This window comes from Rahnella sp. BIGb0603, assembly GCF_024808755.1.
In the GTDB taxonomy this organism is placed as follows: domain Bacteria; phylum Pseudomonadota; class Gammaproteobacteria; order Enterobacterales; family Enterobacteriaceae; genus Rahnella; species Rahnella contaminans.
Genome location: NZ_JANUEX010000004.1, coordinates 115,343 through 173,013 on the forward strand (window position 1 = coordinate 115,343; position 57,671 = coordinate 173,013).

The 57,671-nt window shown below is 52.5% G+C and carries 50 protein-coding genes (2 of these 50 running past the window's edge); 21 read left to right on the plus strand and 29 right to left on the minus strand.

Annotated elements, in window-relative coordinates; all coding sequences use genetic code 11:
• The 14 genes from M2403_RS11900 to M2403_RS11965 form a co-directional block, all read right to left on the minus strand.
• Positions 1–640, minus strand: the 5' portion of a protein-coding gene (locus tag M2403_RS11900; RefSeq protein ID WP_259229266.1) for a glycosyltransferase family 4 protein. The gene continues 524 nt to the left of window position 1, outside the view; the window shows 640 of its 1,164 coding nt (coding positions 1–640); the start codon lies at positions 638–640; the stop codon falls past the left edge of the window.
• The gene (locus M2403_RS11905; RefSeq protein ID WP_259229267.1) at positions 640–2,100 is read right to left on the minus strand and encodes a lipopolysaccharide biosynthesis protein; all 1,461 of its coding nucleotides are present in this window, start codon (positions 2,098–2,100) and stop codon (positions 640–642) included. The genes M2403_RS11900 and M2403_RS11905 overlap by 1 nt, the downstream gene beginning before the upstream one ends.
• A gap of 56 nt (positions 2,101–2,156) precedes the next feature.
• Positions 2,157–4,328 carry a polysaccharide biosynthesis tyrosine autokinase gene (locus tag M2403_RS11910; protein WP_259229268.1) on the minus strand — a complete coding sequence of 724 codons (2,172 nt, stop codon included), beginning with the start codon at positions 4,326–4,328 and terminating at the stop codon, positions 2,157–2,159.
• Between the two features lie 20 nt (positions 4,329–4,348).
• Positions 4,349–4,783 carry a protein tyrosine phosphatase gene (locus M2403_RS11915; RefSeq protein ID WP_310503634.1) on the minus strand — a complete coding sequence of 145 codons (435 nt, stop codon included), beginning with the start codon at positions 4,781–4,783 and terminating at the stop codon, positions 4,349–4,351.
• Entirely contained in the window at positions 4,783–5,919 is a 1,137-nt protein-coding gene (locus M2403_RS11920) for a polysaccharide export protein (protein ID WP_259229270.1), read from the minus strand. Before M2403_RS11920 ends, M2403_RS11915 begins: the two co-directional genes overlap by 1 nt.
• Positions 5,920–6,016: 97 nt before the next feature.
• Positions 6,017–7,447, minus strand: coding sequence for an undecaprenyl-phosphate galactose phosphotransferase WbaP (wbaP, locus tag M2403_RS11925; protein WP_165059114.1), 1,431 nt, complete (start codon positions 7,445–7,447; stop codon positions 6,017–6,019).
• 170 nt (positions 7,448–7,617) lie between these two features.
• Positions 7,618–9,708, minus strand: a complete 2,091-nt coding sequence (locus M2403_RS11930) for a YjbH domain-containing protein (RefSeq protein WP_259229626.1) — start codon at positions 9,706–9,708, stop codon at positions 7,618–7,620.
• On the minus strand, positions 9,708–10,451 hold the full coding sequence (locus M2403_RS11935; protein WP_259229271.1) for a capsule biosynthesis GfcC family protein: 744 nt from the start codon (positions 10,449–10,451) through the stop codon (positions 9,708–9,710). Before M2403_RS11935 ends, M2403_RS11930 begins: the two co-directional genes overlap by 1 nt.
• Positions 10,448–11,104, minus strand: a complete 657-nt coding sequence (locus M2403_RS11940) for a YjbF family lipoprotein (RefSeq protein ID WP_259229272.1) — start codon at positions 11,102–11,104, stop codon at positions 10,448–10,450. Before M2403_RS11940 ends, M2403_RS11935 begins: the two co-directional genes overlap by 4 nt.
• A gap of 74 nt (positions 11,105–11,178) precedes the next feature.
• Positions 11,179–11,394: a hypothetical protein gene (locus M2403_RS11945; RefSeq protein WP_152327709.1), complete on the minus strand. Its 216-nt coding sequence runs from the start codon at positions 11,392–11,394 to the stop codon at positions 11,179–11,181.
• 265 nt (positions 11,395–11,659) lie between these two features.
• On the minus strand, positions 11,660–12,355 hold the full coding sequence (locus M2403_RS11950; protein WP_152327708.1) for an EAL domain-containing protein: 696 nt from the start codon (positions 12,353–12,355) through the stop codon (positions 11,660–11,662).
• Between the two features lie 88 nt (positions 12,356–12,443).
• Positions 12,444–12,947 carry a helix-turn-helix transcriptional regulator gene (locus M2403_RS11955; protein WP_259229273.1) on the minus strand — a complete coding sequence of 168 codons (504 nt, stop codon included), beginning with the start codon at positions 12,945–12,947 and terminating at the stop codon, positions 12,444–12,446.
• A 1,128-nt stretch (positions 12,948–14,075) separates the two neighbouring features.
• Complete coding sequence (locus M2403_RS11960) at positions 14,076–14,846, minus strand: hypothetical protein (RefSeq protein WP_165059107.1); 771 nt, start codon at positions 14,844–14,846, stop codon at positions 14,076–14,078.
• Between the two features lie 130 nt (positions 14,847–14,976).
• Positions 14,977–17,685, minus strand: a complete 2,709-nt coding sequence (locus tag M2403_RS11965; protein WP_217152697.1) for a cation-transporting P-type ATPase — start codon at positions 17,683–17,685, stop codon at positions 14,977–14,979.
• Positions 17,686–17,963: 278 nt separating this feature from the next.
• On the opposite strand from M2403_RS11965, the gene M2403_RS11970 reads away from it, so the two are divergent.
• Genes M2403_RS11970 through M2403_RS11980 form a run of 3 tightly spaced genes read left to right on the plus strand, consistent with a single transcriptional unit; the run spans position 17,964 to position 23,093 of the window.
• Entirely contained in the window at positions 17,964–19,064 is a 1,101-nt protein-coding gene (locus M2403_RS11970) for an efflux RND transporter periplasmic adaptor subunit (RefSeq protein ID WP_371819745.1), read from the plus strand.
• Between the two features lies 1 nt (position 19,065).
• Positions 19,066–22,131, plus strand: a complete 3,066-nt coding sequence (locus tag M2403_RS11975; RefSeq protein ID WP_259229275.1) for an efflux RND transporter permease subunit — start codon at positions 19,066–19,068, stop codon at positions 22,129–22,131.
• Positions 22,128–23,093 (plus strand): acyltransferase, encoded by a 966-nt coding sequence (locus M2403_RS11980; protein ID WP_259229276.1) that lies wholly within the window; start codon positions 22,128–22,130, stop codon positions 23,091–23,093. The genes M2403_RS11975 and M2403_RS11980 overlap by 4 nt, the downstream gene beginning before the upstream one ends.
• 1 nt (position 23,094) lies before the next feature.
• Here M2403_RS11980 and M2403_RS11985 read toward each other — a convergent pair whose 3' ends face one another.
• Positions 23,095–23,643 carry a helix-turn-helix domain-containing protein gene (locus M2403_RS11985; protein ID WP_152327702.1) on the minus strand — a complete coding sequence of 183 codons (549 nt, stop codon included), beginning with the start codon at positions 23,641–23,643 and terminating at the stop codon, positions 23,095–23,097.
• A 98-nt stretch (positions 23,644–23,741) separates the two neighbouring features.
• Between M2403_RS11985 and M2403_RS11990 the strand changes: the two genes are divergently transcribed.
• Complete coding sequence (locus M2403_RS11990; protein ID WP_259229277.1) at positions 23,742–24,410, plus strand: AzlC family ABC transporter permease; 669 nt, start codon at positions 23,742–23,744, stop codon at positions 24,408–24,410.
• A complete protein-coding gene (locus M2403_RS11995; protein ID WP_259229278.1) occupies positions 24,407–24,730 on the plus strand; it encodes an AzlD domain-containing protein in 324 nt (107 codons plus the stop codon). Before M2403_RS11990 ends, M2403_RS11995 begins: the two co-directional genes overlap by 4 nt.
• A gap of 48 nt (positions 24,731–24,778) precedes the next feature.
• Here M2403_RS11995 and M2403_RS12000 read toward each other — a convergent pair whose 3' ends face one another.
• The gene (locus tag M2403_RS12000; protein WP_259229279.1) at positions 24,779–26,140 is read right to left on the minus strand and encodes an APC family permease; all 1,362 of its coding nucleotides are present in this window, start codon (positions 26,138–26,140) and stop codon (positions 24,779–24,781) included.
• A gap of 571 nt (positions 26,141–26,711) precedes the next feature.
• Between M2403_RS12000 and M2403_RS12005 the strand changes: the two genes are divergently transcribed.
• Together M2403_RS12005 and M2403_RS12010 are read left to right on the plus strand one after the other, a co-directional pair.
• Positions 26,712–27,683 (plus strand): sensor domain-containing diguanylate cyclase, encoded by a 972-nt coding sequence (locus M2403_RS12005; protein ID WP_152327698.1) that lies wholly within the window; start codon positions 26,712–26,714, stop codon positions 27,681–27,683.
• A 101-nt stretch (positions 27,684–27,784) separates the two neighbouring features.
• Entirely contained in the window at positions 27,785–28,594 is an 810-nt protein-coding gene (locus tag M2403_RS12010) for an AraC family transcriptional regulator (protein ID WP_259229281.1), read from the plus strand.
• Here the strand turns inward: M2403_RS12010 and M2403_RS12015 are convergent.
• Both M2403_RS12015 and M2403_RS12020 read right to left on the minus strand, forming a co-directional pair.
• Positions 28,584–29,219: a LysE family transporter gene (locus M2403_RS12015; protein WP_208950327.1), complete on the minus strand. Its 636-nt coding sequence runs from the start codon at positions 29,217–29,219 to the stop codon at positions 28,584–28,586. The two genes, M2403_RS12010 and M2403_RS12015, sit on opposite strands and share 11 nt — an antisense overlap.
• A complete protein-coding gene (locus M2403_RS12020; protein ID WP_259229282.1) occupies positions 29,216–30,508 on the minus strand; it encodes a hypothetical protein in 1,293 nt (430 codons plus the stop codon). Before M2403_RS12020 ends, M2403_RS12015 begins: the two co-directional genes overlap by 4 nt.
• A 171-nt stretch (positions 30,509–30,679) precedes the next feature.
• Between M2403_RS12020 and M2403_RS12025 the strand changes: the two genes are divergently transcribed.
• From M2403_RS12025 to M2403_RS12040, 4 genes are all read left to right on the plus strand, one after another.
• Positions 30,680–31,339, plus strand: a complete 660-nt coding sequence (locus M2403_RS12025) for a DUF1345 domain-containing protein (protein ID WP_152327694.1) — start codon at positions 30,680–30,682, stop codon at positions 31,337–31,339.
• Between the two features lie 163 nt (positions 31,340–31,502).
• Positions 31,503–32,321 (plus strand): transporter substrate-binding domain-containing protein, encoded by an 819-nt coding sequence (locus M2403_RS12030; RefSeq protein WP_152327693.1) that lies wholly within the window; start codon positions 31,503–31,505, stop codon positions 32,319–32,321.
• Positions 32,321–33,145 carry an amino acid ABC transporter permease gene (locus M2403_RS12035; RefSeq protein ID WP_152327692.1) on the plus strand — a complete coding sequence of 275 codons (825 nt, stop codon included), beginning with the start codon at positions 32,321–32,323 and terminating at the stop codon, positions 33,143–33,145. Before M2403_RS12030 ends, M2403_RS12035 begins: the two co-directional genes overlap by 1 nt.
• A gap of 27 nt (positions 33,146–33,172) precedes the next feature.
• Complete coding sequence (locus tag M2403_RS12040) at positions 33,173–34,303, plus strand: pyridoxal phosphate-dependent aminotransferase (RefSeq protein WP_259229283.1); 1,131 nt, start codon at positions 33,173–33,175, stop codon at positions 34,301–34,303.
• Positions 34,304–34,319: 16 nt separating this feature from the next.
• Here the strand turns inward: M2403_RS12040 and M2403_RS12045 are convergent, their stop codons facing one another.
• Complete coding sequence (locus tag M2403_RS12045) at positions 34,320–35,198, minus strand: LysR substrate-binding domain-containing protein (protein WP_152327690.1); 879 nt, start codon at positions 35,196–35,198, stop codon at positions 34,320–34,322.
• Positions 35,199–35,315: 117 nt separating this feature from the next.
• On the opposite strand from M2403_RS12045, the gene M2403_RS12050 reads away from it, so the two are divergent.
• Entirely contained in the window at positions 35,316–36,851 is a 1,536-nt protein-coding gene (locus tag M2403_RS12050) for an MFS transporter (RefSeq protein ID WP_259229284.1), read from the plus strand.
• Here the strand turns inward: M2403_RS12050 and M2403_RS12055 are convergent.
• Positions 36,830–37,606: a YdcF family protein gene (locus M2403_RS12055; RefSeq protein WP_259229286.1), complete on the minus strand. Its 777-nt coding sequence runs from the start codon at positions 37,604–37,606 to the stop codon at positions 36,830–36,832. The genes M2403_RS12050 and M2403_RS12055 overlap by 22 nt on opposite strands.
• 424 nt (positions 37,607–38,030) lie before the next feature.
• Between M2403_RS12055 and M2403_RS12060 the strand changes: the two genes are divergently transcribed.
• The 6 genes from M2403_RS12060 to M2403_RS12085 all read left to right on the plus strand — a co-directional run bounded on the left by M2403_RS12060 (position 38,031) and on the right by M2403_RS12085 (position 44,051).
• A complete protein-coding gene (locus M2403_RS12060; RefSeq protein ID WP_152327687.1) occupies positions 38,031–38,576 on the plus strand; it encodes a spore coat protein U domain-containing protein in 546 nt (181 codons plus the stop codon).
• Between the two features lie 62 nt (positions 38,577–38,638).
• Positions 38,639–39,157, plus strand: a complete 519-nt coding sequence (locus tag M2403_RS12065) for a spore coat U domain-containing protein (protein ID WP_152327686.1) — start codon at positions 38,639–38,641, stop codon at positions 39,155–39,157.
• An 8-nt stretch (positions 39,158–39,165) separates the two neighbouring features.
• Positions 39,166–39,696 (plus strand): spore coat U domain-containing protein, encoded by a 531-nt coding sequence (locus tag M2403_RS12070; RefSeq protein WP_152327685.1) that lies wholly within the window; start codon positions 39,166–39,168, stop codon positions 39,694–39,696.
• 18 nt (positions 39,697–39,714) lie between these two features.
• A complete protein-coding gene (locus tag M2403_RS12075) occupies positions 39,715–40,527 on the plus strand; it encodes a molecular chaperone (RefSeq protein ID WP_217152690.1) in 813 nt (270 codons plus the stop codon).
• An 18-nt stretch (positions 40,528–40,545) separates the two neighbouring features.
• The gene (locus M2403_RS12080) at positions 40,546–43,086 is read left to right on the plus strand and encodes a fimbria/pilus outer membrane usher protein (protein ID WP_165059083.1); all 2,541 of its coding nucleotides are present in this window, start codon (positions 40,546–40,548) and stop codon (positions 43,084–43,086) included.
• Positions 43,083–44,051, plus strand: a complete 969-nt coding sequence (locus M2403_RS12085) for a spore coat protein U domain-containing protein (RefSeq protein WP_165059081.1) — start codon at positions 43,083–43,085, stop codon at positions 44,049–44,051. Before M2403_RS12080 ends, M2403_RS12085 begins: the two co-directional genes overlap by 4 nt.
• A 57-nt stretch (positions 44,052–44,108) precedes the next feature.
• Here the strand turns inward: M2403_RS12085 and M2403_RS12090 are convergent, their stop codons facing one another.
• The 3 genes from M2403_RS12090 to M2403_RS12100 all read right to left on the minus strand — a co-directional run bounded on the left by M2403_RS12090 (position 44,109) and on the right by M2403_RS12100 (position 46,303).
• Positions 44,109–44,588, minus strand: coding sequence for a cold shock domain-containing protein (locus tag M2403_RS12090; protein ID WP_259229289.1), 480 nt, complete (start codon positions 44,586–44,588; stop codon positions 44,109–44,111).
• A 107-nt stretch (positions 44,589–44,695) separates the two neighbouring features.
• Positions 44,696–45,349 carry a DNA oxidative demethylase AlkB gene (gene alkB / locus M2403_RS12095; RefSeq protein ID WP_165059080.1) on the minus strand — a complete coding sequence of 218 codons (654 nt, stop codon included), beginning with the start codon at positions 45,347–45,349 and terminating at the stop codon, positions 44,696–44,698.
• A gap of 69 nt (positions 45,350–45,418) precedes the next feature.
• Positions 45,419–46,303: a LysR family transcriptional regulator gene (locus M2403_RS12100; protein ID WP_208949968.1), complete on the minus strand. Its 885-nt coding sequence runs from the start codon at positions 46,301–46,303 to the stop codon at positions 45,419–45,421.
• 91 nt (positions 46,304–46,394) lie between these two features.
• On the opposite strand from M2403_RS12100, the gene M2403_RS12105 reads away from it, so the two are divergent.
• From M2403_RS12105 to M2403_RS12115, 3 genes are all read left to right on the plus strand, one after another.
• A complete protein-coding gene (locus tag M2403_RS12105) occupies positions 46,395–47,195 on the plus strand; it encodes an isocitrate lyase/phosphoenolpyruvate mutase family protein (protein WP_259229291.1) in 801 nt (266 codons plus the stop codon).
• 49 nt (positions 47,196–47,244) lie between these two features.
• A complete protein-coding gene (locus M2403_RS12110; RefSeq protein ID WP_259229292.1) occupies positions 47,245–47,781 on the plus strand; it encodes an ATP-binding protein in 537 nt (178 codons plus the stop codon).
• Between the two features lie 65 nt (positions 47,782–47,846).
• Positions 47,847–48,665: a shikimate 5-dehydrogenase gene (locus M2403_RS12115; RefSeq protein WP_152327676.1), complete on the plus strand. Its 819-nt coding sequence runs from the start codon at positions 47,847–47,849 to the stop codon at positions 48,663–48,665.
• A 91-nt stretch (positions 48,666–48,756) separates the two neighbouring features.
• On the opposite strand, the gene gudD is transcribed toward M2403_RS12115, so the two are convergent.
• From gudD to dgt, 6 genes are all read right to left on the minus strand, one after another.
• Positions 48,757–50,094 (minus strand): glucarate dehydratase, encoded by a 1,338-nt coding sequence (gene gudD / locus M2403_RS12120; RefSeq protein ID WP_259229295.1) that lies wholly within the window; start codon positions 50,092–50,094, stop codon positions 48,757–48,759.
• A gap of 32 nt (positions 50,095–50,126) precedes the next feature.
• Positions 50,127–51,464: an enolase C-terminal domain-like protein gene (locus M2403_RS12125; RefSeq protein WP_165059067.1), complete on the minus strand. Its 1,338-nt coding sequence runs from the start codon at positions 51,462–51,464 to the stop codon at positions 50,127–50,129.
• Complete coding sequence (locus M2403_RS12130) at positions 51,461–52,837, minus strand: MFS transporter (RefSeq protein WP_152327673.1); 1,377 nt, start codon at positions 52,835–52,837, stop codon at positions 51,461–51,463. Before M2403_RS12130 ends, M2403_RS12125 begins: the two co-directional genes overlap by 4 nt.
• Positions 52,838–53,142: 305 nt before the next feature.
• Entirely contained in the window at positions 53,143–54,303 is a 1,161-nt protein-coding gene (locus M2403_RS12135; RefSeq protein WP_152327672.1) for a CdaR family transcriptional regulator, read from the minus strand.
• A 217-nt stretch (positions 54,304–54,520) separates the two neighbouring features.
• Positions 54,521–55,960, minus strand: coding sequence for a serine endoprotease DegP (degP, locus tag M2403_RS12140; RefSeq protein ID WP_259229297.1), 1,440 nt, complete (start codon positions 55,958–55,960; stop codon positions 54,521–54,523).
• Positions 55,961–56,167: 207 nt separating this feature from the next.
• On the minus strand, positions 56,168–57,671 hold the 3' portion of the coding sequence (gene dgt / locus M2403_RS12145; RefSeq protein ID WP_259229298.1) for a dGTPase. It continues 11 nt past the right edge of the window; 1,504 of the gene's 1,515 nt are visible here — the last part of the coding sequence; its start codon lies beyond the right edge, outside the window — the gene reads right to left on this strand; the stop codon is at positions 56,168–56,170.

Consider the following 57,671-nt stretch of genomic DNA (forward strand, 5'->3'; position numbering starts at 1 on the left):
TCACATAATCGTAACCTTTTCTGTCATCAAGTCTCCCAACAGTAAGTACATTGAACTGCTTTGAGTTGATGTTATCAATGTAGTTTTCGTTACTGAGGTTTGAATCCTGTGAAACGCCAAGATAGGTTACAACCACGGGGATATTACCTGGAACCGCATGATTTTCTAATAAAATTCGTTTTGTATAATTACTATTAGTAAAAATAGTTTTAATACCTGAGAATAAATTCAGAGACTTAGCAAATATAGATGCCTTGCCATTTTTTAAGTTTAAGACTTCACTTCCATGTAGCATAAGATTGAACTGAATCTTATTTTGGATTCTCAACATATTAATGCATTGAATTGCTACCCAAAATGGCCAGTCTGCTACTAAGACATAGTCATACTTTCTGAAGTCTACTGAAATGACTTTTTTTATTAATCTAGGAAGGTGCCAATATTTAAACTGTCCACCAGAAAATAAATCCAAGGTAATTCCATGGCTCAACTCACTATCCTTAAGTGTAGCGTTATATTCGGGCGCTATAAGTGTTACCAGATTGTCATTTTTAATAACGTTGATTAGCTCCTCGCAATATCGACCTATTCCGCCTTTGAATGGGTAAAATTCATTTGTAAGTACTAATATCTTCCTCATTACAAACCACCTGCTTGTTTGTTTTTAATAATTTTACCTTTGGCATATGCAAGCACTTCCCAAAACGCATTAACCTTTAAGACTGCGCAAAGAACCAAATACACAAGTGCACCGATAAAGAACTTAGTAATTATGTCAATAAATCCACCATCAATCGTAAAAAAATAGGTTGCTAAAAACATAGATAAGGTGGCTATGAAAACTAATGACATATCCTTGAGTTGCCTAAACGCACCATACCCGAAGAGTTTTCCAGGGTAATATGCATTTATAAAAAAATAGAAAATTGAGATAATGAAATTACTAATTACCATATATTTAAGGCCAAATGGGGCAGAAATAAATAACCCTAATATCGTCAGAGGTAACTTTATGAGATCTATTTTCAAATATAGGTCTGAACGACCAATTGCATTAAGGAGATTAGCATTAATGGCCCCGAGAGGAATGATCATACGAGAAAGTGCTAACCACTGTATGATGAATACAGAAGGTAACCATTTATCGGTAAGAAATAATCTAACAAAAGGCTCTGCAATCACAACCAGGCCAACCATACAAGGAAGCACAATAAAGGCTGTCATATCCAAACTTTTTTTATAGATCTTAAGCAACCGCGCTCGGTCATCTTGAGCCGCTGCCATAACAGGAAATAACACCCCTTGTAATACATTGAACAGGTTGACGGACAAGAGATCTGGCAGATTACGCCCCTGAGCATAAAACCCAACTTCTTTACTTGTAAAAAGGCGGCCAATCAAAATTGAATATGAATTATCGGATAATACACCAGCCAGTCCTGCCAAAAAAACTTTAGAACCAAAGTTAAATAGTTCTTTTGTTCTTGAAATTGAGAACTCTAGTTTTGGTCGCCATTTCGATACAATAAACATCAATACCGTGACAATTGCTGAGTAGCTGATTGCCTGGTATACCAGTGAATATACTCCATACCCGTTGTAAGCAAGGTAAATGGCGAACACTCCACTAATCAGCACCGCCCAGAAATTGACAAGCGTTTTCAACCGAAAATTTAGCTCAATACTCAACTTTGCGATTTGTACCACACTCAAAGATTTTATAACAATACTCACTGATATAAGTCTTATTACATCAATTAAACGCTCATCTTTGTAAAAATGTGAAATCTCCGGGGCAAAATAATAGAGTAAGACATATATCAACATCCCCAGAGAAAAGTTTATGTAAAAAACAGTTGAATAATCTAAATCTGTACGGTCTTTTTTCTGTATCAATGCCTGTGAAAAACCGCCATTAATGATCACATCAGAAAGAACCAGAAAGACAGCAACCATTCCTACCAAACCGTACTCTGAAGGGGTAATCATCCTTGCAATCATTATGCGGATAATAAATTGCCCCCCCTGAACCATAAACCTTTCTACCGCATTCCAGATGAGACCAGAAATAGTACGTTCTTTCAGAGTTTTCGTTGTCATGTTTAGATTTAAATTAGGTAAACTTTAGTGGTTAATTTACGTCAGTAATATGCAAGTCACTTATTATCTGAATATTCATAGCCATAATTGCTATAGCCATAACCATAATAACTGCTAGCTTTTTTAATGACACTGTTGATGATACAACCCTTAACCAAAATACCGCTTTGCTCAAAGCGCCTGATGCTGACCTCAACCTCTTTGACGGTATTCATCTCAAATCGGGCTACTAATAATGTTGTTCCCACATAACGACCTATAATAGCGGCGTCTGTAACTGCCAGAATGGGTGGTGTATCCACAATAACGAGTTCATAATTTTTCGAAGCCCAGTTCAGTAGTGCTTCGAAACGCGGATGCATCAAGAGTTCAGCTGGATTAGGCGGTATTTCCCCACGGGATATAAAATCGATACCCACTGCAGGTATGTTTACAGGCGCTGATTCCTGATTGATTTTCCCGGATAAAACAGCTGAAAGTCCGTTATCCAAACCGACCTTAAACAGTTTATGAGAATAGCCTCTTCGCATGTCTGCATCAATTAAAAGAACTTTCTTATTAGCTTGAGCAATTACCGCAGCCAGATTACTGCTTATAAATGTTTTACCAGCACTCTGGCTCGGCCCTGATATCATAAGGACGTTATTTTTCGCCTCCATCATCGCGAAATGCAAGCTCGTACGCAGACTGCGTATAGCTTCTATAGCGAGATCGGCTGAGTTCTCCACCGCAAGAAAGTTAGTTTGTGGTCCGCTTCGCTTCGTTTTAGACGATTGGTTTTTACCGAATTTACCTTTCTTAGTCAGCCATTCTGATAACGGTATGCTTGCATAAACATTGATTCCTTTTTCTTCCAGTTGCTCCGGTGAATCAATACCTTTCCGCAAGAATACGCGCATAAACACCAGACTAATAGAAACCAACGCCCCAAGAATAAGGCCAATTAATACAATCAATACCTTTTTAGGTTTCACCGCTTTAGGTTCAGTGACGGCTGAGTCAATTATCCTCACATTTCCTATTGCACTGGATTTTGCAATACTCAGTTCCTGCTGACGATTAAGTAACTGCATATAAATTGCACGGTTAGATTCTGCATCCCGGCTCAATCTGGCAACTTCTTGTTGTGTCCCTGGCATGGCAGAAACACTTTTATTTAGCCGATCCCTCTCTTTAAGCAACGTCTGACGTTTCTCAAGAAGCGCTTTATATGTCGGGTGGTCTTTAGTGTAGAGCTGCGAAATTTCCGCTTCACGGAAAGTCAGTTCATTTAACTGACTTTCGACGTTGACGATTTGATCCAGCACAGATTTTGCCTCAAGCGACAGGTCTACCGAGTCTTTCTGCCTGCGATAGGTATTCAATGCATCTTCTGACGCATTAAGGTCAGTACGCACCTGAGGAAGTTGGCGTTCAAGAAAATCAAGGCTTTTGGCATCCTGAGCAGCCTGACGCGCAATATTTTGATCGAGGTAATTTTGGCTAATGCTGTTCAGGGTGGCAGCAATAAGTTCCTGATTATCACCATTCAGCGAAAGATTCAGAATACCCGTGTCCTTACCCTGGTCATTTACACTGAAAGCATCGAGTAAATCATTAATTGCTCTTAGCCTGGACAGATAATACACGTCAAATTGGGTACCTGGTACGCTTTGAATATCATTTACCAATAAGGAAATCCCTTTCTCATTAAGAAGATTTCCAACTGTTCCTTTGATTTCAAAACCATCGCCTTCAACCAGGTAGTTGTTATTATCAATTACCTTAATCGTGATTTTTGGTATATCACCGCCACCTGCGGGTAAATACAAGCGAGTAATCTTAAGCTTGCCAGGTACCTCTCCGGTGATCCTCGCCCATCCACGTCCAAACACCGGGAAATACTTCTGTTTAACCACAGCTTGCAGATTCAGGTCATCCACTGTTTTGCCTAAAATCATCCGTGATTGTAATAAAGCAATTTCCGGTGCGGATTGTGGCTGAGAATCAGGTAATACCTGGCTCAGACTTTCAAGAATCGCATTCCCTTGTTTCTGTTCCACCTGGATCAATGCATCAGCCTGATAAATAGGCGTGGCAAAAAGAACATATATAATAGCCAGCACCGTAAATACGGATGTGATGATAATAATAAGTTTACGGTGATCAATGATCTCACCAATCAAACGACCCAGGTCGATTTCGTCTGAATCTGGTGAAGCGGGGGTTTTCGAAATTACTGGAGACATACGTAGTTTCCCTGATGAAGTTATCCGTTCAGCTTTTGCAGCCAGGATTGACACGCCTGATCAATTAATCGGTAAACAGACTCAAAGGCTTCCTGACTCTTACGGTAAGGATCCGGAATCTCCCTCTGCCCAAGCCAGTGGCCCAGCAACATTATCTTTCCGCGGGCCTCAGGGGAGATACGACTAATCTGCTCTTGATGGAATTTTTCCATGACTAAAATAAGTTCATACTGACGCCCGAGCGCAGAAGTAAATTGAGTCGCCCGGTGGTTATCAAGTAACAGCTGATGTCTCCCGGCTGCCACAATCGCCCCCTCATCTGCAGAGTGACCAACCAAAGCAGCCATTCCAGCCGAGTCTATTTTCTTGTCCGGTAATAATCGCCTTAACAGCCTCTCCGCAATCGGAGAGCGACAGATATTTCCCGTACAGACAATTAATATTGAGTCAAACATTATGGATTCCATTGCCGTACAAAGCGTCCCGCTTCAATCATGTCATGCACTCCCGTAATGGTCGGAACAATCTGGGAAATGACACGATTCCAGCGAACAATCGGCGCAGTGGTGACATAAACGATATCGTAAGGCTGGAGCTGGAATTCTGTACTCATCACCATAGAAGAGGCATCTTTGGCATTCAGCTGATAAATGTTGGCGATTTTGCCTTTCTGGCTTCCCTTCAGCGGGCGAATAACAAATATACCGGAAGCATCCGCCATACTTTGGGCAATCCCCTCCGAATTCCCTAACGCCTCGGCGAGAGTCATCCCGCTACGGTCCATTTTCAACGTGCTCTGTTTGGTGACTTCGCCCATAACAAAGACTTTCAGATCATCATTTCGTGGCACAAACAGAATATCGCCAGGATAAAGCAAGCGGTTCTGTGTAAGGTCACCTTTCTGCATCAGGGCCTGAAGAGAAATCTGGGTATCCTGACCGTTGTGATTGAGCACCACGTTACGCCAGTCAGCATCAGGCGCTAAACCCCCTGCGGCATTAATGGCATCAATCACGGTAAGCGGAATATTGGTAATAGGCTGTTGTCCGGACTTGATGACTTCACCGGTGGTATAAATTTTCTGCGAACGGAATGCCGCAATACTGACGTCAACCTGCGGACTTTCAATGTACGTCGCCAGACGGCTGCTGATCTCCTGACGTACTTCACTGACAGTTTTTCCGGTGACTTTCAGTTTCCCGATATAAGGATAGAAAATTGTCCCGTCGGCATTGACCCAGTTCCCTGTATCACTGGCACTGCGGTATTGCCCGGCTGGCGTGGTCAGTTCCGGGTGATCCCAGACGGTAACCATCAGCACATCACCAACCCCAATACGGTATTGGTAGTTTTGCAGTTGTATATCCAGCTGAGGATTTGGCCGTGCCTGAACGCTGTCAGGGCGCAGCTGATCGATCAGGCCGGGCGTCATCGGATACACGTTAACTAATTTATCAATGTCATAATTGCTATCAGTAGGTTGAACAACATCTTTGTCCATGGTACTTAACGACTGCCCTGGAATAACCGTACATCCGCTCAGTAACAAAGCTCCGAATAATGCAGAAATCTTAAACGTTTTATTTTTCATAAAATCCATATCATGTGGTTCAACAGAAATTGATGTTGGCCATGACGCTAATAACTAGCAGCCAATACATGAGGGTGATGCATTATTTAAATGACTGTTAATAAGCACCGTCTTTTCTAAGCACAACACTTACTGTTTTAAACAAGATGGCGATGTCATTCCACATCGACCAGTTTTTTACATACCAGGCGTCAAGATAGACGCGGGTCTCGTAATCCACATCACTGCGACCACTCACCTGCCATAATCCGGTCATTCCCGGTTTGCTCAGCAAGTAATAATCCACCTCATCACTGTAACGCTCCAGTTCAGCGTTAATAATAGGCCTCGGACCAACAAGGCTCATCTCTCCTTTTAATACATTAAATAACTGCGGCAATTCATCCATGCTGGTTTTACGCAATAAATGTCCGATGCGCGTAATACGTGGATCGTTTTTCAGCTTAAATGTCTCATCCCACTCGGCGCGTGCTTCCGGGTTATTTGCCAGCAATTGCTCAAGCACTTCCTTGGAATTGATTACCATTGAGCGGAATTTAAGACATTTGAAAGGACGGCCGCCTTTACCAATACGCTCATGGCCATAAATTGCCGGGCCGCCATCTTTCCTCACTTTGAAGCTGATATACAGCAGCAGCGGAGACAATATGGCAATAATCCCCAGTGAAGCCACAATATCGAAAGCACGTTTCAGGAAGCGTGATGACCATTTCGCCAGATTCTGATGAACACGTAAGATCATCACTTCGTGGCTGAAAATAAACGACATATCCGTACTGTCGAGCGGCATGCCGCGCAGGGTCGGGATCACCGAGACATAACGGTAACCGTGGATCATAAACACCCGCAACCAGTAGTTACGGATATCGCTCTGGTGTGCTTCCACGGCGACAATAAACTGGGTTTTCTTGTCGCACGGCGTTAATAACCACAGGTCATCGCAGAATATGATCGGAATGCCATCAATGCTGTCCCCCGGCTTGTCAGTCAGTTCGCTGGAAATAAATCCGGTGACGTTCAGCCCGAGATTCTTTTCGCTTTGAATCGCTTTGTAAGCCTCGTGAGCATTTTTACCGGTACCAATAATAATGGCATCGCGTTGCCAGATACCCAGAACCGTTAATACACGCTTAGTCATCATGCGGGCACAAGGTACAAATATCAGCACCAACAGCCAGGTGAGGATCCACATATAACGGGAAAAATTCCACTCCGCGAAAGCCATTACCGCGATCTCAATAACGGCAAAAATGACCAGCGTGCGTAAAATTTCTTTCAGTTCAAACCAGAAGGTTTTGCGGTAGTAATAATGCCGCAAGCGCATGCAGAACCAGCCAACACAACAAAATGCCAGCGTCCAGTGTAATAAAACCAGGGCAGTAACATGTTGGGCAGGAATATAGTCATCAAACTCTTTGAGCATGAAGCTCAGTAATATTTTTGCGACATAAATCGACAGGGTGAAACTGACGAAATCAGAAAGAGCAAGAAACAGGCTTGAGTAAAAATTTCTGGTGAGAAATGTCATATTTCCCTCACAACAAGTATCAAAAAATAATTATTACCTGAGGCAATCAGGTTAATAGGCTTATAATAATTGACTTCATTAACTGTCCCCTGACATGCTGACATATCAGAAAAATAATAAATAAGTCATTTTGTAGGTGCCTGACTGTTGCAGTCAGACACAACCTTTCATTAAGGCAACTGCGGCGTATCTCTGTCTGAAGTAATACCGTACAAGCCGTACTGTCTGCCCAGCATCTGGCCACCATCACGCGTCAGTGGTGTCCAGCTGACCACTGGCGTGCTACGTGTCGGTTTGACAGTCAGTAAGTCCAGCGGAACAGAGATGTAGAAGCCTTTAGTAAAGGAGCCTTCACCGTATTCCTGTTTAGAGACATTCGTCAGCGTCGCATAGGCTCCCACGGTGACACCGCTGTCAAAGCGTTTGGAGAGATCCAACGTGCCGCCTTTGTCTTTAGCCAGATATTGCCCGACACTCATTTTCACCAGCACATCATCCATAAATGCCGGCCGCCAGTAGGCTGTCAGGTTGCCGGTTGCGGCCTTGTAGTTAGTGAAGCGCATCATGTCGTCCCAGTCGCGCTGTTTGACATAGTTGGCATCAATACCCAGTGCCCAGTCAGAATCCAGTGGCCGGTAGAGCACTTCGCCCCCGACGCCGCCGTACATCATCTCCAGATAACCGCCATAAAGCTGTCCGTAGAAACCGTTGCCCAGATAACGGAAGTAGTTGGCTTGCAGGTTATTCACATAGACATCGTTCTGAACGTATTCACGGATATGCGTTCGTACGCGTGGCAGAGAAGAGTCATTACTGACGCCGTCATAGCGGAACTTATCGTAGTTATTGGCAACGTTGCCAAACACGCCGCCATCGACAAGCAGATGATCTGTCAGCCAGTAGTTGGCATCCGCCAGCACCCCGATCTGATACATATAAAAGTTTTCAGGGCCGCCGACGGATTGTCTTAATACCGGCGACAGGCTGTAATTAAACCGGTCCTTGCCGATAAAGAATCCCTGACCGACGTCTGTGACCGGTTCAATCCGTTGCTGGTTCAGGGACTGTTCCTGCCCCAGCGGATAACCCTGTTGCTGCTGACGCAGGCTCGCCACGCGGGTACGTGTGGTGACCATCGGCATACCAAAGCGGTTTTGGGTAACATCCAGTGTGTCGACATTCTCCGGCAGATTATTCAGCATGATGAGATTGGCACGCTCTACGCCTTTGGACGTATTACGATATTTATCCTGCTGACCCGTAACGTTGAGGGTGTCGTCACGGATGTCGATACGCGGTTCGCTAAACCCGGCATTGCCTTTCAGTTGGGCCAGTTGCCCGGTCGCGACGCTGTAATTAACCATTCCCGCACTTTGCGGCTGCGGCTGATAGGCAGGAACCGGATCATCAATCTGATGAGGAACCCAATCGTTCATGTTACTGCGCAGGGTAAACCCGAACATAAAGGTATTGCCACGCTCGTAGCTGGCGTTGACATCCATCCAGCTGGCCAGGCGATAAACAGCACCGAAGTTAAACTTACTGTTCTGTTTTAGTGCCCCGGCAAAATCATCGCGGTAGTTATTACCATCGTATTCCATCTTCAGGCGCAACGGCTGCCAGGGGGTCTGATACTCCACGCCGCCGAATACCCCCGCGGGCCCGCGGAACATATCATTGAGTGAAATATCGCCGGTGGAATGGCTTTGCGCGCGGGTACAATATTTATCGCTGGCTTTGCAGAAAGGGTTCGTGATATTGCCGCTGTTGCCGATATAACCCCAGCCTACCCCCAGCGTGAAATCTAGCGGTCCGGCCGCTTTACTGGCGACCATATATTCACTGTCAAACAACCCCGTGCCGCCGATATCGCGCTTGCCCAACGCGACCTGCGGAAGATAGTAGCCCTCTTCCCACAGTCTTAATTTCACATCGAAAGACTTGTCTTTATAGGTTTGATTGCCGCTGAAGTTTGGATCGCTACTGTAAAGCCGGTCACGCACGTCGGTATAACGCAACGTGGTCTCCAGCCAGGGAAACAACGCCATCGAGACCGAATAAAAACGGTAGGCATCATTATCGCGGTAGTTGGCACTGAACTCCCCTTCTTTGGGGACCCGCGCCGTCGGTGTTTGTAAAAGTCCCGCGCCGCCGAAATCGGACTGTGAAGGACCAAGGGGTTCATCATACGTTTGCGCACGGACGGAATTAGCGTAAACCACGGACACAGCAAGCAGGCTGAGAAGATATTTTGGTTTCATCATTCAGGGATCCGGTGCGCCAAAACAGAGACGATGTGCTGATTAAGGTTTTTAAACTGGCGCGGCAGCGTCCAGTCAGAAAAACCGACCCAAATGATACTGCCCGGCTGGGCTTCAGCGTGGCGATAATTCCAGTAGGCGACCGGCGCGACCCGGATGGTTCCATTGGGATCAATCACCACGGCTTCATTCAGATTGGCACCAGAAAGAAATTGATGGTCTGCGAGATATTCACGAATCGTACGTCCTGCAACCCACGGCTGTTTTCCCGCCCCACTCACCGCCCCCAGCAACAACACGCTGTCGGGACGCGTTGCGGTATAGACGCGATAATCCCCCTGTAACTGGCGGTTAGCGGCATTGTTGTTGAGGATCAAATCCGCATCCATCGGGGTAAACTGACGACCGGTAACCCGCAACCCCTGCAATTGCTGAATGACGCGGTTAATGGTCTGCTGCGTATCGCCACTCTCCGTGGCACGCCAGGCCTTGAGCTGGTTCTGCATGTACAGATACTGTTGCTGCGCCTCAGGCGTTGCGGCAGGCACAGCAATTACGGTGCCGGGCGACCAGGATTGGCGGATCAGGTCGGACTCCGCCATCATCTGGCGCATATCTTTAATATGGCTGAGTACCTGGGCAGGCTGCCCCTGAGAGGCGCTGGTGTAAACGGCCACGTTGCCCTCGGAAAATGCCATCCCCGGCAAGGCGCTAAAAATGAATAAAAGCGTATTTATTTTCATGCTGGTGGGATCCCCGCATTGGCAGGTTTGAGCAATGTCATACTCACCGGCATATCTGCTCCCAACCTCTGATTGCTCTTGAGCACTAATCCACTTTGCGGATCTACCCAGAAAGTGTTTTGCCAGCGGTCACCCGTGGCCTCAAGCGTCACATCCTCGCGCCACACCTGACAGGCGACAACTCTTCCGGGAAGTGTCAGGGTTTCGTCACCCTGACGGCTGAAACGGGATGTCACAACGGATGACAATGGCTGCCGGTTCTCCGTCCAGCGCATCAGACTTGTCCAGCCCGCCCCTTCACGTAAATTTGTTGCATGCAACAGCGGGTCTTGTTGCAGATTGGTGACTTCCAGCAGATCCCCTTGCAAATAACCGGTCGACCGAACCAGGCGACCATTTTGGGTAATAAATACGACCTGGTCGCCGGTACTCCATTTTTCAAAGCCATCCTGGAGATAGCCGACCACAAAGATTTGCGCAGACGTAGGCAGTTTTAAATAAATGCTGCCATAAGGGATAGCGGCAATTCTTTGGGTTGGCACCACAACATCCTGCGGCCCTTTAATGGCAACCTGAAAAGTATCAACCAGACTGTTTTGCGAGGGGGAACACGCTTGTAACAAGAGGCAGAGGAACAATAAGGAATAGCGCACAAGTGATTCCCTATATCTTTATTATCATGTGGGAAAATAACCACACGGATGTGTGGTTATAATTAAGTGACTTATTAGCGTGAGGTTGTGGTGGTAGTTGAGGTGTTAGTGTTGCTGTTACCATTACTATCATCGTTACCTACAGCAATCAGACCTGCGGCTAATATTGCGCCGCTGGTACCGACCACTGCCGCCACTGTTTCCCCTTTGCTGAGTTCAGCAGCAGATGTTGTCTGCGAATATAGCGGCAGTAGCATCAGGGAAATAACAGAAAACATGAATTTTCTCATAATTACTCCTCTTCAATTGACAGACGAATTGTTCACCCAATAACCAATGGGCCCTTTGAGTATATCAATAGAAAATAATTATTGTACAATTTAAGACCGGTGTATATTTTAGCTATGCTACCGCCCCTGGTTTACGGCCACCAATTTGCCAAAATATTTATCCAATAATTTTCCGCGCAAGGAAGCCTCGCCATTAAATATCAGGCGAAACTTCCTTAGCGTATTCAGAGATCATTAATTCTTTAAAAATTTATGGCGATAAAATTCAGCTATTCGAGAAAAAAGACTGAATTAGTTCCTCCTGATTATAGGAGGACCACAATACTCCTTGCATGGCGTGAATATTGCTGCCTGTTAAATACTCTACATGTTGTGCATTTTCGACACCTTTTACGATAACGCCCTGGCAGTAAGGTGTGAGGTGTTCAATCGTTTTTCTAAAAGACTGGGTTCCCTGGTGTTGCCAAAAAAAACTTTCGTCGATCTTTATATATTCAAACGATTCGTTCATAACCAGTGAAAGGCTGGTGTTCCCGGCCCCAAAGTTGTCCAACCATAAAGTACAAAATGCTGATAACGACCGGATAATCTTACGCGGAGCTTCTTGCGTAAATTCCGGAAAATTCTGATCCACTTCCAGCCGGATAAAGCGATGTTGTTCTAAAACGTGACATAGTGCTGTGTTGCTAACGATATGACAGGCGATGTCATAATCGATATTTACAGATAATAAAAAGTCATTATCGGTAAATATATTGGCATTGATGCAGGCAAGGGTGACCTGGTTGAAAAATACTTTTATTTTATCTTCAGGAGATAATTTATATTCATAACCAGCAGAATCAGAGCGATTTTCTACTTTGTATGATCTTCTTACTAATTCGAAACCCAGCAAGCCACCGGATGCTGTGACGATAGGTTCAAAAATATGTCCCGGATAACCACGTGTGACCGATTGCATACCGTCCCCTGAGATAAACAGCAGTAGCCGAATAAAACTGATTCAAAGTAGAAATAATCTTTACTGCTCTTTATTTTTATCGGGTAACTCAATTCCCTACCGCATGTCGGTGCAAAAAGAACAATGCCGAGCTGCTGCTGGCATCTACACCAATTTTTCTTAGCGAATTGCATTTGTGCACGCTGATGGTTTTCACACTCAGTTTCAGTATATTCGAGATGCTGGTGACAGAAAGACCGGACATCATCATCACCAAAACCTTCTCTTCCATTCGCGTGATATTGTAATTAAACGCCTCCTTGTTAATCGGCGTGCCACGCAGCTGGATAAACTGTTCCACGGCATTCTCCACGTCGGATAACTCTTTTTTCTTCTTCAGAAATTTAAATTCTTTTTTCAGAAGAAGCTCAAGCATCAGGACATCCACCGCCGAAGACACAATGAGTATCCGTTCCGGGTCCAAAACATTCAGATTCTCTCTCAAAAACTCGTAGCATTTGTGGAAACCGCCCGCTGACGGGTCAATGATCAGATAATCCTTTGTATACAATTGCACCTGTTCGCTCTGGTCAAAGGAAATGACACCGTTCACGTAAGGCACCTTCTTGGAGATTATTTCTTTCAACGCCAGTTTCGTAAACTGGCACTCACTCCAGATAATTACCCGAGGCATTGGGCCGCCTAATTTTGTGGTTTTAAAAACGCTAAAACTCTACTCCGAGAGAACGGGGGAGAATAAAGCACTTTCAGAACGATATAAAGAAAACGAAGTTTACCTGCGTTTTAATTCATATTTTTCCTTTCCAGTGACTGTATGTAGAGTAATACGCAGCGGAAACTCTTCAAATCGTTTTTCTCGCTCATAATCACGAGCAACAATAGGTTTGACCGATCGATTTACACATTCTTATCGTTATTAACCCACCTCCGACCTAGGCGAATTCTTACTTATCTTCCTAATGGCACACAGAAATGTGAGCTATACGACGCTTTTGACTGATATGACTGCAAAAATCTAAGAACTATCTTATTAGGAACTAATCGCATTCTCAGGAATTTGTTTACACCCGATTTAGTCTAAATATTTACACTACAACAGAGCATTATTCTTTTTTAGTGCAAATTTTGGTTTTAATTTTCACCAAAATTAAACACCCGTATTTCAAAACTGGGTTGTTTTCTTAAAAACCCTGTTAAAAATCTAAACTATTGGAATTTAATCCAACTCTGTGGCACAAAATTACCTTTTTTCTTATTCAGATAATTACCTAGGAGTTATCTTAAAGAGACCACAAAATATACTTACTGCTCTATTTTCAGGCCAATATAGGATTTTTATTACTTAAATTCATTTTCCCAACCAAGAATAATCCTAATCGCGATGGCATTAATTGCTAAATAAGGGTGAAAATTCGGGCAGGTGACCGCAGGAATACGCCTGTAAATCCCCTGCAGGCAGAATGAACGGTAATAAGGTGCTGACGGACAGTCATAAAAAAACCCGCCTCATGGCGGGTTTTTTGCGGGCTAATTAATCGATTTAACGGTGCTAAAACACGGCCTGTATTATTTTTCCCTCCAGCCATCACTTCACTCATCTCAAAAGGTTTAAGAATGTAATCATCCGCACCGCTTCGCCGGTCATCACGTCATCTTCAACCAGCAGTATTCGCATCGGTAATCTCGTGGAAAGAATCGGTTTCAGGACTGACGCACGCCTTTACTGAGCCATTTTCCTTTCAGTGAACGTGAGATAACCCACCAGGCCAATAATGGCGACGAGAAACAGGCAACTCGTTCCGGTCGTGCCCAATCCGAGGCCGCCGTTATCCGGCGTCTGAGCCAGCAGGTCGCCGCAGGAAGCTCCAAACGGACGGGTCAGCACATAGGCAATCCAGAAACACAAAACCGCATTCATCCGCAGCAGATAATGGGCACAAGCGGTAATCACAATCAGGCCACCAAACGCGATAGCGGCAGTGGAATATCCCAGATTCATGCCTTCGGCCACCCAGTCACCCGCAGCGGTTCCCAGTGCGAAAGTGAAGAGAATAGCTGCCCAGTAAAACAGCTCTCGTCTGACTGTATCAATCTCATGAATCGACAAGGTTTTTTCGTTTTTATACCAGATGCTGAACGTGACAATCAGCAGCGCGCCAAACATCACGGTGGAGAAAGCCAGCGGCACGTTGAAATTGTCGGTGAGGTTATCGGTGAGCAGTGTGCCAAAAACGCTGATCAGCAACACCGACATCCAGTAAAGCGCGGGGACATAGCGTCTGGCTCTGATTTGGAAGAACAACGAAATCACCAGCAAAATGCCGGTCACAACCGACGTATTAGTCAGCCCGAAGTTCAGATTCACGTTGAGGAAATCGGCAGCCGTTTCACCCACCGTGGTTGACATCATTTTGATAAGCCAGAAAAAGAGGGTAATTTCCGGCACTTTGTTTGCCCAGTTAACTTTTTCCTGCGTTGCCACGTTTGTCATTGTAAAACCCGCCCTGCTGGAGATAAGTCAGGCGAGTATTTCACGGGTTTCTTAAGGGCAACTTAGGGCGTGCAAACAAATCCCAAAAACCTGAACGGCTACCTTCGCCGTTCAGGATGTGGGTTTCTCTCTAACTTTTACGCCAGCTGCGCGTCAGCACTTTCTCTATCTCGACAATCACGAACAGCGCGACGCCGATCAGCAGCCCGATGATCCAGTAGATAAACGGCAGCGGACGCGTGCCGAACAGCGTGTTCATCAGCGGCACATAGATAATGATTGCCTGAAGCGCGAACAGCACAACGGTGACAATCCAGATCCCTTTGTTTTCCAGCAGCCCGCGGCTGAGGGAGAAGTTATCCGAATCGCGACAGTTGATCATGTAAACCCACTGCGCGGTCACCAGCGTCTGCAAGAGCACGGTACGGATAAACTCCGGTTCATAACCGCGCGGTTGCAGCCAGGCTTCCAGCATGAAGGCGCTGACGGAAATCAGCAAACCAACGAACGCGACGCGCCAGATGGCGTATTTATCCATTACATGCGCGCTGACGTTACGCGGCGGACGGCGCATCACGCGGCTTTCCGCCTCTTCAAACGCCAGCCCGAATGACAGCGTGGCTGAGGTTGCCATGTTCATCCAGAGAATTTGTACCGGCGTTAACGGCAGAAAATTACCCATCAGAATGGCGATAATAATCAGCAACCCTTGCGCCAGGTTGGTCGGCATAATAAAGAGAATGGTTTTTTTCAGGTTGTCATAAACCCGGCGCCCTTCCCTGACCGCGTTGGCGATGGTGGCAAAGTTGTCATCCACCAGGATCATATCCGCCGACTCCTTGGTCACCTCCGTCCCTTTGATACCCATCGCGATCCCGACGTTCGCCTGTTTCAGCGCAGGCGCATCGTTCACGCCGTCGCCGGTCATCCCAACGATTTCACCGGTTTCCTGCAACGCTTTTACCAGCCGCAGTTTATGTTCCGGGCTGGTGCGGGCGAAGATATCAAACTGCGTCGCGGCAACCCGCAGCTGATCGTCATTCATATGCTCAAGTTCATACCCGGTGATCGAGTTTTCGCTGTTGCCGATCCCGAGCATTTTACCGATCGCCATCGCGGTTTCCTGATGGTCGCCGGTGATCATCTTGACGCGGATCCCCGCCTGCTGACATTCACCGATCGCCACAATCGCTTCCGGACGCGGCGGATCCATCATGCCTGCAATGCCTATCAGCACCATGCCGTGGCTGAGTTCCGGGTGATCGAGCGCCGTCACCGGCTGATCTACCGGCTTCCAGGCCGCCGCCACCATACGCAAACCTTCGCTGGCGTATCGGGTGATTGCTGATTCCCAGTACGCATGATCTAACGGAACGGCACCTTCCGGCGTCTGCTGGTACTGACAAAGTTTCAGCAAAACATCCGGTGCGCCGGTGAGCATAATCTGCGCCTCCCCGTTTTTATCGCCCGCCACCGCCATATATTTGTAGAGTGAATCGAACGGAATTTTGCTGCTCAGGTTAAACGGCAATTCCGGTAAATGCGCCTTCGCAGCCAGCACTTTCAGCGCGCCTTCCGTCGGCCCGCCGGTAATGCCCCAGTGGCCCTGCGCGTCCTGTTTTAACGTACTGTCGTTACAGATATCGACCGTGCGAAGAAACTGCGTCAGCAGCGGCGACGAGTCTGGCGGCACCTGCGCTGCCGAACCGGCAAGAGAAAAACTGCCCATCGGCTCGTAGCTGTTGCCTTCGACGGTCCAGACGTTATCCGCCAGAATCACCGCTTTCACGGTCATTTCATTCATGGTCAGCGTGCCGGTTTTATCCGAACAAATCACTGACATCGCGCCGAGCGTTTCGACCGTCGGCAGCTTGCGGATAATGGCTTTCGACCGCGCCATCGCCTGCACGCCAAGCGACAAGATGATCGAAATAATTGCCGGCAGCCCTTCAGGAACGGCGGCCACGGCCAGGCTGATGACCGAGAGCAGCAGCTCGCCAAACGGAATATCGCGCAGCAGGAAACCGAAGATCAGCAGCGCCACCATCATGAACAGAATGATGATAAAAATGGATTTACCCAGTTTATCTATCTGCACCAGCAGCGGCGTTTTATTGTCTTCAATCGAGGAAAGCATTTCATTGATGTGGCCGAGTTCCGTCTGGCCACCGGTGGCAAACACCACGCCGCTGGCAGTACCGGAGCTGACGGTCGTTCCCGAGAACGCGAGGTTTTTGCGGTCGCCGATGGATTTCTCGCCTTCCAGCGAATCGGTTTTTTTCGAGACGACGGTGGATTCGCCGGTCAGAATCGCCTCTTCAACGCGCAGGTTATGCACGTCAATCAGGCGTAAATCGGCAGGAATTTTGTCGCCGGGGCGTAACAGAACAATATCCCCCGGCACGATTTCGTCGGTTCCCACGGTAACCTGTTGTCCACCGCGTAATACGACAGCCTCACTGGAGAGCATATTCTGGATGCTCTTCAATGATTTTTCAGCGTTATTTTCCTGGATGAAGCCGATTAGGGCATTAATAACTGCCACCGCTAATATCACCAGCGTATCGACCCAGTGCCCCATTATTGCGGTGACCACGCCCGCCGCCAGTAATATATAAATCAGGATATCTTTAAAGTGAGAGATAAACTTAATAAATAATGACTTACCTTCTTTTTGTGGCAGAACGTTAGGGCCGTAATGTTGCAGTTTGTTTTTGGCTTCTTCGGGTGTCAGCCCGGCTGGCCCGGATTGCAGCCCGGCCAGGCTCTCTTCTACTGTGTGCTGATACCACAATTTTTCCGATGTTTTATCCCCGGAAACTGGTGCTGGATTATTCATGATGCCTGACTCCTTGACCCCTGAAATGGTTCATGAATGAAGCGGATAATGAATTAATTGTCGTGTTAATTCTGGCAAGATACCTAAAGCTGTATAAACTATAATATACCGTGTTAAATAGTGTTAACGGGTTGCCTGAAAAAACAAATTATTAAAGAAAAACAATAAGTCACTGCACAGTTTCAATGGGGATACATCGAAGGCAGAATATACCGAATCCGGTTTATCAAGAGTCCTTATATATTCTGCCGGGATTTATTAATTTCGCGTGTAGTTGCATGAGGGGAAGTATTTTGAAGATCCGTTTCTCTCTCGTTCTGGCCCTCGCTTTAATGTTAAGCGCCTGCGACCAGAAAACGGCGGACGCGCCCGCGCCCCCGCGTCAGGTAAAAATCGCCACCGCCGAAGCGGCCAGCCCGCTAAGTACCCGCGTTTTTCCGGCACGTATTCTCGCAGGCGATAACACCGACATTGCCTTTAAGCGCGCCGGTCAGTTGCAGACGCTTGACGTCCGCGAAGGCGAAGCCGTGAAACAGGGGCAAGTTCTCGCCCGCCTCACCAACAATGACGCCCGCCAGCGGCTCAACGATCGCCGCAGCGCCGCGACACTCGCTCAGCGCCAGTTCGAACGTTATCAGACCCTCGCCCGTCGCCATGTCGTTTCTCAGGCTGAACTTGAAGTGCATAAAGCCAGCCGGGATTCTGCGGCAGCGGCGCTGAAAATCGCACAGGAAGAACTCAATGATCTCAATCTGGTGGCACCGTTCAGCGGCGTCATTGCGCGGCTGAATGTGCGTAATCATCAGGTGATTTCCGCCGGTCAGCCGGTGGCGACGCTCAGCCGTTCCGATGTGCTGGACGTTATTTTCAGCGTGCCGGAAAACCTCTTCACCAGCCTTGATATGCGTAACGCCGATTACCGTCCGCGGGTGCGCATCAACACCCTTCCCGACCGCGAATTCACCGCGACTTATAAAGAGCACACCGCCAGCAGCGAAGCCAACACGCTGACCTGGCAGGTGACGCTGACCATGCCGCGCCCGGAAAACTTCCCGGCGGTGGCAGGACTGAGCGGCACTGTCACGGTGAACCCGGCCAATCTCGCCACGGCCACGCCGGACTCCACGCTGGTGATCCCGGTTGAAGCCGTGTTTAACCCCGACAACACGCAGCGCAACAACCCGCACGTCTGGGTGATCGCCGGAGAAGGCGACACCCTGCACGTTGAGGATCGCAAAGTCACCGTCGGTAAACTCACCTCGCAGGGCATTGAAATTACGGCCGGTTTGAAACAGGGCGACCGCATTGTCGCCGCCGGTGTCGGTGAATTACATGCGCAGCAACCCGTTCGCATCTGGACACGGGAACGGGGCCTGTAATATGGGGATCAACGAGAGTTTTATCAGCAATCCGACGCGCGTCTGGCTGGTGATCCTGCTGCTCGGCGTGGGCGGATTAATTGCATTGTTCAACATCGGGCGGCTGGAAGATCCGGCGTTTACCATTAAAACGGCGGTGGTTTCCGTTCAGTATCCGGGCGCATCCTCGCAACAGGTGGAAGAAGAAGTCACGCTGCCGCTGGAAAACGCGCTTCAACGCCTGCCTTACGTCGATAACATCACGTCGATTTCTGCCGTCGGTTTATCGCAAATTACCGTGAATATCGATGCCCGCTATCACTCTTCCGAACTGCCGCAAATCTGGGATGAACTGCGCCGCCGGGTGAATGACGCGACGCTGCAATTCCCGCCCGGCGTCAGTCCGCCGTTCGTTAACGATGATTTCGGCGACGTGTACGGCTATTTTTTCTCGATCTACGGAGACAGTTTTACCAATCCCGAACTGCGCGCCTATGCCGAACAGCTTCGCAGGCAACTGGTTCTGGTGCCCGGCGTGGGCAAAGTCGCGATTGGCGGCGTCATTCCTGAGCAGGTTTACATCGAGATTTCGCGGGCGAAAATGGCGGCTTACGGCGTCACGCTGGCGCGTCTGGCCGATGTGCTGAACCGGCAGAATATGGTTTCCGACGCGGGCAGCATGACGGTGGGAAGTGAATCCATCCGTCTGCATCCGACCGGCGGCTTTCAGAATATCGATGAACTCAATAATGTGCTCATCAGCCCGGCCGGTTCCACGCACAGTATTTATCTGCGCGATATCGCTACGGTTTCGCAGGGCGTGACGGATCATCCCGGCAATATTTACCACGCCAATGGCCGCAATGCGCTGACCATTGGCGTCTCCTATATTCCCGGCGTGAATGTCATGAATATCGGCCACGCTATCGAAGCCAGAATGAACCAGATCAGCGCCGACAAACCGGCAGGGATCGAGCTTAAAGTCTTCTACGATCAGGCTGCTGAAGTGAAGAAATCCGTCGACGGTTTCATCATTAACTTCCTGATGGCGCTGGCGATTGTAGTCGGCGTCTTGCTGATTTTTATGGGTTTACGCAGCGGGATTATCATCGCCGTGTCGCTGGCGCTGAACGTGCTCGGCACGTTGCTGATTATGTATTTATTTGGCATCGAGCTTCAGCGCATTTCGCTCGGCGCGCTGATCATCGCCCTGAGTATGCTGGTGGATAACGCAATTGTGGTCGTGGAAGGCGTACTGATTTCCCGACAGCAGGGCAATCCGCTGATGAGTGCAATTGCACGCATTATCAAACGCTCCGCCCTGCCGTTGCTGGGCGCGACGGTCATCGCCATTCTGGCGTTTGCACCTATCGGTCTGTCCCAGGATTCGACCGGCGAATACTGTAAATCGCTGTTCCAGGTATTGCTGATTTCGCTGATGCTCAGCTGGGTAACGGCGCTGACGCTCACGCCGGTGCTGGTCAAATGGGCGTTTGCCAATATGCCGGTGCCGGAGAAAAAGCCGGATGAACAGGCCGACCCGTACAGCGGCTGGATTTTCCGCGTTTACCGGCGTTTGCTGTCGGCGCTGCTGGTGCGCCAGACGGTCACGCTGGTCACGCTGGCGGCGCTGCTCGCGGCATCCGTCTGGGGGTTCGGCTTTGTGCGGCAGAACTTTTTCCCGTCCTCCAACACGCCTATTTTCTTCGTCGATCTCTGGCTGCCTTACGGCACCGATATCAATTACACCGCCCGTGTCGCCCGCGAAATAGAACAGAACATCAGCAAACAGGAGGGCGTGGAAAACACCGTGACCACCGTCGGTCAGGGCGGGATGCGCTTCATTCTGACCTACAACGGCCAGCGCCAGTATTCCAACTACGCGCAGATTATGGTGCGGATGGACGACCAGCGGAAAATCGCCGGGCTAATTCGCCACACCGAGCAGGATATCCAGAAAAATTACCCCGAGGTGAATGCGCGGCTCAAACGCATCATGTTCGGGCCGTCCGGCGACAGCGCCATTGAAGTCCGCATTAAAGGCTCCGACCCGGATACGCTGCGCAGCATCGCCAGCCGGGTGGATAAAATCATCCTCGATGACGGCGCGGCTGACGGCGTGCGCAACGACTGGCAGGATCGTAGCAAAATGGTCAGGCCGGTATTTTCCCCGTATCTGGGCCGTGAACTGGGCGTGGATAAAGGCGAAGTCGACAGCGCCTTACAGATGAATTTCAGCGGCAGCACGGTCGGGATTTACCGCGATGGCTCCACGCTGATGCCCATCGTTTTGCGTCCGCCGGCGGCGGAAAGGCTGGATGTCGATCATATGGCGAACATCATGGTCTGGAGCCAGACGCGCCAGCAGTTTATTCCGCTGAGCAACGTGGTCAGTGACTTCAAAGTGGAATGGGAAGATCCGCTGATCATGCGTCGCGACCGTATCCGCATGCTCACCGTGCAGACCGACCCCGATGCGGCCACCGGCGAAACGTCCGGCGATATGCTCGCGCGGATAAAACCGCAGGTTGAGGCACTGACCTTGCCGCACGGTTACAGCATTGAATGGGGCGGCGATGCGGAGAATTCCGCCGAGGCGCAGCAAGGCCTGTTCACCACGCTGCCGATTGGATTCCTGATGATGTTTATCATCACGGTGCTGATGTTCAGTTCGGTAAAAAATGCGATTGCCATCTGGCTGACCGTGCCGCTGGCGCTGATTGGCGTGACGTTTGGTTTCCTGCTGACCGGCATTCCGTTCGGGTTTATGGCGCTGATTGGCCTGCTCAGCCTGAGCGGCATGCTGATCCGCAACGGTATCGTGCTGGTCGAAGAAATCGGCCAGCAGAAGAAAGAGAAAAATCAGACAGAAGCGATTATCTACGCAGCAACGTCACGTCTGCGCCCTATCCTGCTGACGGCGTTTACCACCGTGCTCGGGCTCGCGCCGTTGTTACTTGATGTATTTTTCCAGAGCATGGCGGTTGTTATCATGTTCGGTCTGGGGTTTGCGACCGTGCTGACGCTTCTGGTTCTGCCGGTGATTTACAACTGTTTCCATCGTGAAGGACAACGAATTCAACAATGAACACAACGGGACTGAACATTATTAAAACGCTCGGCTGCCTGACGGCCGTGACCTTTTTCACCGTCTATAACACGTACGATAATTACAATTATAACTACGATCAGATCCTGGCCTTTCTGACTTTTATTTCCACCATCGCCACGCCGCTGTTTTTTGTCGTGACCGGTTATATGGACGCCGATTCCCAGCACACGCCGGAATGGCAGATGAAAAAGATACGCGGGATCCTGACAATATTTATCTTCTGGTTCTCGATTTATTACCTGTGGGGACCGTATCAGAAAGGCTATCTGATCCAGCCGTGGTTCATCTTTTCGCTGGTGATCATCTACACCTTTCATCCGGTCGTGGAATGGCTGGCGAAACGCCGGGTGATCCTGGCATCGCTGGTGCTCGCGCTGCTGATTTTCTCTTTCGCCTATGATCTGCTGGCGATCTATTTCACTGAAAGTAAAAGCTTCTCCGCGCCCGCGCAATTCCGCATCTGGACGTGGGTGCTTTATTATCTGACCGGCCAGTTACTTTACGATCCGGTGGTTTCCACACTCTACAGCCGCCCGCGCATCGCGAAATACGCCGCCATCGCGATTCCGTTTGTTTATACCTTTACGTGGTTTTATGAGAAGCACTTTTTCTTCTCGATATTCAACGTTGAGCGCAACAGCTTTATTCTGACCGGCTCGCAGGTGTATATCCTGGTGCTGCTTATTATCATTGCCGCGAACGGCGTAAAACCGGACGCCACGCGGCTGCCGGTCAGTGAAATGGTCAGCTCGCTCGGTAAAACCATGACCGGCGTTTATATCCTGCACTACACCTTCTTCAATCTGCTTATCGAGTGGATCCCGATCAATTCCCTGACCGCCAAACTGCTGGTCATTCTGATGACGTTCCTGCTTTCGGTGGCGTCATCCATGCTGCTGCTTAAAAGCAATCTGACGAAAAAGCTGATTACGTTTTGATTTAGCGTTGCTCCGACACCAGCACAGCCATGGTGTCGGGCTCCAGTGCTCTGAAAATATGCTCAACGTCAGCCGGATATGAAATGTAGTCACCGGCGTTCAGCTCGACCGGTGAATCCACCATCCCGACCAGCGCACGCCCCTGTGTGATGATGATGTGTTCCACCGAACCCTGCGGATGCGGGCTGGAAACGCGGTCGCTGCCCGGCTGTGTGGTCAGCAGATAGACATCGCGACGCGCGCCCGGCGGACAGGTCGCCAGAAGCACCGCTTTGTAATCCGCCAGTTCCGCCACCACCGACGGGCCTTCGCCGCGCCGGATCACCTGCATTTTATTCACTTCAGGCTCCATCAGCCGCGCGAAGGGAATATTCAGCGCCACGCACAGCGCCCACAGCGTTTCCAGGCTCGGATTCCCGTTACCGGCTTCGAGTTGTGAAAGCGTCGATTTAGCCACACCGGCGCGGCGGGCGACTTCTGCCAGAGACAAGCCCGCGCGCTGACGTTCACGCACCAGACCTTTGGAAATAACGCTGATAGGTTGAGACATTGCGGTACTCCGATCCTTATAACGAACGATCGTTCGACTTGAAGAACGATTCGGAAGTGTTCATTATAATGGATACTCGTTCGTTATGGGATTGAATTATGCAAGCACGTTTCTTTTCACCGCTGGGAAAAGATGTGGTGAAAGCCATCTTTCTGGTCTGTCTCGCCGACGGTCTGGTGGGGATTTCTTACGGTTCACTGGCGGTCGCCGGAGGCTTCCCGCTGTGGGTGCCGCTGATGCTCTCGTTGCTGGTGCTCGCCGGCGCTTCGGAGTTTTTATTTATCGCGATTGTCGGCGGTGGCGGAAGCCCGCTCGCCGCAGCGGCTGCCGGTTTACTGGTGAATGCCCGCCATTTGCCGTTCGGTATCGCCGTGAAAGATCTGGTGGGCAGTAAATCGCTCAGCTGGCTCGGATGCCACATCATGAACGATGAAAGCGTGGTATTTGGCATCTCCCAGCCCACCCATGAGAAACGCAAAAAAGCCTACTGGCTGTGCGGCGCGGGCATTGCGCTGTTCTGGCCAGTCAGCGTGATTGCCGGGGCGTACATCGGGCAGTTTATCCCTGATATCAAAGCCATCGGGCTGGATGCCGTATTCCCGGCCATTTTGCTGGCGCTGATTTTCCCCGCACTGAGGAAGCGCAGAACGCTGATCCCGGCGGCGTCCGGCGCACTGATTTCCGTCGCCGCTGTGCCTTTTGTGCCCGCCGGAATGCCGGTACTGTTTTCATTGCTGGGATTACTGGCCTGGAGAAACAAAAAATGACGCAACAAACGTTATGGATTGCCGGGATCGTCGTTCTGGCGGCCGGAACTTTCGCGATGCGCATGGCCGGTTACCGGCTGGGCTCGCGCCTGAATTTTTCACCGGCAACGCAAACAATGTTGTCGGACTCCGCCACGATTCTGTTACTGGCCGTTGCGGCCACGTCAGCGTTGTTTGAAGGCCACCACTTTGGCGGATTTGCACGGGTAGCAGGCGTCGGCGTAGCGCTGTTTTTAGCGTGGCGAAAGGCACCGCTGATCGTCATTATTATCGCGGCGGCGGTCATAACTGCGCTGATGCGCTGGACGGGGATCGCCTGAACACAAATAAAAATGGCTCCCGCAGGAGCCATCAATATTCACCAGTCTTTACGCCACATCTTCGTATTGCGGTACCGGATTGCGGAAGCTTTTGGTCATGCAGGCCAGATAGATGAAGCCGACTGCGCCCCAGATCAGCCCCAGCACCATCGAACCTTCTTCCAGATTTACCCACAACGCACCGACCGTCAGCGCGCCGCACAACGGTAAAAGCAGATACTGGAAGTGGTCCAGCAAGGTTTTGTTGCGCTTCTCGCGGATCCAGAACTGCGAAATCACAGACAAGTTCACGAAGGTAAATGCCACCAGCGCACCGAAGTTAATCAGCGCCGTCGCAGTCACCAGATCGAAGTTAATCGCCATCAGGGCAATCGCGCCAACCAGCAACACGTTGAAAGACGGCGTACGCCATTTCGGGTGAATGTAGCCGAAGAAACGTTTTGGGAATACGCCGTCGCGGCCCATGACGTACATCAGGCGCGAAACGCCCGCGTGCGCCGCCATGCCGGAAGCCAGAACCGTGATGCTGGAGAAAATCAGTGCGCCGAACTGGAAAGCGCGTCCGGCAACCTGCAACATGATTTCAGGCTGAGAAGCATCCGGGTTTTTGAAGCTGGAAATATCCGGAAAATACAGTTGCAGGAAATAGGTTGCACAGATAAAGATGGCACCGCCAATTAACGCCGTCAGGAAAATCGCCCGCGGAATCACGCGTTCGGCGTCTTTCGTTTCTTCCGACAAATTACTGATGCCGTCAAAGCCGGTGAACGAGAAGCACAGAATGGTGGCGCCGGTAATCAGCGGCACAGTATGGGTATTTTCGCCCCAGAACGGTTTCGAACTGGCCAGCGTGCCGTAACCGGTGCCGTGGTTAACGCCGTAAATCACCATGCCGGTAATCACAACAATCAGCACAATCTGCAAGACGACGACCAGCGTATTAATATTGGCGACGGTTTTGATGCTGCGTAAATTCGACAGCGTCATAAAGCCGACCAGCACAATGACAAATATCCACGACGGCACGGAAGGCACCAGCGCTTCGAAATAGATTTTCGCCAGCAGGATATTAATCATCGGCGCGAAAAGGTAATCGAGCAGCGACGACCAGCCCACCATAAAGCCGACAACCGGATGAATCGCTTTTTGCGCGTACGTATAAGCGGAGCCCGCAGAAGGATAGCGGCGCACCAGTTTGCCGTAGCTCAGCGCCGTAAATAAAACAGCGATCAGCGCGAAGGCGTAGGCCGTCGGCACATGGCCGTCGGTCAGGCCGGAGACAATACCGAACGTATCGAACAAGGTCATGGGTTGCATATAGGCCAGGCCTATCATGACAACCGGAATCAGCGTAAGGCTTTTACGCAGTTCCACGCGGGAAGGGGTACCTGTTGCGATGTTATCCGACATGATGTGAATTTCCCATGACGGATGACGTCACATAAAAAGAGTGGTGCACCATTTATGTTTCCTTGCGACAAGACTGTCGATTTCTGAAAGTAAATATCTATCCGGTACTAAGCCCGGCCTCTGGTTTTTGAATGTTTTCTTGTACGAAGAATGATTTCGTTTAATGAAGAAAGAGTGAATCAGCCCGTTTTGCGGGCCGCATATTTTGCCTGATTAAGTATCGAATTGACAAGACTGCTCAGGATAAACAAAGGCAATAAATAAAATAATCCGCCAAAACCGGCACGTATTGTCAAAGCGCTTTCGAAGGGGTGGAATGAAATGTTTTTATAATGTGAAAATAATTAAACACGCCGTTATTGCATCCGGAGATATATCGACAACCCATGTTTAAAAATAACGAGTGCGCCTCTTATTTAACATTTATCGCCCCGAAACGCCGTTGTCCCTTCCCGGTATCACTTATGGGCAAATTCCGAAAATCCGCTCCTCTGACGTCTTTTTCACACCTGATGTTTACAAAATCAGGGTCCGTGGCAAGAATGAAGATTATTTGCTCATAAAATAAGAAATGTCTGATTCCTCACTTTTACAACAACTCCAGAACCTGAAGAAGCACAATGCCCGGCTAAAACGCATCGCGCACGACGCCCGCAACAAGCTGAGTGCCGCGCTGGATGGAACCGGTTTGTGTTTGTGGCAGCTTGACGTGCCCAGCGGAAAACTGGTGATTTACAACCGCCGCTGGGGATCAATGCTGGGTTATCAGCCGAAAGAGCTGAGCGCGCGTTTTGAAGTCTGGCGCGAGCATTTACACCCGGACGACCGGGACGATGTGCTGTCGGCTTTTTACAATCATCTGGAAGGCAAGACGCCGTTTTATGAGGCGCTGCACCGGATGCAGGCGAAAAATGGCACCATTACCTGGGTGCTCGATCGTGGCCGCGTCACCGAACGGGACGATGCCGGACGCCCGCTGAAAGTGACGGGCACCCACATCGATATGACCAAAGAGAAGAATTACGAGCAGCAGCTGGCGACGCTGGCAAATCATGATCCGCTGACCGGGCTGGCAAACCGTCATGCGTTACAGCATCATTTTGCAGCACTGAAAAATGCCGGCCCGTTGTGTGTGGCATTTATCGATCTGGATGATTTTAAGCATGTGAATGATACGCTCGGCCACCGCAGCGGAGATGAAGTTCTGATGCGGCTTAGCCAGCGTTTTCAGGAAGCGTGCCCGCCGGGTGTAATTCCGGGGCGGCTGGGCGGTGATGAATTTGTGCTTCTGATGCCATATTCGCTGAACAATCCGGTGATTAAACGCGTAGCGCAGGCTTGTCTGAATGCGGCGATCATCCCCTTTGAGCTGGATAACGGCAATGCGCAGATTGGCGCGTCAATAGGGATTGATGAAGTGAACGGCAGCGATGATTTCAGCGAAGCGCTGCTGCTCGCCGACCGGGCGATGTATGCGATAAAGCATCACGGAAAGAATGGCGTCATGCTTGGGTCGGAGGTTTTTCCCCTCCGTGCGTCATGAATTTTCCTCGCTTTCAGTGTTAAAAGTTTGTGCTATAAATTTTGCATAAGAAAAAGGGTTAGTTTGTTTTTTTTCGCTCAGCAATGATTTATGGGGGTGATGTGTCTCTTTCTATTTCTGAATGGACGATAGCTAACGACATTGAATGCTCGCATCTCACCGCGAGTAATTCGTCATTTCCGCGTCATACTCACGACGAATACGTCATCAGCGCCAATCTCACCGGCACGGAAGAAATCTGGCTGCACGGAAAAACCGCGCTGGTGCGCGGCGGCGATATCACGATTTATAACCCGTCGACGGTGCAGTCCTCGTTATTCGGCAATGAAAAGGTCGAATTCCTCAGCGTGCATATTCCCCAAGCGTTGCTGCGCCAGGTGTCGGTCGATCACAATCTGCGTTCAGACCATCACGCGCCGGTCCTGGCCGAAGGCGTTCTGAGTAATCCCGCGCTGTTTTCCGCACTGTGCCATTACAAACGCACGCTCAATGATGAAGACCAGGAGCAGAATCTGCTGTGGCTGCTGGGCGCGCTGCTGGAAGAACCGGCGAAAGAGCAGGAGCAGTCGCTGCGCCCCATCACACTGGCGCTGGATTTTATGCGCGACCATCTGACGCGGAAAATACATCTCGATACGCTGGCCCAAATCAGCGGGCTGAGTAAATTCCATTTTGTCCGGCTTTTCCGTCAGCATATCGGCATGCCGCCGCTGCAATACCATATGCAGCTGCGGCTGCTCGAAGCCCGCAACCAGCTGCGCAAAAACAATAACGCGCTGGACGTGGCAATCCGCCTGGGCTTTTACGATCAAAGCCACTTCATCAATACGTTCCGCAAAATGATGGGGATCACGCCCCACCTTTATTCGCTGTCGCTCAACGCCTCGCACAGCCACGCGGCTATACGATAAATTCGCGGTAGCCGGTGATCACCACGTACAGCGCGAAGTACGAGAATATCGCCGCTGATGCCACGTAAGAGTATTTCAGCATTTTGGTGCCGAGCATTTTTCCGCCCCAACTGCCGACGCAGCACAGCACGATCGTCCAGAACACACCGGCGATAAAGAATCCGGTCAGGAACCACGACGCTTCCACTGTGCCGCCCTGCCCCATGCGGGAAATCAGTGCCCCGCCGACGGCGGCAAACCACAGGATCGCCGTCGGAGAGGACATCGCCAGCAACACGCCACGACCGAAGTTGCGGACAACCGAACGCGGTTGCGCGTTGTCGCCGGAGCTCAGATCGCTGGCCGGAGCCAGCGCCGCGCGGATCATTTTGTAGGTAAACCACATCAGCATCAGCGAGCCGCCGACCCACAAAACCCAGCGGACGCTCTGGTATTGCAGCAACAGCGTCATCCCTGCCAGCGCCAGCACGGCGTAAATCAGGTCGCCAATGCAGGTGCCAATGCCCAGCCAGAATCCGTGAAAATAGCCGCGTTGCATCGCCAGCGTAATCATGGCGATATTGGCAATCCCGATGTCCAGACACAGCGATAGGCTGAGCAAAAATCCATTTGAAAACGGCATCATAACGGAACTCTCTTAATTAACTGGTTGTATTCAATCATGTCATTGGTGGTGCCCAGACGCGCCATCAGCACATCGACATCCTCCGGATTGGTGTGCGGACAACGTTCCAGCATGAAATTTTTTGCCCGTTCTGCGTCGCCGCCCAGCAACTCTTCGCTCATCAGCCGGGTAAGATCCGCCATCTGGGTAAAGAAAAGATCAGGGTGGAAGTCGACAGAGTTCTCGGTCAGCCCGATGCAGCCATGTTCACGCAGGTAGTTGAACTGGATCCAGGCCGCACCGGCGTCTGGATAGCTCGACGGCCCGCGGCGAAGATAGCGAAGCATTTCGAGGAAGTAGATCCGCGCCAGCACGGTGCGGTCGAGTTGCAGACCGTCGGCCACCTGCGGCGTGAGGCACATCAGCAGGCCAAACTGATCGGCCAGCGCTTCCTGCACCATCATCGAGCCCCAGCGATCAATCTTGCTGAGTTTCGGGAAGACGTTCTCGTTGCGCACCAGCGAATGTCCCAGGTCGTGCCCGCGGAACCACGCAATCAGATAACGCTGGCACACGCGGCTGTCCGGCAACCGGTCTTCCGGCCAGCCCATTTTCGCCGCTTCGGTACGCGAAAACAGTTCGAAAAGTTGCAGGTAAGTGTTGGCGAAAACCACGGTGCGCTTGACCGGCGAATACTTCAGCCCTTCATCCTCCGGGAAGAAATAGGCGAAATGTTTCGGATAGGTATTGGCTTCACCGGCAATGCCAAACAGGTTGATAATTTTGTACGCACAGCCCGACATCGCCAGCAAATCACCGGCAATTTCCTTTTGCAGATACAGCAAACTTTCCGGGAATAAATCGTCCATCACGTCGGAGATTTCCTGCAACATCGGCGCGGGTTCGCCAAACCACGACGAATAAAAACTCTGTTTGGATTTTCCGACCCACGTCGAGGTATTGCCGATGCCCAGCACCAGCTGCTGTTCATTCAGCCCGGCGATTTGCGGCAGCACGGTTTTCCCGCAGCTGTCGTCCGCCAGTACTTCCGCGCGCAAAAACAGCCCGCGGCGGGTATCAGGGTCATCAAACATCGGCGCAAGACGGAAACACTGGATCGACATTTCCTCGCGCAGCGCATCCAGCAAACGGCTTTCGCAGGCGGCTTCCAGCTGATTAATGGCTTCCGTGAGACGCAGGCAGTAGTGAATAGTTTGCAGAGCTTTAGGACTTAAATTTTCCGGGGCATCCAGATCCATCATTGAAACCTGATATGCCGCCGCGGCTGGCCAAAATGAGGTTGTAAACATGATTTCAAACCCTTAAGCGCAATAGAGACAACCTACTAAATCACTCCCGCGAAACCGGGTATTGGAAGAAATTGCGCAGACGCCAGGAAGTGAAAACCGCCACCAATACAAGCCTGCCATCTGCGTCTACCCTTAACGTATCCATCCCTTTTTCGCTAAGCGCCTAACATCATGAGTCTTTCCCTTCGTCACTACCTGCACGCCCGTTCCCGGCTGGTGATTTCTATCATTGCCGGACTGATTTGTTTTTTTGCTCTTCCCGCGCATCTGGGGACGTTGCAGCGCCTGATGATTGGCTGGAATGTGCTGGCATGGCTGTACCTGTTTTTCCTGTGGTTGCGGATGTTGCGCACCGAGCCGAAAGACATTCCGCACATCGCCAAAACGCAGGATGAAAGTGCCAGCATCGTGCTGACGCTGGTGACGCTGACCTGTCTGGTGAGCATTCTGGCGATCCTGATGGAACTGGGGTCACTGAAAGATCTGACCGGCACCGCTCGGGCGCTGCACATTCTGCTGACCGCCACCACGCTGATTGCTTCCTGGGCGCTGCTGCCCACGTCGTTCGCCATGCATTACGCCCATCATCACTATCTGCGGCGCAGCAAAGACTGCACGCCAATGATTTTCCCTGAAAAACCCGACGAACCCGGTTACTGGGATTTTCTCTATTTCTCTTTCACCATTGCCGTGGCGTCGCAAACCGCCGACGTGGCAACCGGCACCACCGATATGCGGCAGATTGCGCTGTTGCAGTCGGTGATTTCATTCGTCTTCAATCTGGCCATTCTCGGGTTTTCCATTAACGTCGGCGCGGGATTGCTAAGCTAATTACTGACTTAACGATTGAAGTAATACGCTGTATTTCGGGGGATTTTCGGCAGAGTTCACTGTAAGTCAAAAAAGGCGCATTTTGGACTTCTATACGTCTAAAACTTAGTGTAGGTTTTCACAATATTCTCCCAATTTGGTTACGTTTAAGGAAACTTTGCTTATGCGCACTTCGTTCGTTGCCCTGACCCTGCTGGCCACCACGCTGTTTTCTGCCACCACTTTTGCCGGGTCGACGCTGGATCGCGTGACCAAAACCGGCGTTTTGCGCAATGCCATCGTTAATGACTATCCGCCTTTCGGCTTTATTGATGACAATAATCAGCTGGCGGGTTTTGACGTGGATGTCGCCAAAGCCGTGGCACAGCGCATGGGCGTGAAGCTGGAAATTATTGCGCCGGGCTGGGAAACGATTGTCGGCGGTAAATGGCAGGGGCGCTGGGATACCTGTATCTGCTCGATGACGCCAAACACCGAACGCGCCAAAGTGCTGGATTTCCCGACGCCGTACTACAACTCTCCGGCGGTTTTGGTGGTGAATAAGAAAGATGACCGCATTAAATCCGCTGCGGATCTGAGCAATAAGAAAATCGGTGTCGGCATCGGTTCAACCTATGAAACGTACCTGCAAAAAGCGCTGGTGATTCCGGGCGCAAAACCGCTGAACTTCCCGTTCGATAACGTGCAGGTTATCCCGAGTGACGAAGAAGTCGCGTTCCAGAATCTGGCGTTGGGGCCGGGCGTGCGACTCGACGGCGTGGTGTCTGATTTAGCCACCGCCAATGCCCGCATCAAACGCGCACCGGTGTTCAAAATTGTCACCGAGCTGTACGCCGAACCGAACTGGGTGGCGACGGACAAAGGCGACGCAGAGTGGGATAAAAAAGTCGCAGACACCATCAAATCGCTGCGCGACGACGGCACGCTGGCCAAAATTTCCCAGCACTGGCTGGGTGAAGATATTACGCACGAGGTACCGTGATGCCACAAATCCCGGACAGCCAGCCGAAGGTGGAAACGCCGGAACGCTGGCACCACGCGCACGCGTTTAAATTTAAAACCGGGCTGACGTGGCTGATTCTGCTCAGCCTGCTGCTCGGCACCTTCAGTAAAATGGGGCTGGACTGGAGCCTGATCAGCCAGAAATTGCCTTTTCTGCTCGGCCTGCGTCTGTCGCCGGACGGTTTTATTCAGGGCGCGGCGCTGACCATTATGATCACCGCCTGCTCGATGTTTTTCTGCCTGCTGATTGGCCTGATTACTGCACTCGGGCGGATGTCCAAAAACGCGCTGGCGTTTGGCTGCGCAACGTTTTATGCCTCGTTGTTTCGCGGTACGCCACTGCTGGTTCAGGTACTAATTATTTATCTGGCGCTGCCGCAGGTCGGGATTGTGCTCGGTGCGCTCAGCTCCGGCATCATCGCGCTGTCGATGAACTATGGCGCGTATCTGGCTGAAACTATCCGCAGCGGCGTGCTTTCCGTGCCACGTGGCCAGCAGGAAGCCGCGCTGGCGCTCGGCGTTTCGCGCTGGACGGTGGCGGTTCACGTCACCGCACCTCAGGCGCTGCGCATTATTATTCCGCCCGCCGGGTCGATGTTTATTTCCATGCTGAAAGACTCTTCGCTGGTCTCGCTGATGGGGCTGTGGGAGCTGAATTTTCTCGCGCAATCCTACGGGCGAAGCACCTATCGTTATATGGAAATGCTGGCGACCGCGGCTGCGATATACTGGATTATGTCGATTGTTTTAGAACTGCTGCAAAGCCGTCTTGAGCGCCGTTTTGCGCAGGGCCAGCGCCGCTGATGTTTAAATTTTATTAACGGGTACGCCATGTCCTTTCCAGAAGATTTTCGTTTAATCAGCTACCTCTCACGGCTGGAACACGCCGTCCGTTTTCCGCTGTCGTCGTCTTATCCGGAATCGATGAGCATCGATACGCTGTTTGAACTGGCGGGAAAAGAGCACCGCGCGCCTTTCATGCAAACCGTGCTGGATTACCCGCCGCTGCGCGGAACGCCTGAACTTCTTGAAGCCATCGCGTCCACATACCGGCACATTACGCCGCAGCAGGTCATCAGTTTTGCCGGTGCCGACGAAGCCATTTATGCCAGCTTTCAGATGCTGCTCGAACCAGGTGATCACGCGGTCGTGATCACGCCCAATTATCAGTCGCTGGAAAGCGTGCCGTTGTCGCGCTGTTCCGTCACCGGCGTGGCGCTCGATGAAAACAACGACTGGGCGCTGGACGTGGAAAAAGTGCGGGCTGCGCTGCGTGAAAACACCAAAGTGCTGGCGATAAACTTCCCGCATAACCCGACCGGTGCGCTGATTTCGCGTCAGCAACTCACGGATCTGGTGGAAATGTGCCGCGCACGCGGGATCTGGATTTTCTCCGATGAAGTGTACCGCCTGACGGAGTTTGATCCGGCGGATCGTCTGCCGCAGCTGGCCGATATTTACGAACGTGGGATCTCGCTGAATGTGACGTCAAAAGCCTACGGATTGCCCGGCCTGCGTATCGGCTGGGTGGCGTGTCAGGATGACGCGTGGATGCTGAAACTCGAACGCATGAAGCAGTATCTGTCGATCTGCAATTCCATGCCCGGCGAGTTTCTGACGACGATTGCGCTCAACGTCCGCGCGCCGATCCTTGAGCGTGTCATGGCGCGTTCGCGCACCCAGCTCGCCGCGCTGGCAGAGTTCCTGGCGCGCTATCCGCATCTGTTCCGGCTTTCCATGCCGAAGGCCGGTGTGCTGGCGTTTCCGCGTTATCTGGGGACAGAAGGCGCAGAAGCATTCGCCACCACACTGGTGGAAGAAACCGGGGTGATGGTCATTCCGTCGGTGACTTATGCCTCTGAACTGACGCCGGTTTCGGAAGATTTTCTGCGTATTGGCTTTGGCCGCGATAATCTTGAACAGGCGCTGGCGGAAATGGGAAAATGGCTGGATAAGCAGTAAACCGCTGAAAAAATACTTATCCCAGTACCTGTTTTTCGGTCAGAAAATCAATGAACACCCGCACCTTGGGCAACATATGGCGGCTGCTCGGCCAGACTACCGAGAACTTGCCGCCCTCTTTCTGAAAGCTGTCCAGCACCGAAATCAGCTCGCCGGAGGCCAGATAATTGCGCACGATAAACTCCGGCACATACGCCATTCCCAGCCCCTGTACCGCCGCCTGAAGTATCGATTCGAGATTATTGCTGCTCAGCGCCAGCGGCAGATCCACCGGCGTTTCGCTCAGTTCCCACTCCTGCCATTGTCCGTTACCCGGAAACCGGTAACGCAGGCAGGCGTGATGACGCAAATCACCCGGCGTCAGCGGAGCCGGGTGTTGCGCGAAATAACCGGGGCTGCCGACGATGGCAAAGCGGAACGGCCCGAGACGGCGCGACATCATCTGCGAACTGTTCAGCTCGCCGCTGCGGATAGCAATATCAAACCCTTCATCGATGACGTCCACCATGCGGTCGCTGAAATCCAGATCCAGCTCGACGTCAGGATAACGTACGCGAAACTCCGGCAAATGTGGCAACAACATGCGGTAACCGATGGCCGGCGCGGTGATGCGCAATTTGCCGCGTGGCACGGCGGAAATCCGCACCAGCTCCTGCTCGGCTTCTTCCAATTGCGTGACGATATTCTGGCAGCGTTCGAAAAAAAGCTGCCCTTCATCGGTCAGGCTGATGCGTCGCGTGCTGCGGTTAAACAGCCGCACGTTGAGCTTTTCCTCCAGGCGTGCCACGCTTTTCCCCACCGCTGACGCCGAAATGCCTATGCGTTCTGCTGCCGCCGCAAAACTCTGGCTTTGCGCCGCGCGGACAAACGCCAGCAAACCATTCAGATTTTCCACTTTACCCTTCCTGCCATTCAAGCGTTTTAGTCCTTAATCATCGGACTCATAGCCTGTTTCCGCAAGATTACTGACATTTTATCATCCATGTCACGACTCTTTCCGTTGGGGAAACCAATGAATACCTCTTCCACGCACAACACCGGCAGCCTGCGGGTTCTGTTCACCGTTTGTCTGGCAGCGGTGATCCTGCCGCTCAATTTCGTCAGCGGCGCGGTCGCCACGCCCGCCATCGCCCGTGAACTCGGCGGCAGCGCGCAGGCGCTCAGCTGGATAACCAATTCTTTCATGCTGACGTTTGGCTGTTTTCTGATGGCCGCGGGTGCGCTGGCGGATGAAATCGGCCGCAAAAAAGTGTTTATCAGCGGCGTTTCGCTGTTCGCCCTGCTTTCGTTGTTACAGGCCTTCAGCAGCAGTTTGCTGTGGACTGATTTGCTGCGCGGCGCGCAGGGGATTGCCGCCGCCGGTGCGCTGGCGGGCGGTGCGGCGGCTCTGGCGCAGGAATTCGACGGCGCAGCGCGAACCCGCGCGTTCAGTCTGATGGGCAGCAGTTTTGGCGTCGGACTGGCGTTCGGCCCGTTTCTGGCCGGATTGCTTATCGCGCATTTCGGCTGGCGTTCGGTCTTTTTCTCCGCCGCTGCCATCGCGCTGATTTCCCTGCTGAGCGGCACGTCGAAAATGCACGAAACGCGAAATCCGCAGGCTGCCGGTATCGACTGGCCGGGCACAGTGTCGTTTACCGCCATGCTGGCTTTGCTGACCTGGGCGCTGATGGAAATTCCGCAGTCCGGCCTGAACAGCCCGCAGGTGCTGGTGATGCTGGCGGGTGCGGCGGTGCTACTGGGTATTTTCGTGGTGGTTGAGCTGCGCGTGAAAAATCCGATGCTGGATTTATCGCTGTTCCACTACGTGCGTTTTATCGGCGTGCAGGCACTGCCGCTGGCGACCGGTTTCTGTTTTGTGGTGCTGCTGGTGGTGCTGCCGATGCTGTTTATCGGCGTTACCGGGCTGAGCGAAGAGCACGCCGGGCTGATGATGATGGCGCTGTCGGTGCCGATGCTGGTTGTACCGCTGCTGGCGGCGTGGCTGACGCGCTGGATACCGGCGGGCGTGTTGTGTACCGCCGGGCTGGTGATTGCTGCTGCCGGTCTGGGCTGGCTGAGCCGCGCGGTGCTGGCGCAGGATCTGTCCGGCATGATCGCGCCGATGCTGATAATTGGCGTGGGTACGGGTTTACCCTGGGGTTTGATGGACGGGCTTTCTGTCAGCGTTGTACCAAAAGAACGGGCAGGCATGGCGACCGGAATCTTCAGCACCACGCGCGTGGCCGGTGAAGGGATTTCACTGGCGATTGTCGGCGCCATTCTCTCAGCGCTCACTCATAACGCACTGGCGGCACAATTTACCGGCGGAGAAATCAGTCAGGCGGCGCAGCGGCTGGCGACCGGCAATCTGGCGGTCGCGCAGCAGCTCATTCCGCAGGCCAGCACGGCGCAGCTTCAGGCGCTTTATGCCGCCTCGCTGCATCCGCTGTTGTTGTGCCTGACGGGTATTACGCTGTTTTCCGCGCTGGTGGTTTTACTGGCACTGCGCGGAAATCATCAGGAAACGGCAGAACCCGCGGCCGTCTGTCAGAAGGATCTGTCGCCGTAACCGGCTTCAAGAACCGGGCGCAGCCGCGCATAAATTTCTTCAATGTCTGCCGGAATATCCACTTCGGCAATAAAGCCCGCACCGCGCGGGCCGTAGCCCCCCGGCGCATTACGCAGACGCGGGATTTCGCCCAGCAGCAGGGAGATAAAGCGCGGCAATGTCCACAAACCGGCCTGTGCGGTTCCGGCAAATCTCACGCTTTCGCCTTCGCGCACCAGCTGCGGCACCAGCACCGGCCAGCTGGTGAAGCGGACATCCGGACGATCGCGCCAGACGTGGCGGAAACTGGCGTCGGTGCGCAACTGCATCAGCGGATCCTGTGTCAGAATAATGTTCGTATTCTGGTCACCGGATCCGTCGAGCACGCGCCGCGCCTGTAAGGCGTTATCGCCGCAGTTGGCCGACGCCGTTTCCAGCAGGATATTTTCCGGGGAAAGCCCGAAATGCTGTAAACCGATGTCGTACAACACTTCGGCCTCACTGCGGCCTTCGGTGGCGATGTTCCGGTAAACCGGATGTTGCTGCACCGCGTCATACAGCAAACGGGTTGAATGCCCGATGCCACCGGCAATCAGCAGGCGTGACACCGCGCCCTGCGCCAGCGCTTGAAACGCCGCTTCTGCGGTCGGTAAAATCGCGTTGCCCAGGAGGATGAGCAGCGGCGAAGTACCTGACGGCCCCTTTCCGGCGGTTTGGTCAAAAGATAAAAAACGCGCCAGACGGTTCATATCAGCAATAACGGGATCAGAAAACATCACAGTCTCCATTCGGGGGGATACAGCATCATAACCCGTTAACAACACACAAAGAATGGTTAATAAACTTCATCTTTTCACTGCCGCTCCGCATCATACAGACCTGTAAAAAACATAATATCGGGATAAAAAACTATCAATTTCACATTTATAGAATTTTTATCCTTATTATCAAAAATGCCGAAAATATCCCCTTAAGGTAAATTTATTAACTTATATTTAACCATAACGGCGTTTTTCATCATGAGGTTAAGGTCAGGGACTCTTTCAGCAGTGACTGAACAATACAAATCCCGGTCTGCGCGTCGTTTCTTGTCCGGTTTTCTTGCAGTCTTTAGCGTTAAATTACTGACCACCAGAGGATTTCCACATGCAACACCGTTGCATGAATACACACCAGTGTAAGCAGTTATTGGGAGTCATCATGGGCGAAAAAAATTCTTTATTACTGGCTATTCTGGCCGCGGCAACACTGACGTTAGCCGCAGGCGCGCAGGCAGCCGGAACCTTAACAGGGCAAGTGGGCGTTTCACTGACCATCAGTACCGGGTGTACCGTGGGTAACGGCACGTCAACGGGTGGGACCAACCAGTGGGGTACCTTAAACTTTGGTAACTATGCCGATCTGACCAGCGTGATCAACGGCACCGTGTTTGGTGCCAATGGCACCGGCGCGGTCACCATCACCTGTAGCACCGGCCTGACACCAACGCTGTCACTCAATGGCGGCCTTGCGGCGACCGGCGGGTTGCGCACGATGACCTCCAGCGGAACCAGCATTCCTTACCGTCTCTATTCCGATACCGCACGTACCACTGAAATCGCGATCAATACGCCAATCACCCTGACCACCGGGACGACGGCGCAAAATATCCCGATTTATGGCCGCGTGCTGCCTGCTGACCAGACCAGCACCACGCCAGCCGCAGGAACTTATAACGATACCGTTGTTGCCACTCTTTCCTGGTAAAGCTTTATTCCCTCAGGGCCGGTTTAGCCTCTGAAGGATTTTTGATTCAAGGAAGGAAAACCATGGACATCAAGGTACTGCTGCTCTTGCCAGCTATCCTGCTGGTGTCGATGCCGTTCAGCATTCCCTTAAGTCAGGCGGCAACAATCGGCGTCAGCGCCACGTTGTTGCCCGCCTGCGAGGCGGGAACCACGACGTCCGGAAGTACCAGTTTTGGTACGCTGAATTTTGGCAATTATGCTTCGCTGACCAGCGCGATTAATGCCACCAGCGCTCAGCTGGCGGGCTCGATTCGCGTGAAATGCGTGAACGGACTGGCCTACAAAATTGTTATGGATGGCGGCAGCAGCGGCGTGGTGACAGCCCGCAGAATGGTCAACACCACCAACAGCGCGGTATCCCTGCAATATAATCTCTATACCACAGCGGCGCGCACGACAGTCTGGGATAACACCACCGGCGTGAGCAATACCGGCAACGGTGCCGATCAGTGGGCGACGGTCTATGGCCGCGTTCCGGCTCAAAGCACACCGGCCGCCGGTGTTTATCAGGACACGGTGAACGTCACCGTGTCCTGGTAGAGGCTGTTATGCCTGGCCGTCTGCTTGCTCCGCTGATTCTGCTGCCGCTGATGTTTTGCAGCGCAGCGCGGGCCGCAACCGCCACGGCAGCATTTACCGTCACCGCCACCCTCACCAATGGCTGCGCTTTTGGCAGCTCGTTTTCCAGCCCGACCACCAACCTCGGCACCATCAACTTCGGCTCCATGTCCTCCATCCCCGCCAACGTCGACACCACCAGCGTTGCCGGTGCCGGATCCGTGGTGGTGACCTGTACGCCGGGAACCTCCGTCAGTATCGCCATGGATTACGGCACTCACGGCGGCAGCGCGACGCGCCGCTTTCTGCAAAACACCACCAGCACAGAGCAACTGGGCTATCAGCTTTTTCAGGATGCCGCCCGCAGTCAGGTCTGGGGCAACGGCGCACTGGTTAAATCCGTGGCCAGTTTTCCTGCGACCACACAAACCTACCCGGTTTATGCACGTTTATACGCTGTGACCACCCTGCCTTCTGCCGGGACTTATACCGATACCGTCACCGTAACGTTAACTTATTGAATCATCAGGATATGGAATATGAATACACTGTTTTTACGCACGAATTTTTCCCGCATTATTTCAACCACTGCGCTGGCCTGCTCCCTGCTGTTACCGCCCGCTGCGCAGGCTGCCAGTTCCGTGCTTGTCTGGCCGGTCTACCAGATTATTGAAGCCGATCAGAACGGATCGGCCCTGTGGCTGGAGAACCGTGGCGCTGAACCGGTGTCTTTACAGGTGCGCGTGCTGGCCTGGAAGCAGGAGAATTTTAACGAGCGATACGCGGATCAAACCAACGTGGTCGCCAGCCCGCCTTTTGCGACGGTGCCTCCGGGTCAGCGCCAGCTGATCAGACTGATCCGCAACACGCCGGTGCCGGCGAATACTGAACAGGCCTACCGCATCATTATTGATGAGATCCCGTCCCCGTTGAATAACGCCGGCCAGGGGAAAGATAAGGCGGTGGTCGGGCTGCAATTGCAGATGCGTTATCTGCTTCCGCTGTTTATGGATGGCGGCAGTCTGTGGACTAACGATCGCCCGGATATGAAACGCGATCCGTCCACGGCGTCGCGCCCGGTACTGTCGTGGCGCACGGTTTCTGACGGCGGTAAAACCTATTTGCAGGTGCGCAATACCGGCATCGTCCATGCGCGTCTGAGCAACGTATTCTGGTCAGCGAACGGCAATCAGAAGCAGGGTGTAAAAACCATGGTCGGCGGCTTTATGGGCTACGTGTTACCGGGGCAACAGATGCGCTGGCCGTTGCCTGCGGGCGTCACGCCCGGCGAGCAGCTTAATGCGCAGATTGCCGATAATACCAAACCGATTGTCATTTCCCGCGGCCAGTAACAGCAGGAGCCGCAACGGATGCCAATCAGACCTCTTCCCCGTTCGGGTTATCAGCCTAAGCTGTATTTCCGGGGAAGCCTGTGCCTGTTATGCCTGACCACGTTTGCCGTGCAGGCGCAGGAATATTCATCGCTGCCGGACGCCCCGCGTGCGGCGCCGGTGGTGACGGATGCCATGTTTTATCTGTCTGTTGTGGTGAACGGCCAGACGGATAATCAGGTGGTGCCTGTTACCTATCGCAATAATGCGTACTTTGTCGAAGCCGGGGTGCTGGCGAAAAATCACGTTCACATTAACGGTCAGACGGGGCTGATTAACGTCGGCGAGTTGCCGGACGTGAAAGCCCGTTATGACTCGGGAACACAGCAGCTGATTTTACAGGTGCCGGATGCGTGGCTGCCAAATCAGAACGTCAGCGGCGATCCGCTGATGAACTACACACCATCGGAAAGCAGCAACGGCCTGCTGTTTAACTACGATGCGTATTACACCGATCCGCCCGGCGGCGCACGGTCAGTCGCCACCTGGATGGAACAGCGTTTTTTCAGCAGTCTGGGGATTGTCACCAACACCGGAACTTACCGCTACAACATTGACAGCGTGTCCCCCAACGGCGGCCAGACCTCGCAGGATGGCTATCTGCGTTACGATACTTTCTGGCGTTTTACCGACGAAAAAAATCTGATCAGCTATCAGGTCGGGGATTTCGTCAGCGATTCCCTGACATGGAGTAATTCGGCGCGCATGGGCGGTATCCGCATCAGCCGTAATTTCGCGGTTCGTCCGGATCTGGTGACGTATCCGCTGCTGCAATACAGCGGAACAGCCGCCGTACCAACCACCGTGGATTTGTTCCTCAATGGCTTCAAAGCCAGCAGTAATAACCTGAACTCCGGGCCGTTTACCCTGACCAACGTGCCGTATATCAACGGCGCCGGTGAAGCCACGATCGTGACGACGGATGCTGTCGGGCGACAGGTTTCGACCAGCGTACCGTTTTATGTTTCCAACACCTTGCTGCGCAAAAACCTCAGCGACTTTGATTTCTCGCTCGGCGCGGTTCGTCAGAATTATGGCCTGTCCAACGGTGATTATTCCGATGCGGCCTTCAGCGGTATCTACCGTTACGGCCTGAGCAATTACCTGACGCTTTCGGGCCATACCGAAATCGCGCAGGGATTAACGCTCGGTGGTTTAGGGGGGGATATCGCGGTCGGCACCTGGGGAACGCTGAGTGTCTCAGGCAGCATGAGTAAAGCCGACCGGCCGCCGGTCGATGGTAGTAATATTCCCGATAACCAAAGTACTTACCCGAACGGCGCGAACCCGGGTATTCCCAATGCCAGCGGAGAAATCAGCAATCCGCTGGGCGTGAGCGCGACCGACAAAAAAGACGGCAGCCAGTACACCCTCGGCTATTCGTACTATTCCAATATTTTCAGTCTGTCCGCCCTGCGCTCAAAACGCACGGTGGGTTATCAGGATATTACGTCTTACACCAGCAACACGAGGTTAAGCCGTCAGGCGGATCAGGTGACGTTCAGCACCTCGCCCTTTGGCTCGTCAAACGGCACCATGGGCATCGGGTATTACGACGTCGAAGCCTATGACAATTCCCATACCCGGCTGGTGAACTTCTCTTACAGCCGCTCGCTGTGGGGCCAGAGCAGCATGTTTTTATCGCTCAACAAAACGCTGGGCGATAACGGCTACAGCGCACAACTTCAGTTCATTATCCCGATCGGCACCAATATCAATATGAATGCAGGCGTGCAGCGTGACAGTTCAGGAAATTATCAGGAGCAAATTGGCGCCAGCAAAGCGACACCGACCGACGGGGGTCTGGGCTGGAATCTGGCTTACAGTGGCGGCAATAACCCGTATCAGCAGGCCGATGCCACCTGGAAATCCCATTACGCCACGGTTCAGGGCGGCTTTTACGGCAATCAGGGCGATTACACCAACTGGGCGGATCTGAGTGGTTCCGTGGTGTTTATGGCAAACGACTGGTTCCTGTCAGACAAAATTAATGACGCCTTTATCGTGGTGGATACCGGCCATTACGCCGACGTGCCGGTGTTGTTCGAGAACCAGAAAATGGGCAAAACAGACAGCAACGGACATCTTTTGATCCCGACCGTCAGCTCGTATTATCCCGCCAAAGTGGAAATCGATACGCTTCCGCTCCCGGCAGACGTGGTCGCCAATAACGTCAATGACCGGATTGCCGTGAAGCAAGGCAGTGGCGTAATAGTGAAATTTAGCGTGGAAAAAGTCCTTTCCGCCAATATCACCCTCCACGACAAAGCCGGGCAACCGCTGAAACTCGGGACGCTGGTAACGGAACAAAACTCTCAGCAAACCACCGTAACCGGCTATGACGGGCTGGTGTACTTCTCCCATTTGCAGGAACACAACGTGCTGAATATTCAGCAGGAAGATCATTCGGTATGCCGGATCAGTTTCGATCTGGATCCTAAACATCAGAGCATTGAGCAGATTGGCCCGCTGGCATGTCCGGACACGACAGCGGGTACAGGCGCAGGAGATAAATCATGAGAATTTTTTGGCGGCAGATACGCCACGGCGTGTTGCTGGTGATGCTGCTTGCGGCATCGTCGGTGGCCCGGGCCGGTTGTACCACAGCAGCATCCACCATTACATTGGGAACACAAAATTCTTTTGCCGTCAGTTCCACTCCGCTGATCACCTCTGGCGGCAGCGGATTAAGCTGTACCGGCGGCCTGCTCAACGTGGGCGGCACCAATACCATCACGGCGCTGATAGGCACAACGACACATCCGACCGGAACACAGCCACGCCTTTACAGTGCAGCCACCGGCCAGTATCTGCCGTACAGTTTGTGTAAAGATGCCAGCTGCAGTGCCGTTTATAATCAGGGCGATACTATCACCTGGAGCAGCAGCACCGCGCTCGGCCTGTTGGGATTATTTTCCGGCCCCAACAGTACATTGCCGCTCTACGTCCGCCCGGTTGCCATTTCCAATCTGGCAGCCGGAACCTATATCGATACGGTTCCGATTAACTGGACCTGGAATATGTGTTCCATCGCCGTGGGTACATTGCTGTGTCTCGCGGATACAGGGAGTGTTTCTGGCAATGTGAATCTGACCCTGAATGTCACCAGTTTTTGCTATATCGACAGTGCTCCCAACGTCGGTTTCGGCAGCGCCGCCCTGCCTTCCGGCCTGACGACGGTCGTGGCGAACACCATCAGCGTGCGCTGCACCCTGAACGCCGCCTATTCCGTGAACCTGACCAGCAGCGTGGCGGGCACCGGCGCATACCGGCAGATGTCATCTACCGCCAATTCGGTTACCAGCTATCTGCAATACCAGATTTTCAAAGGTGACAGCACGGTCTGGACCGCCGCAACCAACAGCAGCGCGACCGGAACCGGTACTTCGCAGTCATTCCCGTACACGGCGTCCGTGAATTTGACGCAAGCCAACCAGCCCGCAGGTTCTTACAGCGATACCGTGACGGTAACAGTGACGTACTAGTAGGGATAAAACAGAACCGGTGCAGCGAATGCGCACCGGTTTGGAAACGATAAAAACTTACAGCGCTTTCAGCGTTTTGATGGTGGCATCCACGTCAATTTCATCTTCCGTAAACACGTACGTGCTGTTCTGGAAGGTGGTGATCAGCAGCTTTTTCATGGTACGCGTCGCGGCTTTTTTCTCTTCTTCCTGCGGGCGGATACGGTTCATCAGCAGGCCGACAGAAAGCACGGCATTCTCTTTGTCGACTTTGGTTTCTGCCGGGACTTCTTCATTGAAGGCCAGGAAGGATTTGATACTGGTGATTTTGATGCGCTCACCGGCAATAAAGATGTATTTGCTTTCCGGTTCCACTTTGAGCGCAAAGGCGGAAAGACCTTTGTTGTTGGTCGTCGGCTCAAAAGTGACCACCGCATCTTTTTTAATCAGCTCAGGGTTTGCGACTTTAATCACGTGGAAATAACGGTTATCGCCGTTTTCATCTTTGATAAAACCGAAACCTTTATCTTCAAACCAGGTTGTGATTACGCCGTTCATCGCTTACCGCCTAAGTAATTATTCGTTCAATATGTCAGATTTTGCAGGGCGGCAGTGTAAAGCAGAATGAGGATAAAGTCCTGTGCTTTACAGCCCGGCCTGCCGTGTTATACCGCTTTACGGAAAGTCAGGTTAAACCGGTACGCACCTGTGAGCGGATGTTCACCGGCTTTCAGCGGCAAAACGCCGTGATAACGCAGCCGCGACGGGCCGCCCCACACCACGATATCGCCGTGCGTCAGCGTAATGCGCTGTGTTTTGTCGCTGCGCTCCAGCCCGCCAAACTGAAACACCGCCGGTAATCCGAGCGAAATCGAGACAATCGGCTGCCCGAAGTCATGCTCGTCTTTATCCTGATGCAGGCTCATTTTGGCGCCCGGCTGATACCGGTTAATCAGGCAGGCATCCGGATTAAAACCGGGAAAACCGGCCTGCTCTGCGGCTTTCACCGCGATATCGCGAAACAGTTCAGGCATCGCGGGCCATTGCTGATGGCTTTCCGGCGATGTGGTCTGATACCGGTAACCGGCTTTATCGGTTACCCAGCCGACATCACCGCAGTTGGTCATCGCCACAGACATCGCATAACCGCCCGGCGTCGCGCGATACTGAAAAGGCACCAGCCCGGCGATCCGGTCGATCTCCGCCAGCAACGCTGTATCGTTTTCCCGCGCTGCGCCACGCAGCACCACCGCGCCGGGGAAAAGATCTTCGCGCCAGTGCGGGTGGAAATCGGGATGATCAAAAAGATCCAAATTCATGTCAGCCTCCGCGTTTGCGTATGCATTAAGTATAACGGATCTCGCCTTTTGAGCATCAGACCATCATTTTCAACGCCACCGTGAAGACAAAAACTCAAGAAATACCGTGGCCGCCTGGCCGATACGCCGGTTAGGCCGCACGCAATAGACGCCGGTTTCCCGCCCTGTCCATTGCGGCAAAACCTGCACCAGACTTCCTGCGGCAATCGCCGCCGCCATCGTGACTGCCGAATGAAAAGCGATGCCGTGCGCGTCGGTACAAAGCCGCCGCGCCGCATCCGCGTTATCCACTTTCACCGATCCTTTCGGTGCCAGCGTGCGTTCTTCTGCACCCGAAAACAGCCGCCACAGCAGGCCGTCCTGACTGGCCGAAGAAACAATACATTCATGCTGATTGAGATCTTCCAACGCCTGCGGCACCCCGCGTTTTTCCAGATAAGCCGGTGCGGCTACCAGGATCCGCCGGTTCTCCAGCATCTTGTGAGCAATCAGCGAGGAATCCTTCATACGACCAATACGAAACGCCAGCATGATGCCGTCGGCAACCAGATCAGCGTAGTCATCGGTCAGACGCAAATCCAGCTGCACGCGGGGATACGCCGCCAGAAACGCACTCAGATACGGCACGATATGCGTGTGACCAAATGCCACCGGCGCGCTGACCACCAGTTCGCCATACGGCAGCTTCTGTTCATCGCGCACGGTTTCGGCGGCGTTCCGCAGCAGCAGCAGCGCCTGATGACTCTCGGAAAAATAGCGTTTCCCGGATTCAGTCAGCGACATCGCCCGCGTGGTCCGGTTCAGCAGCTGGGTGCCCAGCTGCTGTTCCAGCGCTTTGATAAAGCGGCTGACGGACGACGGCGTGATCCCCAGCGCATCAGCGGCGCGGGCAAAGCTATTGTGTTCAACCACAGCAACAAAGGTTTGCACTAAGTGCAGCGACGGCGCGTTCATTATTGCTCTCAGGGAATCAATGAATGTTATTTCCGGCTATTATCAAGAAAATTAAGCATGATTAGAATGTTTCTTTTTCGAGGAACATTCTATGAAAACGCCTGATCTCTCCGCCTTTCACGCCCTGCATTTGCAGGATAAACCGCTGAAATTACCCAACGCCTGGGACGCAGGCAGCGCACGCCAGACAGAGTTTCTTGGCGCGGCGGCCATTGCCACCACCAGTGCGGGCGTCGCCTGGTCTTTGGGGTATCGCGACGGCAATGCGCTGCCGGTGGATGAGTATGTGGCGCGCGCGGCGTCTATCGCCCGGGTAATTTCAGTTCCGCTGTCTGCGGATGTCGAAGGCGGCTACAGCGACTCCCCGGCGCAGGTTGCCATTAATGTTTCACGGCTTACCGACGTCGGCGTCACCGGCATTAATATTGAGGACGGCGCGGGCAATCCCGACCTCCTTTACGCCAAAGTCGAGGCCATCCGCAACGCGTGTATCCGGCGCGGCGTGGAGCTGTACATTAATGTGCGTACCGACGTTTACGCCCGCAATCTGGTGTCCGCTGAACACCGCGCCGCCGAAGTCATGGTACGGGCACAAGCCTGCCATCGCGCAGGCGCTGACGGGCTTTTTGTGCTCGGATTAACCGACCTGAACGAGATGCGCGACATCGCCAAAAGCACGCCGCTGCTGCTCAATGTTGCGGTCTGGCCGGGGCTTGCGCCGGTAGAAGAACTGGCGCAAGCGGGCGTCCGCCGTCTCAGCGCCGGTTCCTGGCTGCCGCAAACCTTGTGGGCACAGAATGCAAGGCTGGTCAGCGGTTTTTTACAGGACGATGCGATGACGCCGATGATGGAAAATGCGGCATCTTATTCTGAAATCAACGTGTTATTTTAACCAGCTGAACGGGCTGAAAAACAAAGACATCAAACCGGAGGGGCAGACAATGAACACCGAAAATCAGGCAATGCTGCATATCTTGTGCGGAAAAATTGCCTCCGGGAAATCGACCCTGGCGCGCGAACTGGCAACGCAGCCGGTCACGGTTGTCGTCAGCGAAGACCGGTGGTTATCCGCGCTGTTTAAAGAGGAAATGCGCACGATCGAGGATTACGTCCGCTGCTCGGCAAAACTGCGCAGCGCCATCGCCCCGCACGTGGTTTCGCTGCTCAGCGCCGGAGTTTCCGTGGTGCTGGATTTTCCGGCCAATACCGTCGCGAACCGCCAGTGGATGATGAGCATCATTCACGAATCGGGCACGGATCATCGCCTGCATTTTCTGAATGTCTCCGCCGACGTCTGTAAATCCCGTTTGCACGTCCGGAATCAGTCCGGCACGCATGATTTTGTGGTGACCGATGAGCAGTTTGAGCTTATCTCCCGACATTTTGCTGAACCTCAGGCGGAAGAAGGTTTCACCATTATTCAATACGATAACGGAAACTCAGCGGAAACGGGAACCGCCCATGAAGGAACGCGCTGATTGTAGGGTTGTATCGTTTCAGCTAAGGTTTACCTAAGCCAAACCTACCCTATCAGGAGAGCATCATGAGTCGGGAAATCAACAAAGACACGCAGCTGTGCATGTCTCTTTCCGGTCGTCCGGGAAATTTCGGTACCCGTTTTCATAACTACCTTTATCAGGCGTTAGACCTGAACTTCGTCTACAAGGCGTTCACCACTCAGGATATCGAGGCGGCTGTCAAAGGCGTTCGCGCGCTCGGTATCCGCGGCTGCGCGGTTTCCATGCCGTTCAAGGAAGCCTGCATTCCGTTCCTCGATGAACTGGATCCTTCCGCAACCGCCATTCAGTCCGTGAATACCATCGTCAATGACGACGGTTTCCTGCGCGCCTATAACACCGACTATATTGCCGTCGCCAAACTGCTCGACAGCCATAAAGTCCCGCGCGATGCGGTCTTCGCGCTGCGCGGCAGCGGCGGAATGGGCAAAGCTGTGGTCGCTGCCATCCGTGATGCCGGTTTCAAAACCGGTTATATCATTGCCCGCAACGAAGCCAATGGCCGCGCGCTGGCAGAAGAATACGGTTACGAATGGAAAGCCGACGTCGGTGATTTAGCCGTCGATATGGTCGTCAACGTCACACCAATCGGTATGGCCGGTGGCCCGGAAGCCGATTCACTGGCCTTTGCGCCCGACGTCATTGACCGCGCGAGCATCGTTTTCGACGTCGTCGCCCTGCCGGTCGAAACGCCGCTTATCCGATACGGACGTGAGCACGGCAAAAAAGTCATCACCGGCGCAGAAGTCGCCGCACTTCAGGCCGTCGAACAGTTCGTGCTGTATACCGGCAAACGCCCGTCCGACGAACTTATCGAAGCCGCGGCAACGCACGCGCGAAGCTAAGGGTTGTAATCACCTGACGTAAAAACAAAAAAGCCCTGACGGCAACGTCAGGGCGGTGGTCATGACTGCACCAATTTTTTGAATCAAACGGCTACCGAACCAGACAGGGTTTCTTCGGATCAAACGTCCAGTCCGGCACCAGGAACTGCATGCCCTGCGCATCATCGCGCGCGCCCAGCCCCATCCCCTTGTAGAGTTCGTGAGCTTTCATCACCTGATCCATATCCAGCTCAACGCCCAGCCCCGGTTGTTCCGGCACGCGCACCTTACCGCCTTTGATCTGCAGCGGTTCTTTAGTCAGACGCTGATTGCCTTCCTGCCAGATCCAGTGCGTATCGATGGCGGTGATTTTGCCCGGCGCGGCGGCGGCAACCTGCGTAAACATCGCCAGCGAGATATCAAAGTGGTTATTGGAGTGAGAACCCCACGTCAGGCCCCATTCATGGCACATCTGCGCCACGCGCACCGAGCCCTGCATGGTCCAGAAATGCGGATCCGCCAGCGGAATATCCACAGATTTCAGCTGGATGGTATGGCCCATCTGACGCCAGTCGGTGGCGATCATATTGGTCGCAGTCGGTAAGCCGGTGGCCTGACGGAATTCCGCCATGATTTCGCGCCCCGAGAAACCCTGCTCTGCGCCGCACGGATCTTCCGCATAGGCCAGCACGCCACGCAGTTGTTTGCCCAGCGCGATGGCTTCATTCAGCGACCACGCGCCGTTCGGATCCAGCGTGATGCGCGCCTGCGGGAAGCGTTGCGCCAGCGCGGTCACGGCTTCGGCTTCTTCATTGCCGGCCAGCACGCCGCCTTTCAGTTTGAAATCATTGAAGCCGTATTTTTCATACGCGGCTTCGGCCAGACGAACCACGGCGGCAGGCGTCAGGGCTTCTTCGTGGCGCAGACGATACCAGTCGCAGTTGTCGCCGGGCTGGCTCTGGTAGCCGAGCGACGTTTTGTTGCGGTCGCCGACGTAGAACAGATAACCGAGCATTTCGACTTCGTCGCGCTGCTGACCGTCGCCGAGCAGAGATGCGACGGTGACGCCCAGATGTTTGCCGAGCAGATCCAGCATCGCCGCTTCAATCGCGGTCACAACGTGGATTGTGGTGCGTAAATCGAAAGTTTGCAGCCCGCGGCCGGAAGCATCGCGGTCAGCAAATTTTTCGCGCACGGCGGTCATGACGTTTTTGTATTCGCCCAGCGTTTTGCCGATCACCAGCAACGCGGAATCATCCAGCGTCTGGCGGATTTTCTCGCCGCCCGGGACTTCGCCCACGCCGGTATTCCCGCTGCTGTCTTTGAGGATCAGGATGTTACGGGTGAAAAAAGGCGCGTGCGCCCCGCTGAGGTTAAGCAACATGCTGTCGTGCCCGGCTACCGGGATCACCTGCATGGAAACAATTTTAGGTGTTGAAGAAGAGGTCATAGCTAACTCCTTAGTGAATTCGGATTCCGTAATCAGCGCCCCATCGCCGGGCGCTTGCGATCGAATTTCCAGCCGGGGATCAGATACTGCATTGCAACGGCATCGTTGCGGGCGCCGGTCGGCAGTTTTCTGTGCAGTTCGTGAGCGCGGTGGATCTGATCCATGTCGATCTCAATCCCTAACCCCGGTTTCTCAGGCACTTTGATTTTTCCGTTGACGATTTGCAGCGGCTCTTTGGTCAGGCGCTGATTGCCTTCCTGCCAGATCCAGTGCGTATCGATAGCCGTCGGTTTACCCGGCACAGCCGCGCCAACGTGGGTAAACATCGCCAGAGAAATATCGAAATGGTTGTTAGAATGGCAGCCCCAGGTCAGCCCCCACTCATCGCACAGCTGCGCCACGCGTACCGCGCCGTGCATGGTCCAGAAATGCGGATCCGCCAGCGGAATATCGACGGACTGCAACATCACGGCGTGCTGCATCTCGCGCCAGTTGGTGGCAATCATATTGGTGGCGACCGGCAAACCGGTGGCGCGGCGGAACTCGGCCATCACTTCGCGGCCTGAAAAACCCTGCTCCGCGCCGCACGGATCTTCCGCATAGCTGAGGATCCCGTGCAGGTTTTTACATAAATCAATCGCTTCATCGAGCAGCCACGCGCCGTTCGGATCGACGGTAATCCGCGCATCCGGGAAACGTTTTGCCAGCGCTTTCACCGCGTCGATTTCCTGCTCACCCGGCAACACGCCGCCTTTGAGTTTGAAATCTTTAAAGCCGTAGCGATCCTGCGCGGCTTCTGCCAGCTGCACCACGGCGTCGCTGTTCATCGCTTTCTGGTGACGCAGGTGATACCAGTCGTGAACACCACGCGCCCCTTCCTGATACGGCAAATCTGTTTTCTGACGGTCGCCGATATAGAAGAGATAACCGAGCACCGTCACTTCGTCGCGCTGTTTGCCCGGCCCGAGCAGCTCGCACACCGGCACGCCGAGGAATTTGCCCATCAGATCCAGCAGCGCGGCTTCCAGCGCCGCAACCGCGTTCACGCGCAGTTCAAACGTCCACGCGCCTTTACCAAACGAATCGAAATCCGACGACTGATTACCCACGTGAATCTGATGCACCAGCCGGTTCATCCGCGCTACTTCCTGGCCTTTGACCTGCGCGATGGCTTCCACCAGCGTGTTGTAAATCACTTCGCCGCCCGGCGCTTCGCCCACGCCGGTGTTCCCGGCGCTGTCCGTCAGAATCACGATGTTACGGGTGAAGTAAGCGCCATGTGCGCCACCGATGTTCATCAGCATGCTGTCGTGCCCGGCCACAGGAATAACCTGCATATCAGTAATGACCGGAGAAGATTGCGTACTCATCGTGATGCTCCTTTTTTTACGCTGGCAGAGACGAGAGGTTTCAGCTGGATACGTTCAATTTTGCCGACAATAAAGACATAGCTGATGACAGCGAGCAGTGCGTGGATCCCGACGAAAATCAGTGCGCCGTTAAACGAACCGGTGGTACCAATAATGTAGCCGACCGCAATCGGGGTGATGATGCCGGAAACGTTACCGAACATGTTGAACAGCCCGCCGCTCAGCCCGCTGATTTCTTTCGGTGCGGTATCGGCCATTACCGCCCAGCCCAGCGCGCCCAGCCCTTTGCCGAAGAAGGCGAACGCCATAATCCCGACAACCATCCATTCGGTGTCAACATAGTTACAGACAATCATCGACATCGACAGCAGCATGCCGATGACGATCGGCGCTTTACGTGAAAGCGTCAGGTTGTTGGTTCTGCGCATCAGCCAGTCGGATATAATCCCGCCCAACACGCCGCCGAGGAAGCCGCAAATGGCCGGAACCGACGCCACCATGCCCGCTTTAAGAATGGACATTCCGCGTGCCTGAACCAGATAAACAGGGAACCAGGTGATGAAGAAGTAGGTCAGCGCATTGATGCAATACTGGCCGATATAGATGCCGATCATCATGCGCGATTTCATTAACTGTTTGAGCTGTGAGGCTTTCTCGCCTTTGACTTTCGCCTTTTTAGTGACTTTCTGATCCATATTGATCAGCGCACCACCGGCTTCCATGTAGTCCAGTTCGGCCTGATTGACGCCCGGATGATCTTTCGGATCGTGGATCACTTTCAGCCAGATGAAGCTCAGGATGATCCCCAGTCCGCCCATGAAGAAGAAGACATGTGACCAGCCTACGGCCTGTGTCAGCCAGCCCATAATCGGGGCAAAAATCACGGTAGCGAAATACTGTGCGGAGTTAAAAATCGAAACCGCTGTTCCACGTTCCTGCGCCGGGAACCATGCCGCAACAATCCGGCTGTTGCCCGGGAAAGAAGGCGCTTCAGCCAGCCCGACCAGGAAACGTAATACGAAGAGGGAAACTACGATGCCGAAGCCGCTGAATATATCTACAAACCCTTGCAGCAACGTGAATAATGACCAGATGAAAATACTGTAGAAGTAAACTTTTTTGGAGCCGAATTTATCCAGTAACCAGCCACCGGGTATTTGTCCGATAACATAGGCCCAGGAAAATGCCGAAAATATATAACCCATCCCGACAGAATCGAGACCGATATCTTTCGCCATTGCCGACCCGGCAATAGATAACGTTGCGCGGTCGCCGTAATTAAATGATGTGACGATAAATAACATCACCACGATCCAGTAGCGCGCATTAGTTCTTTTTTTCACGGCACTGGCTGATGAAACGATTGTTTCCATGATGTTCTCCGGAATTGAGAGTGATGCAAATACCCCAAGGTATAAGTCATTCCAGCCAGCCACAGAACTGTAGGGTTCAGAGAGGAAGGAAGAATGCCAGTATAAGAACAACCGGAAACCAACTCATTAGGCAAAGTGACAAGCATGGAAAGCGCTTTGCATTTATCTTGAGGCGAATGCCCAGTACCATGCGAGTCAGTTCACGAAAAGAGAATGGCTTGTGATTGACGTCACGTTTAATTAAATACGGCAATTTCGTCCTGAAAATATCCGGTAAAAAAATACTTTCAGGACGTACAGATTAATTAAACCTGATCGTTATCTAATTGAAGTGCCACATACAACAACAGACGATCGTCAAAATTCCCCAGATCCAAACCGGTTAATTCCGAAATACGGTTCAATCGATATTCCAGCGTATTACGGTGAATATAAAGTGCCTTAGACGTTGCCGTGGGTTGCACATTATTATGGAACCACGACGCCAGTGTACGGCGCAGTAATCCGTTGCCGTCGGTGGCCTTCAGACGCGCCAGCGGCCGCACCAGTTCATCGGCCTGCCAGCCGCCGCGTAGGCTGTCGAGCAGCACCGGCAAAATCAGATCCTGATAAAAATAGCAACGCTGTTCGGGCATACGCTGTTTGCCGACGGTCATGGTGGTTCGCGCGGTGCGATACGATCGGGCAATACTGCCGGGACCGCTGAAGAAGTTGCCGAGGGAAATACGGACGCGCAGACGACCTGTTTCGGTCATGCGCGACAACAGATGATCGATTCGCTGCCGGTGACCGTCCGGATCCCAGCGATCGTAGCTGTTCAGCGCTGGTTTCAGCACCACCATTTCGGTGAGCGAAACAATCGCGATCAGGTTATCGCGCTCCGGCGTGGTCAGTAAGGTTTGCAGCTGTTGCAGCTCCGCCATCGCGGAATCCACGCCGAGCTGACCGCTGTCGACTTCAACCACCGCCGCCACGCGCGGGCGGTTCAGGTCAATGCCCAGACGCTGCGCCCATTCCATTAATGCCGGAGAAAGTTCATCCACGCGGATCAGGTTCAGCACCAGTTCTTCGCGCAAACGGCTGTCCTGTGCGAGCATATGTAACAAACGCGCCTGCTCAAGCATCATTTCGGCGGTCATACAAACCAGCTCGCCGTACTGACGCAGCTGTGACGGATTGCCGGTCAGTCCAATCACGCCGACAATCTGGCCATCTATGCGCAGCGGCAGATTGATACCCGGACGCACTCCGTGCAAATGCCGTGCAACACCTTCATCGATATCGACAATACGCTCCTGCGAAATGGACAACAGCGCACCTTCGTGCAATTCGCCAAGACGCTGATCGTCGCCGCTACCGATTATTCTTCCCCGTCCATCCATGACATTCACATTACTATCAATGATTTGCATTGTTCGGGCAACAATCTGTTGCGCCAGCTTTGCATCGAGATGATACGCTGACATGATCCCCTGCCTTGCCTGTTTTATCGTTGTCAGACCAGCATACCCAGCGGCTTACTCCGACACATTATGCAAATGCCCAAAGAGCGAAAGCACCTATTGAAGTTGCGGGTAAGGTCACATTTTTAAGCAAATGCCCAAGAAAATTCAGGCGCGGATCGGGAGAAAAATGCATAAAAAAAGGCACGCCGTAGCGTGCCTTGTGAGGTCTGCCTGCGGATTATTGCGCCAGCAGGTAGATTGAAGAGTCACCACGCTGAATATCCAGCGCCAGTACAGACGGCTTGGTATCCAGAATTTTACGCAGCTCGCCTAAGTTAGCGACTTTCTGCTGGTTCACGCCCAGGATCACGTCGCCTTTTTTCAGGCCAATGTTCGCGGCTTTTGAACCCGGTTTCACTTCGTCAACTTTCACGCCTTTCTGGTCGCCCGCGGTGCCATTGCTCAGCTCAGCACCTTCAATGCCGGTGAAAATGTTGCCGGATTCAACTTTAGGCGTTTGCGTACTTTGCTCAATCGTTACGTCAACATTCATCGGTTTCCCTTCGCGCAGCAGACCCAGCGTCACTTTGGTGCCGATTGGCATGGTGCCGATATCCGCACGGAACGACGCGAAGCTGCTGATTGGCTTGCCGTTCATGCTCAGGATAACGTCGCCCGCTTTGATGCCCGCTTTTTCTGCGGCAGATTTCGGCATGACCTGACTGATGAACGCGCCACGCTGTGCGTCCACTTTCATCGCTTTCGCCAGCTCGGAGTTCAGCTCGGTGCCCATGATGCCCAGTTCACCACGTTTCACCTGGCCGAATTCGATCATCTGTTTGGACAGGTTTTTCACCATGTTACTTGGGATCGCAAAACCGATACCGATATTGCCGCCGTCCGGTGCCAGGATCGCCGTGTTCAGACCAATCAGTTCACCGTTCAGGTTCACCAGCGCGCCGCCGGAGTTACCGCGGTTGATCGCCGCATCCGTCTGGATGAAGTTTTCATAGTTTTCGATGTTCAGGCCAGAACGTCCGAGCGCAGACACGATACCGGATGTCACGGTTTCGCCCAGACCATACGGGTTACCGATCGCCACGGTGTAGTCACCCACGCGCAGCTGCTCGGAATCGGCGATTTTAATCGCGGTCAGGTTTTTGGCGTTTTGCAGCTGAATAACCGCGATGTCAGAACGTGGATCTTTACCGATCACTTTCGCATCGAACTTACGGCCATCGTTCAGCTGTACGGTGATTTTTGTCGCGTTATCAACAACGTGGTTGTTGGTCACAACATAACCTTTATCCGCATCAATAATCACACCGGAACCCAGCGCACGGAAATCTTCTTTCTGTTCAGGAGCGGGTTGTCCGTCCTGACCGCCGCCCTGGCAAACCGGGGAGCCCTGGAACGGCGAACCGTCCTGGCACAGCGGAGAGTTCTGACCAAAGAATTGCTGGAACTGCTGGCCCATGCGTGGTGTTTTCACCGGCGCGCTGCCTTCAACGTTCACACTCACTACGGACGGCATGACTTTTTCAAGCATCGGTGCCAGGCTTGGCAGCTGTGTGGTGCTCGAAGATGCGGTTTCGGCAGCCAGAGCAGACGAAACCGGGGCCATTGCCATACCAACACTTAACGCTAAAGCGCTGAGGAATAAAGTCGATTTTTTCATTTTTCAGGATCTCTTAAAATTATTGTGGCAACCAAAATAGTCGCGTTGCTTGGTAGTCGTGATACTGAGATGGTATTAATAGCGTGAAGTTCATCAGGGTCATACTGACAATGGTAAAAAAGTATTGTCATTATTTACAAATGGCGCTTTTTCGGACAGTTTCGTAAAGAAAATAAAAGACGTTAAAATCTGTCTTTTTAAAACAAATTACTCCGCCGCCATCAGACGGCGATATTCGTCGTACGCATAAAGGTCTGTCATGCCGCTGATATAATCCTGAATCATTCTCGCCCGGTAATAGAACTCCTGCGCGGAAAATTCCGAAACGCCTGCGCCTTCGAGCGCCACGACGGCATTGTTATACGCCAGACGGTGTTTGGCAGAAATCTTATGCAACAGACGGGTTTCTATAGGATATTTCCTGTGCGTATCCTCCTCAACCAGCTGGCTAAAATCAGACAATGGCATATCCAGCAACGGGCTGTAAATATCCAGTAATCCGCTGATCACCCGATAGCCTTGTAATTCCAGCTCCTCGACTTCAGGATGGTTGAATACCTGTTTGAATGCGACGGATTTATAAATTTCTAACAAACGGTTCGCCTGGCTGTCGTCTTCGAGCAGCGCGTGATTAAAGGTTCCCTGATAAACATCTTCTATATTATCAATGAATCTGCGCGCTGCATGAGGCACCAGCTGTTTAACCGTCTGAACGCGAAGTTCCATAAAGAAATAATCCACCGGATTACGGAATGTTTTCGCTTTATCCATTTTTTCATACGCGGTGCGAACCACTTTATCAAAGATGTCATTCTTCTCAATGTCGCCCCATTCACGCATCAGATATTTATAGAGTTCTTCGACGCTGAAAATATTTTTCTCAACCGCATCTTCCAGATCGGCGATGCAGTAAGAAATATCATCCGCCGCTTCCATAATGTAGGTCAGCGGGAAACGGTTGAACTCCCCTAATCCGAGTTCGCTACGCAGCTCTTTGATGAACGTTTCTTCGGCCAGATAAAAACCGGGCTTTTTCATCAGATAATCGTGCGAAGGCAGGCGGTTCATTGAGTACGCCGGACGGGTATATTTCAGGATGCAGGCGGTCTGGCTGTAGGTCAGATTGAGTTTGAGCAACGTAAATACCAGGCGAATGGCCTGCGCGTTGCCTTCAAAATTACTGAGGTCATAACGAATTTTACTGCGCAACTGATTCAGCTCCGCCTCGTCCGGCGTCAGCCGCAAACAGGCCACCAGACAGGAATCGGTTTCCGGCGGCGTTTCGCCACAGCTTTCGATATCCATGCGCTTTTTGAACCAGTTATTAATTGCCGACTCGCCGAAATGCCCGAAAGGCGGATTGCCGATGTCGTGCATCAGGCAGGCCATTTCAACTACGCTTTCGAACGGATCGGTCACGTCGTCCAGCCCGTAAACCCCGAGCTTGCCCTGACGGCGCAGGCGGTGCAGGATTTCTTTCGCAATGTGGCGGCCCACCTGCTGAACTTCGAGGGAATGCGTCAGGCGGCTGCGGACGGCGGCATTTTTCTCCAGCGGGAAGACTTGTGTTTTTTGTTGCAGACGGCGGATGGCGGCAGAATTGATAATACGTCCCCGGTCGCTCTCAAACTGCCGGACGACATCATATGCATCCCGCGCCTCAATCGGGGCGCTAAACGGGCGCTGAAAATTGAATTTCGCTTTAAAATCG

What these genes read in the sequence shown, in the direction of transcription:
- M2403_RS12085 (WP_165059081.1), top strand. Translation starts at nt 43,083, where the DNA reads ATGAGAATTTTTTGGCGGCAGATACGCCACGGCGTGTTGCTGGTGATG.
- M2403_RS12130 (WP_152327673.1), bottom strand. Translation starts at nt 52,837, where the DNA reads ATGGAAACAATCGTTTCATCAGCCAGTGCCGTGAAAAAAAGAACTAAT.
- degP (WP_259229297.1), bottom strand. Translation starts at nt 55,960, where the DNA reads ATGAAAAAATCGACTTTATTCCTCAGCGCTTTAGCGTTAAGTGTTGGT.
- gudD (WP_259229295.1), bottom strand. Translation starts at nt 50,094, where the DNA reads ATGACCTCTTCTTCAACACCTAAAATTGTTTCCATGCAGGTGATCCCG.
- M2403_RS12020 (WP_259229282.1), bottom strand. Translation starts at nt 30,508, where the DNA reads ATGTTTACAACCTCATTTTGGCCAGCCGCGGCGGCATATCAGGTTTCA.
- M2403_RS12105 (WP_259229291.1), top strand. Translation starts at nt 46,395, where the DNA reads ATGAAAACGCCTGATCTCTCCGCCTTTCACGCCCTGCATTTGCAGGAT.
- M2403_RS11930 (WP_259229626.1), bottom strand. Translation starts at nt 9,708, where the DNA reads ATGAAACCAAAATATCTTCTCAGCCTGCTTGCTGTGTCCGTGGTTTAC.
- M2403_RS11950 (WP_152327708.1), bottom strand. Translation starts at nt 12,355, where the DNA reads ATGCAATCGGTCACACGTGGTTATCCGGGACATATTTTTGAACCTATC.
- M2403_RS12005 (WP_152327698.1), top strand. Translation starts at nt 26,712, where the DNA reads ATGTCTGATTCCTCACTTTTACAACAACTCCAGAACCTGAAGAAGCAC.
- M2403_RS12065 (WP_152327686.1), top strand. Translation starts at nt 38,639, where the DNA reads ATGGACATCAAGGTACTGCTGCTCTTGCCAGCTATCCTGCTGGTGTCG.
- M2403_RS12060 (WP_152327687.1), top strand. Translation starts at nt 38,031, where the DNA reads ATGGGCGAAAAAAATTCTTTATTACTGGCTATTCTGGCCGCGGCAACA.
- M2403_RS11945 (WP_152327709.1), bottom strand. Translation starts at nt 11,394, where the DNA reads ATGAGAAAATTCATGTTTTCTGTTATTTCCCTGATGCTACTGCCGCTA.
- M2403_RS11985 (WP_152327702.1), bottom strand. Translation starts at nt 23,643, where the DNA reads ATGTCTCAACCTATCAGCGTTATTTCCAAAGGTCTGGTGCGTGAACGT.
- M2403_RS11935 (WP_259229271.1), bottom strand. Translation starts at nt 10,451, where the DNA reads ATGAAAATAAATACGCTTTTATTCATTTTTAGCGCCTTGCCGGGGATG.
- M2403_RS12090 (WP_259229289.1), bottom strand. Translation starts at nt 44,588, where the DNA reads ATGAACGGCGTAATCACAACCTGGTTTGAAGATAAAGGTTTCGGTTTT.
- M2403_RS11920 (WP_259229270.1), bottom strand. Translation starts at nt 5,919, where the DNA reads ATGAAAAATAAAACGTTTAAGATTTCTGCATTATTCGGAGCTTTGTTA.
- M2403_RS11970 (WP_371819745.1), top strand. Translation starts at nt 17,964, where the DNA reads ATGAGGGGAAGTATTTTGAAGATCCGTTTCTCTCTCGTTCTGGCCCTC.
- M2403_RS12135 (WP_152327672.1), bottom strand. Translation starts at nt 54,303, where the DNA reads ATGTCAGCGTATCATCTCGATGCAAAGCTGGCGCAACAGATTGTTGCC.
- M2403_RS11905 (WP_259229267.1), bottom strand. Translation starts at nt 2,100, where the DNA reads ATGACAACGAAAACTCTGAAAGAACGTACTATTTCTGGTCTCATCTGG.
- M2403_RS11995 (WP_259229278.1), top strand. Translation starts at nt 24,407, where the DNA reads ATGACGCAACAAACGTTATGGATTGCCGGGATCGTCGTTCTGGCGGCC.
- M2403_RS12030 (WP_152327693.1), top strand. Translation starts at nt 31,503, where the DNA reads ATGCGCACTTCGTTCGTTGCCCTGACCCTGCTGGCCACCACGCTGTTT.
- M2403_RS11910 (WP_259229268.1), bottom strand. Translation starts at nt 4,328, where the DNA reads ATGTCTCCAGTAATTTCGAAAACCCCCGCTTCACCAGATTCAGACGAA.
- M2403_RS12055 (WP_259229286.1), bottom strand. Translation starts at nt 37,606, where the DNA reads ATGTTTTCTGATCCCGTTATTGCTGATATGAACCGTCTGGCGCGTTTT.
- M2403_RS12075 (WP_217152690.1), top strand. Translation starts at nt 39,715, where the DNA reads ATGAATACACTGTTTTTACGCACGAATTTTTCCCGCATTATTTCAACC.
- M2403_RS12050 (WP_259229284.1), top strand. Translation starts at nt 35,316, where the DNA reads ATGAATACCTCTTCCACGCACAACACCGGCAGCCTGCGGGTTCTGTTC.
- M2403_RS11980 (WP_259229276.1), top strand. Translation starts at nt 22,128, where the DNA reads ATGAACACAACGGGACTGAACATTATTAAAACGCTCGGCTGCCTGACG.
- M2403_RS12110 (WP_259229292.1), top strand. Translation starts at nt 47,245, where the DNA reads ATGAACACCGAAAATCAGGCAATGCTGCATATCTTGTGCGGAAAAATT.
- M2403_RS11975 (WP_259229275.1), top strand. Translation starts at nt 19,066, where the DNA reads ATGGGGATCAACGAGAGTTTTATCAGCAATCCGACGCGCGTCTGGCTG.
- M2403_RS11990 (WP_259229277.1), top strand. Translation starts at nt 23,742, where the DNA reads ATGCAAGCACGTTTCTTTTCACCGCTGGGAAAAGATGTGGTGAAAGCC.
- M2403_RS11915 (WP_310503634.1), bottom strand. Translation starts at nt 4,783, where the DNA reads ATGTTTGACTCAATATTAATTGTCTGTACGGGAAATATCTGTCGCTCT.
- M2403_RS12025 (WP_152327694.1), top strand. Translation starts at nt 30,680, where the DNA reads ATGAGTCTTTCCCTTCGTCACTACCTGCACGCCCGTTCCCGGCTGGTG.
- M2403_RS12115 (WP_152327676.1), top strand. Translation starts at nt 47,847, where the DNA reads ATGAGTCGGGAAATCAACAAAGACACGCAGCTGTGCATGTCTCTTTCC.
- M2403_RS11960 (WP_165059107.1), bottom strand. Translation starts at nt 14,846, where the DNA reads ATGACAAACGTGGCAACGCAGGAAAAAGTTAACTGGGCAAACAAAGTG.
- M2403_RS12125 (WP_165059067.1), bottom strand. Translation starts at nt 51,464, where the DNA reads ATGAGTACGCAATCTTCTCCGGTCATTACTGATATGCAGGTTATTCCT.
- M2403_RS12070 (WP_152327685.1), top strand. Translation starts at nt 39,166, where the DNA reads ATGCCTGGCCGTCTGCTTGCTCCGCTGATTCTGCTGCCGCTGATGTTT.
- M2403_RS12015 (WP_208950327.1), bottom strand. Translation starts at nt 29,219, where the DNA reads ATGATGCCGTTTTCAAATGGATTTTTGCTCAGCCTATCGCTGTGTCTG.
- M2403_RS12000 (WP_259229279.1), bottom strand. Translation starts at nt 26,140, where the DNA reads ATGTCGGATAACATCGCAACAGGTACCCCTTCCCGCGTGGAACTGCGT.
- M2403_RS11965 (WP_217152697.1), bottom strand. Translation starts at nt 17,685, where the DNA reads ATGAATAATCCAGCACCAGTTTCCGGGGATAAAACATCGGAAAAATTG.
- M2403_RS12040 (WP_259229283.1), top strand. Translation starts at nt 33,173, where the DNA reads ATGTCCTTTCCAGAAGATTTTCGTTTAATCAGCTACCTCTCACGGCTG.
- alkB (WP_165059080.1), bottom strand. Translation starts at nt 45,349, where the DNA reads ATGAATTTGGATCTTTTTGATCATCCCGATTTCCACCCGCACTGGCGC.
- M2403_RS12035 (WP_152327692.1), top strand. Translation starts at nt 32,321, where the DNA reads ATGCCACAAATCCCGGACAGCCAGCCGAAGGTGGAAACGCCGGAACGC.
- M2403_RS12100 (WP_208949968.1), bottom strand. Translation starts at nt 46,303, where the DNA reads ATGAACGCGCCGTCGCTGCACTTAGTGCAAACCTTTGTTGCTGTGGTT.
- wbaP (WP_165059114.1), bottom strand. Translation starts at nt 7,447, where the DNA reads ATGACATTTCTCACCAGAAATTTTTACTCAAGCCTGTTTCTTGCTCTT.
- M2403_RS12080 (WP_165059083.1), top strand. Translation starts at nt 40,546, where the DNA reads ATGCCAATCAGACCTCTTCCCCGTTCGGGTTATCAGCCTAAGCTGTAT.